This window comes from Pantoea sp. DY-15, from assembly GCF_019795935.1.
In the GTDB taxonomy this organism is placed as follows: Bacteria; Pseudomonadota; Gammaproteobacteria; order Enterobacterales; family Enterobacteriaceae; genus Pantoea; species Pantoea leporis.
The window spans coordinates 1-57,010 of record NZ_JAIMIF010000008.1 but is presented as its reverse complement, the minus strand read 5'-3'; the positions used below and the strand labels follow the sequence as shown (position 1 = coordinate 57,010).

At 56.9% G+C, this 57,010-nt stretch carries 51 protein-coding genes, 2 tRNA genes and 1 riboswitch; of the genes, 23 read left to right on the top strand and 30 right to left on the bottom strand.

What is annotated here, in order from left to right:
- Positions 1-201 precede the first annotated feature (201 nt).
- A complete protein-coding gene (locus K5Y32_RS23000) occupies positions 202-1,110 on the top strand; it encodes a sugar ABC transporter substrate-binding protein (protein WP_222185977.1) in 909 nt (302 codons plus the stop codon).
- A 99-nt stretch (positions 1,111-1,209) separates the two neighbouring features.
- Here the strand turns inward: K5Y32_RS23000 and K5Y32_RS22995 are convergent, their stop codons facing one another.
- The gene (locus tag K5Y32_RS22995; RefSeq protein ID WP_222185976.1) at positions 1,210-1,701 is read right to left on the bottom strand and encodes a GNAT family N-acetyltransferase; all 492 of its coding nucleotides are present in this window, start codon (positions 1,699-1,701) and stop codon (positions 1,210-1,212) included.
- Positions 1,702-1,765: 64 nt separating this feature from the next.
- Here K5Y32_RS22995 and K5Y32_RS22990 point away from each other — a divergent pair, with 64 nt between their 5' ends.
- On the top strand, positions 1,766-3,598 hold the full coding sequence (locus tag K5Y32_RS22990; RefSeq protein WP_222185975.1) for an ABC transporter ATP-binding protein: 1,833 nt from the start codon (positions 1,766-1,768) through the stop codon (positions 3,596-3,598).
- Here K5Y32_RS22990 and K5Y32_RS22985 read toward each other — a convergent pair.
- Positions 3,595-4,719 (bottom strand): GNAT family N-acetyltransferase, encoded by a 1,125-nt coding sequence (locus K5Y32_RS22985; protein WP_222185974.1) that lies wholly within the window; start codon positions 4,717-4,719, stop codon positions 3,595-3,597. The genes K5Y32_RS22990 and K5Y32_RS22985 overlap by 4 nt on opposite strands.
- A gap of 254 nt (positions 4,720-4,973) precedes the next feature.
- Between K5Y32_RS22985 and K5Y32_RS22980 the strand changes: the two genes are divergently transcribed.
- The 3 genes from K5Y32_RS22980 to K5Y32_RS22970 all read left to right on the top strand — a co-directional run bounded on the left by K5Y32_RS22980 (position 4,974) and on the right by K5Y32_RS22970 (position 7,531).
- Positions 4,974-5,873: a LysR family transcriptional regulator gene (locus K5Y32_RS22980; RefSeq protein ID WP_222185973.1), complete on the top strand. Its 900-nt coding sequence runs from the start codon at positions 4,974-4,976 to the stop codon at positions 5,871-5,873.
- A 99-nt stretch (positions 5,874-5,972) separates the two neighbouring features.
- Positions 5,973-6,914, top strand: coding sequence for a glutathione S-transferase family protein (locus K5Y32_RS22975; RefSeq protein WP_217549844.1), 942 nt, complete (start codon positions 5,973-5,975; stop codon positions 6,912-6,914).
- Between the two features lie 11 nt (positions 6,915-6,925).
- Entirely contained in the window at positions 6,926-7,531 is a 606-nt protein-coding gene (locus tag K5Y32_RS22970) for an alpha/beta hydrolase (protein WP_110867691.1), read from the top strand.
- Here the strand turns inward: K5Y32_RS22970 and K5Y32_RS22965 are convergent.
- From K5Y32_RS22965 to K5Y32_RS22955, 3 genes are all read right to left on the bottom strand, one after another.
- Positions 7,528-8,325, bottom strand: coding sequence for a sugar phosphate isomerase/epimerase (locus K5Y32_RS22965; protein WP_222185972.1), 798 nt, complete (start codon positions 8,323-8,325; stop codon positions 7,528-7,530). The genes K5Y32_RS22970 and K5Y32_RS22965 overlap by 4 nt on opposite strands.
- Before the next feature lie 106 nt (positions 8,326-8,431).
- Entirely contained in the window at positions 8,432-8,809 is a 378-nt protein-coding gene (gene crcB, locus K5Y32_RS22960; protein WP_101762757.1) for a fluoride efflux transporter CrcB, read from the bottom strand.
- 90 nt (positions 8,810-8,899) lie between these two features.
- A riboswitch (Fluoride riboswitch) is annotated at positions 8,900-8,975 on the bottom strand.
- A 145-nt stretch (positions 8,976-9,120) separates the two neighbouring features.
- Positions 9,121-10,149, bottom strand: a complete 1,029-nt coding sequence (locus K5Y32_RS22955) for a zinc-binding alcohol dehydrogenase family protein (RefSeq protein WP_222185971.1) — start codon at positions 10,147-10,149, stop codon at positions 9,121-9,123.
- 135 nt (positions 10,150-10,284) lie between these two features.
- On the opposite strand from K5Y32_RS22955, the gene K5Y32_RS22950 reads away from it, so the two are divergent.
- Together K5Y32_RS22950 and K5Y32_RS22945 are read left to right on the top strand one after the other, a co-directional pair.
- On the top strand, positions 10,285-11,187 hold the full coding sequence (locus K5Y32_RS22950; protein ID WP_101762759.1) for a GntR family transcriptional regulator: 903 nt from the start codon (positions 10,285-10,287) through the stop codon (positions 11,185-11,187).
- 174 nt (positions 11,188-11,361) lie between these two features.
- Positions 11,362-12,714 carry an MFS transporter gene (locus K5Y32_RS22945; protein ID WP_222185970.1) on the top strand — a complete coding sequence of 451 codons (1,353 nt, stop codon included), beginning with the start codon at positions 11,362-11,364 and terminating at the stop codon, positions 12,712-12,714.
- Positions 12,715-12,768: 54 nt separating this feature from the next.
- Here the strand turns inward: K5Y32_RS22945 and K5Y32_RS22940 are convergent, their stop codons facing one another.
- Together K5Y32_RS22940 and K5Y32_RS22935 are read right to left on the bottom strand one after the other, a co-directional pair.
- On the bottom strand, positions 12,769-13,683 hold the full coding sequence (locus K5Y32_RS22940; RefSeq protein ID WP_222185969.1) for a LysR family transcriptional regulator: 915 nt from the start codon (positions 13,681-13,683) through the stop codon (positions 12,769-12,771).
- A 2-nt stretch (positions 13,684-13,685) separates the two neighbouring features.
- Positions 13,686-14,741: a dipeptidase gene (locus tag K5Y32_RS22935; protein WP_222185968.1), complete on the bottom strand. Its 1,056-nt coding sequence runs from the start codon at positions 14,739-14,741 to the stop codon at positions 13,686-13,688.
- 198 nt (positions 14,742-14,939) lie between these two features.
- Here K5Y32_RS22935 and K5Y32_RS22930 point away from each other — a divergent pair, with 198 nt between their 5' ends.
- From K5Y32_RS22930 to K5Y32_RS22905, 6 genes are read left to right on the top strand one after another with little or no spacing between them, the layout of a single operon-like run.
- Positions 14,940-16,535, top strand: a complete 1,596-nt coding sequence (locus tag K5Y32_RS22930; protein WP_222185967.1) for an ABC transporter substrate-binding protein — start codon at positions 14,940-14,942, stop codon at positions 16,533-16,535.
- Positions 16,535-17,545 carry an ABC transporter permease gene (locus K5Y32_RS22925; protein ID WP_222185966.1) on the top strand — a complete coding sequence of 337 codons (1,011 nt, stop codon included), beginning with the start codon at positions 16,535-16,537 and terminating at the stop codon, positions 17,543-17,545. Before K5Y32_RS22930 ends, K5Y32_RS22925 begins: the two co-directional genes overlap by 1 nt.
- Positions 17,542-18,441 carry an ABC transporter permease gene (locus K5Y32_RS22920; RefSeq protein ID WP_110867698.1) on the top strand — a complete coding sequence of 300 codons (900 nt, stop codon included), beginning with the start codon at positions 17,542-17,544 and terminating at the stop codon, positions 18,439-18,441. Before K5Y32_RS22925 ends, K5Y32_RS22920 begins: the two co-directional genes overlap by 4 nt.
- Positions 18,442-19,269: an ABC transporter ATP-binding protein gene (locus tag K5Y32_RS22915; RefSeq protein ID WP_222185965.1), complete on the top strand. Its 828-nt coding sequence runs from the start codon at positions 18,442-18,444 to the stop codon at positions 19,267-19,269.
- Positions 19,270-19,272: 3 nt separating this feature from the next.
- Positions 19,273-20,013 (top strand): ABC transporter ATP-binding protein, encoded by a 741-nt coding sequence (locus tag K5Y32_RS22910; protein ID WP_222185964.1) that lies wholly within the window; start codon positions 19,273-19,275, stop codon positions 20,011-20,013.
- Entirely contained in the window at positions 20,010-21,536 is a 1,527-nt protein-coding gene (locus tag K5Y32_RS22905; RefSeq protein ID WP_222185963.1) for a serine hydrolase, read from the top strand. Before K5Y32_RS22910 ends, K5Y32_RS22905 begins: the two co-directional genes overlap by 4 nt.
- Positions 21,537-21,647: 111 nt before the next feature.
- On the opposite strand, the gene K5Y32_RS22900 is transcribed toward K5Y32_RS22905, so the two are convergent.
- The 10 genes from K5Y32_RS22900 to mntP form a co-directional block, all read right to left on the bottom strand.
- Positions 21,648-22,484, bottom strand: coding sequence for a fumarylacetoacetate hydrolase family protein (locus K5Y32_RS22900; RefSeq protein WP_222185962.1), 837 nt, complete (start codon positions 22,482-22,484; stop codon positions 21,648-21,650).
- A 170-nt stretch (positions 22,485-22,654) separates the two neighbouring features.
- Entirely contained in the window at positions 22,655-23,476 is an 822-nt protein-coding gene (locus tag K5Y32_RS22895; protein WP_222185961.1) for a M55 family metallopeptidase, read from the bottom strand.
- On the bottom strand, positions 23,476-24,516 hold the full coding sequence (locus tag K5Y32_RS22890) for a P1 family peptidase (protein ID WP_222185960.1): 1,041 nt from the start codon (positions 24,514-24,516) through the stop codon (positions 23,476-23,478). The genes K5Y32_RS22895 and K5Y32_RS22890 overlap by 1 nt, the downstream gene beginning before the upstream one ends.
- Before the next feature lie 2 nt (positions 24,517-24,518).
- A complete protein-coding gene (locus tag K5Y32_RS22885) occupies positions 24,519-25,403 on the bottom strand; it encodes an ABC transporter permease subunit (RefSeq protein ID WP_007891891.1) in 885 nt (294 codons plus the stop codon).
- Complete coding sequence (locus K5Y32_RS22880; protein ID WP_154193928.1) at positions 25,403-26,332, bottom strand: ABC transporter permease; 930 nt, start codon at positions 26,330-26,332, stop codon at positions 25,403-25,405. The genes K5Y32_RS22885 and K5Y32_RS22880 overlap by 1 nt, the downstream gene beginning before the upstream one ends.
- A 305-nt stretch (positions 26,333-26,637) precedes the next feature.
- The gene (locus K5Y32_RS22875) at positions 26,638-28,179 is read right to left on the bottom strand and encodes a glutathione ABC transporter substrate-binding protein (protein WP_110867705.1); all 1,542 of its coding nucleotides are present in this window, start codon (positions 28,177-28,179) and stop codon (positions 26,638-26,640) included.
- 21 nt (positions 28,180-28,200) lie between these two features.
- Positions 28,201-30,063 (bottom strand): ABC transporter ATP-binding protein, encoded by a 1,863-nt coding sequence (locus K5Y32_RS22870; RefSeq protein WP_222185959.1) that lies wholly within the window; start codon positions 30,061-30,063, stop codon positions 28,201-28,203.
- 18 nt (positions 30,064-30,081) lie between these two features.
- Positions 30,082-31,047: an N-acetyl-D-Glu racemase DgcA gene (gene dgcA, locus K5Y32_RS22865; protein WP_222185958.1), complete on the bottom strand. Its 966-nt coding sequence runs from the start codon at positions 31,045-31,047 to the stop codon at positions 30,082-30,084.
- Position 31,048: 1 nt separating this feature from the next.
- On the bottom strand, positions 31,049-32,056 hold the full coding sequence (gene dgcN, locus K5Y32_RS22860; RefSeq protein ID WP_222185957.1) for an N-acetyltransferase DgcN: 1,008 nt from the start codon (positions 32,054-32,056) through the stop codon (positions 31,049-31,051).
- 559 nt (positions 32,057-32,615) lie between these two features.
- Complete coding sequence (gene mntP, locus K5Y32_RS22855) at positions 32,616-33,188, bottom strand: manganese efflux pump MntP (RefSeq protein ID WP_101762773.1); 573 nt, start codon at positions 33,186-33,188, stop codon at positions 32,616-32,618.
- A 284-nt stretch (positions 33,189-33,472) separates the two neighbouring features.
- Between mntP and K5Y32_RS22850 the strand changes: the two genes are divergently transcribed.
- A complete protein-coding gene (locus tag K5Y32_RS22850) occupies positions 33,473-33,712 on the top strand; it encodes a DUF1158 domain-containing protein (RefSeq protein ID WP_222185956.1) in 240 nt (79 codons plus the stop codon).
- Between the two features lie 535 nt (positions 33,713-34,247).
- The gene (gene mqo / locus K5Y32_RS22845) at positions 34,248-35,858 is read left to right on the top strand and encodes a malate dehydrogenase (quinone) (protein WP_192236910.1); all 1,611 of its coding nucleotides are present in this window, start codon (positions 34,248-34,250) and stop codon (positions 35,856-35,858) included.
- 59 nt (positions 35,859-35,917) lie between these two features.
- On the opposite strand, the gene K5Y32_RS22840 is transcribed toward mqo, so the two are convergent.
- Complete coding sequence (locus K5Y32_RS22840; RefSeq protein ID WP_176972553.1) at positions 35,918-36,505, bottom strand: LysE family translocator; 588 nt, start codon at positions 36,503-36,505, stop codon at positions 35,918-35,920.
- Between the two features lie 136 nt (positions 36,506-36,641).
- On the opposite strand from K5Y32_RS22840, the gene K5Y32_RS22835 reads away from it, so the two are divergent.
- The gene (locus tag K5Y32_RS22835) at positions 36,642-38,132 is read left to right on the top strand and encodes a PLP-dependent aminotransferase family protein (RefSeq protein ID WP_137386740.1); all 1,491 of its coding nucleotides are present in this window, start codon (positions 36,642-36,644) and stop codon (positions 38,130-38,132) included.
- On the opposite strand, the gene K5Y32_RS22830 is transcribed toward K5Y32_RS22835, so the two are convergent.
- Positions 38,099-38,722 (bottom strand): glutathione S-transferase family protein, encoded by a 624-nt coding sequence (locus K5Y32_RS22830; protein ID WP_101762777.1) that lies wholly within the window; start codon positions 38,720-38,722, stop codon positions 38,099-38,101. The two genes, K5Y32_RS22835 and K5Y32_RS22830, sit on opposite strands and share 34 nt — an antisense overlap.
- 113 nt (positions 38,723-38,835) lie before the next feature.
- Here K5Y32_RS22830 and K5Y32_RS22825 point away from each other — a divergent pair, with 113 nt between their 5' ends.
- On the top strand, positions 38,836-39,684 hold the full coding sequence (locus tag K5Y32_RS22825; protein ID WP_222185955.1) for a PhzF family phenazine biosynthesis protein: 849 nt from the start codon (positions 38,836-38,838) through the stop codon (positions 39,682-39,684).
- A gap of 71 nt (positions 39,685-39,755) precedes the next feature.
- Here K5Y32_RS22825 and K5Y32_RS22820 read toward each other — a convergent pair whose 3' ends face one another.
- Entirely contained in the window at positions 39,756-40,514 is a 759-nt protein-coding gene (locus K5Y32_RS22820) for an SDR family NAD(P)-dependent oxidoreductase (RefSeq protein ID WP_222185954.1), read from the bottom strand.
- Between the two features lie 115 nt (positions 40,515-40,629).
- On the opposite strand from K5Y32_RS22820, the gene K5Y32_RS22815 reads away from it, so the two are divergent.
- The 3 genes from K5Y32_RS22815 to K5Y32_RS22805 all read left to right on the top strand — a co-directional run bounded on the left by K5Y32_RS22815 (position 40,630) and on the right by K5Y32_RS22805 (position 44,206).
- Positions 40,630-41,529, top strand: coding sequence for a LysR family transcriptional regulator (locus K5Y32_RS22815; protein WP_101762793.1), 900 nt, complete (start codon positions 40,630-40,632; stop codon positions 41,527-41,529).
- 45 nt (positions 41,530-41,574) lie between these two features.
- Positions 41,575-42,582 (top strand): inner membrane protein YhjD, encoded by a 1,008-nt coding sequence (yhjD, locus tag K5Y32_RS22810; protein WP_110867713.1) that lies wholly within the window; start codon positions 41,575-41,577, stop codon positions 42,580-42,582.
- A gap of 289 nt (positions 42,583-42,871) precedes the next feature.
- Positions 42,872-44,206: an MFS transporter gene (locus K5Y32_RS22805; protein ID WP_222185953.1), complete on the top strand. Its 1,335-nt coding sequence runs from the start codon at positions 42,872-42,874 to the stop codon at positions 44,204-44,206.
- 248 nt (positions 44,207-44,454) lie between these two features.
- Here the strand turns inward: K5Y32_RS22805 and ilvC are convergent, their stop codons facing one another.
- Positions 44,455-45,930 (bottom strand): ketol-acid reductoisomerase, encoded by a 1,476-nt coding sequence (gene ilvC / locus K5Y32_RS22800; protein WP_008106632.1) that lies wholly within the window; start codon positions 45,928-45,930, stop codon positions 44,455-44,457.
- Between the two features lie 161 nt (positions 45,931-46,091).
- Between ilvC and ilvY the strand changes: the two genes are divergently transcribed.
- Positions 46,092-46,973, top strand: a complete 882-nt coding sequence (gene ilvY / locus K5Y32_RS22795; protein ID WP_008106630.1) for an HTH-type transcriptional activator IlvY — start codon at positions 46,092-46,094, stop codon at positions 46,971-46,973.
- Here ilvY and ilvA read toward each other — a convergent pair whose 3' ends face one another.
- From ilvA to ilvL, 6 genes are all read right to left on the bottom strand, one after another.
- Positions 46,974-48,521 carry a threonine ammonia-lyase, biosynthetic gene (ilvA, locus tag K5Y32_RS22790; protein WP_222185952.1) on the bottom strand — a complete coding sequence of 516 codons (1,548 nt, stop codon included), beginning with the start codon at positions 48,519-48,521 and terminating at the stop codon, positions 46,974-46,976. It abuts the gene before it with no gap.
- A gap of 3 nt (positions 48,522-48,524) precedes the next feature.
- Positions 48,525-50,375, bottom strand: a complete 1,851-nt coding sequence (gene ilvD, locus K5Y32_RS22785; RefSeq protein ID WP_222185951.1) for a dihydroxy-acid dehydratase — start codon at positions 50,373-50,375, stop codon at positions 48,525-48,527.
- 62 nt (positions 50,376-50,437) lie between these two features.
- Entirely contained in the window at positions 50,438-51,367 is a 930-nt protein-coding gene (locus K5Y32_RS22780) for a branched-chain amino acid transaminase (protein WP_007888821.1), read from the bottom strand.
- An 18-nt stretch (positions 51,368-51,385) separates the two neighbouring features.
- Positions 51,386-51,643, bottom strand: a complete 258-nt coding sequence (gene ilvM, locus K5Y32_RS22775) for an acetolactate synthase 2 small subunit (RefSeq protein ID WP_101762784.1) — start codon at positions 51,641-51,643, stop codon at positions 51,386-51,388.
- Complete coding sequence (ilvG, locus tag K5Y32_RS22770) at positions 51,640-53,286, bottom strand: acetolactate synthase 2 catalytic subunit (RefSeq protein WP_222185950.1); 1,647 nt, start codon at positions 53,284-53,286, stop codon at positions 51,640-51,642. Before ilvG ends, ilvM begins: the two co-directional genes overlap by 4 nt.
- A 149-nt stretch (positions 53,287-53,435) precedes the next feature.
- Positions 53,436-53,534, bottom strand: a complete 99-nt coding sequence (gene ilvL, locus K5Y32_RS22765; protein ID WP_071531048.1) for an ilv operon leader peptide — start codon at positions 53,532-53,534, stop codon at positions 53,436-53,438.
- A gap of 328 nt (positions 53,535-53,862) precedes the next feature.
- Between ilvL and K5Y32_RS22760 the strand changes: the two genes are divergently transcribed.
- Positions 53,863-55,383 carry a YifB family Mg chelatase-like AAA ATPase gene (locus K5Y32_RS22760; protein ID WP_222185949.1) on the top strand — a complete coding sequence of 507 codons (1,521 nt, stop codon included), beginning with the start codon at positions 53,863-53,865 and terminating at the stop codon, positions 55,381-55,383.
- A gap of 30 nt (positions 55,384-55,413) precedes the next feature.
- Here K5Y32_RS22760 and K5Y32_RS22755 read toward each other — a convergent pair whose 3' ends face one another.
- A complete protein-coding gene (locus K5Y32_RS22755; protein ID WP_008106616.1) occupies positions 55,414-55,752 on the bottom strand; it encodes a DUF413 domain-containing protein in 339 nt (112 codons plus the stop codon).
- A 121-nt stretch (positions 55,753-55,873) separates the two neighbouring features.
- Between K5Y32_RS22755 and hdfR the strand changes: the two genes are divergently transcribed.
- Positions 55,874-56,695: an HTH-type transcriptional regulator HdfR gene (gene hdfR / locus K5Y32_RS22750; protein WP_222185948.1), complete on the top strand. Its 822-nt coding sequence runs from the start codon at positions 55,874-55,876 to the stop codon at positions 56,693-56,695.
- Positions 56,696-56,800: 105 nt separating this feature from the next.
- Here hdfR and K5Y32_RS22745 read toward each other — a convergent pair.
- Positions 56,801-56,876: transfer RNA gene (locus K5Y32_RS22745), tRNA-Trp, on the bottom strand.
- 8 nt (positions 56,877-56,884) lie between these two features.
- A tRNA-Asp gene (locus K5Y32_RS22740) sits at positions 56,885-56,961 on the bottom strand.
- Positions 56,962-57,010: the final 49 nt, after the last annotated feature.

Here is a 57,010-nt window from a genome sequence, read left to right as displayed (position 1 = left end):
CTAAGAAAATCCTTCGCAGTGCAACTATGAGCGCGCGAAGGAAAGACGCACCCGAGAGCAAAGTGTGCGCTTAGCTGCAAAATCCAACCTTGCTGATTGTCAGCCGGGTGGCGGGCTCGTAGGCTGAAAATGATTTCATTGAGCCATTTTTAAAATCGATGAAACATTCATTCTAATAACAAGCTTACTCTGGAGTCTGCGATGAAAATCCTCAAGGCGATGATGTTGCTCGGCCTGCTCTCAACGTCAGCCTCGGCGCTGGCGGAAAAAATTGGCGTGTCGATGGCCTACTTCGATCAAAACTTCCTCACCATTATTCGCCAGTCGATTGATAAAGAAGCCAAAGCGCGTGGGCTTGATATTCAGTTTGAAGATGCACGCGGCGATGTGGGACGTCAGACCGATCAGGTGCAGAGTTTTATCGGTGCGGGCGTGGATGCGATCATCGTCGATCCGGTCGATTCCGCCAGCACGCCGCAACTCACCAGGCTGGCGCAGCAGGCAAAAATTCCGCTGGTGTACGTCAACCGCACGCCGGGCGATAAATCGCTGCCGGCCGGCGTGGTGTTTGTCGGCTCCGACGAGCGTGAATCCGGCACCTTGCAGATGGAAGCGCTGGCGAAAATGGCTAACTACAAAGGCAATGTGGCGATCATGATCGGTAATCTGACCGACGCCGGTGCGCTGCAACGCACCAAAGACGTTGAGCAAGTGGTGGCGAAATATCCCGGCATGAAAGTGGTGCAGAAACAGCCCGCCAACTACGCGCGCAATGAAGGCATGGATTTGATGAATAGCTGGCTGGGCAACGATGAAGCGATTGATATCGTTGCGGCTAATAACGATGAGATGGCGATAGGCGCGGCCATGGCGCTGGCTAAAAGCAATAAAAAGGTGCTGATTGGCGGTATCGATGCTACGCCAGACGGCCTGAAAGCGCTGTCGCAGGACAAAATTCAGGTCACGGTTTTCCAGGATGCGGTCGGCCAGGGCAAAACGTCGGTGGATGTGGCGCAGAAGCTGATCAAAGGCGAGAAAGTGGATTCACACGTGTGGATCCCGTTTGAGCTGGTGACTAAAGAGAATATGCAGAAGTACGTTGATAAATAACGATAATTATCGCTAAATCTTAGGGTCGCCATTGATGGCGACCATAACGCATGTTTGGTGCAGTTATCAATAAGGTCGCCATGAATGGCGACCCTACGGTTAACGTAACTGTGCCATCTGCACGATATCGTGATACTCGCCGTCGCGCAGGCAGGCTTTGCGCTTCACGCCTTCGCGCTCGAAGCCCAGCTTCTGATACAGGCGCAGCGCGCGTTCGTTATCGTGGAACACTTCCAGCTCAATGCGCATGATGCCGAGCCAGTTGAAGGCGTAATCCATCGCGTTGCGGATCAGCTTTTCACCAATGCCGCGCCCGCCAAACGCCGGATCGACGCTGATACCAAAGCTGATGCTGTGACGCGTACGCGGACGCTGTTCGACAAACAGCGTGAGCTCACCGACCATCGCACCCTCAATCTCCGCAACAAAGCCGATGTATCCCAGCTCATCCATCTTTTCGAATTTTTTCTGCCAGGTCGCTATGCTCGGACACGGCAACTGCGTGGTCCAGCGATAAACGTCAGGATGGCTGTAAAGGCGTTGGTAGGCGGCGGCATCGCCCGGCTCACGACCGCGAATGTGTAAATCCATGTCGGTAATCCCTTTTCACATGCACTAAGCTGTTAACTCTCACCATTTCGGGAAGAGTGATTCTATGTTGTATCGCCGTTTTGAACGTTTTATCAATATTTTCCAGGATGCGCCAACCGATTCCCCACCCGCCAGCGTCTGGCCGTTCTACTTCTACTATCTGCGTCAGGTGTGGCCGAGCTTCGTCGCGCTGCTGATTGTCGGGCTGGTGCAAGCGCTGATCGAAGTGGCGCTGTTCAGCTATCTCAGCCGCATCATTGACCTGGTCAATCACTCGACGCCCGCCTCGCTGTTCAGCGATAACTGGCAAATATTGTTGTGGATGGGCTTTGTCGCGCTGATTTTGCGGCCGCTGGTGATTGCCGCGCACGATATGCTGGTGCATCAAAGCATTAACCCAAGCATGACCAGCATGATCCGCTGGCAGCATCACAACTACGTGCTGCGTCAAAGCCTGAATTTCTTCCAGAACGATTTTGCCGGGCGCATTGCCCAGCGCATCATGCAGACCGGTAACTCGCTGCGTGATTCGGCGGTACAGCTGGTGGACGCCATCTGGCACGTGGTGATTTACGCGGTGACTTCGCTGGTGCTGTTTGCCGAAGCGGACTGGCGCCTGATGATTCCGCTGGTGATCTGGATTGTGGCTTACAGCGTGTCGCTGAGCTTCTTTGTGCCGCGCGTTAAACAGCGTTCGGTGGTGTCATCGGAAGCACGCTCGAAACTGATGGGCACCATCGTCGACGGCTACACCAATATCGCCACCATCAAACTGTTTTCGCATAACGATCTGGAGAAGCGTTACGCACGCGAGGCAATTCAGGAGCAAACCGACAAAACCCAGCACGCCAGCCGCATGGTCACCACCATGGATATCACGCTCTCCACGCTGAATGGCTTGCTGATTGTCAGCACCTCCGGCCTGGCGCTGTGGTTGTGGAGTCAGTCGCTGATCAGCGTCGGCGCGATTGCGCTGGCGACCGGTTTGGTGATCCGTCTGGTGAACATGTCCGGCTGGATCATGTGGGTGGTGAACGGCATCTTCGAAAACATCGGCATGGTGCAGGATGGCCTGAATACCATTGCGCAGCCGCTGAGCGTGCAGGATGAGCCGAACGCGAAAAACATGCAGGTGACTAAAGGTCAGATTCGCTTTGAGGATGTGCGATTTGATTACGGCGGCAGTCGTCAGGTGATTAATCGCCTCAACCTCAACATCAAGCCGGGCGAGAAGATCGGTTTGATTGGCCCGTCCGGCGCCGGTAAATCCACCTTAGTGAATCTGCTGCTGCGGCTGTATGACATCAATAGCGGCCGCATTGTGATTGACGATCAGAACATCGCCGAAGTGACGCAAGAGAGTCTGCGCGGGCAAATCGGCATGATCACGCAGGACACGTCGCTGCTGCACCGCTCAATTCGCGAAAACCTGCTGTATGGTCGTCCGGACGCGACGGAAGAGGAGCTGCAGGCGGCGATTATCCGCGCGCGCGCCGACGAGTTCATTCCGCTGCTCTCCGATCCGCAAGGCCGCACCGGGCTGGATGCGCACGTGGGCGAGCGCGGCGTGAAGCTGTCGGGCGGTCAACGTCAGCGTATCGCCATCGCGCGCGTGCTGCTGAAGGACGCGCCGATTCTGATCATGGACGAAGCCACCTCGGCGCTGGATTCCGAGGTGGAAGCGGCGATTCAGGAGAGCCTGGAAACGCTGATGCAGGGTAAAACGGTGATTGCTATCGCCCACCGTCTTTCCACTATTGCCAAAATGGATCGTCTGGTGGTGCTGGAGCAGGGTGAGATTGTCGAGATGGGCAACCACCGCGAACTGCTGGCGCACGGCGGACTTTACGCGCGCCTGTGGCAGCATCAGACCGGCGGTTTTGTCGGCGCGGATTAATCTCCACGCCGATACGGTAAGGCGTCGCGCGCTTCAATCGCCCAGCCGCGCACGCCTTCCCGTTCCTGTAGCAGAAAATCCGCCACCGCATCGCGCAAGCCGGGATGACACAAATAGTGCCACGAATGGGTGATGTGCGGCTCAAAGCCGCGCACCAGCTTATGCTCGCCCTGCGCGCCCGCATCAAAACGCTGCACACCTTCCGCGATGGCGAAATCCATGCCCTGATAGAAGCAGGTTTCAAAATGCAGCCGATCAAACTCCGCCAGACAGCCCCAATAGCGGCCGTACAGCGTGTTGCCGTCCATTAAGCAGAATGCCATCGCTGCCGGTTGCCCTTGTAGCGAGGAAATCACCACGCGAATCGAATGCGGCATGCGCTCCGCCAGCAGGCTAAAGAAGTGGCGGGTCAGATAGGGCCGCTGGCCGCGCACCGCGTAAGTGTTGGCATAACAGGTGTAAACAAAATCCCACTGATCCTCGCGCAGCTCATCGCCGCGATACCAGCTGAATTCAAAGCCGCTGCTCATCACCTGCTCACGCTCTTTACGCAGCTGTTTGCGCTTGCGCGACATCAGCGTGTCGAGGAAATCCTGAAAATCGCGGTAGCCTTTGTTATGCCAGTGATACTGCAAGCCGAGGCGCTCCAGCCAGTCTGGCTGCTGCTGCATAATGTGGTTGGCGAACGGCGTGGTGAAGTTGATGTGCGCGCCGCTCAGACCGTGTTGATAGAGGTTATCCGGCAGCGCGCTGAGCAGTTTCAGCACCGCTTCTTCATCGCCCAGCAGGCGTGCGCCAGTCACCGGACTGAACGGAATCGCGCCCAGCCATTTCGGATAGTAAGGAATACCGGCGCGCTGACAGGCATCCGCCCACGCATGGTCGAACACATATTCACCGCGCGAATGGCGTTTGCGATAGCCCGGCAGCGCCGCACGCAGCGTGCCGTTTTCGCGCCACAGCAGGTGATCCGTCTGCCAGCCGTTTTCGGGCCGCACGCTGCCGCTCTCTTCAAGTGACAAGAGAAATGCGTGGCGTAAAAACGGTTGATCGTCAGGTAACAGCGCATCCCATTCGACGGCGGCAATCTCCGCCAGCGATGACAGATGTAGCAAAGACATTCACGGCTCCCGGCCTGATGAAAGCAGGCGCCTAGTTCAACAGGTTTTCCCGCGTGGGAAAAGGTGCAGCGCACTGAATGTGTATTCAGGAGATTTGACCAGACGGTCGCCATGAATGGCGACCCTACGACGGATCGGCGCGGTTTTGTAGGGTCGCCATTCATGGCGACCTTGTCCATTAATGCACAGTGCAGAATTTGACACGGGCGGCCCGCAGGCCGCACCCTACGATTTTCTCGTCAGCTGGAATGTTCATGGATCGCCTCGATTGTGACCGCATGTTTGTCGCCGTGCTGGAAGTGGGCAGCTTCGCCGGTGCTGCCGAACGCCTCGGTACCAGCAGCGGCCAGGCGTCGAAGCTGGTCTCCCGGCTGGAGCAGGAACTTGGTGTGCAGCTGTTTAAACGCAGCACGCGCGCGCTCTCGCCCACCGAAGTCGGCCGCGCCTATTACGAGCGGGTAAAAACGCTACTCGAAGCCTTTGATACGCTGGATGCCACAGTGCGCGACAGCGCCACCACGCCGACCGGCCGCCTGAAGATTAGCGCGCCCGGCACGTTCGGTACGGCGGTGCTGGCCAGCGTGCTGGTGGAGTTCGCGCGTCATTATCCGCAGATCGAACTCGACGTGAACTTCTCCGATCGTGCAGTTAACATCGTCGATGAAGGCTTTGATATGGCGATTCGCATCGGCAAACTCGACGACAGCAGCCTGATTGCGCGCCGCCTTGGCGATGTGCCGATTCGCGTGGCGGCGTCTTCCGGTTATCTGCTGCAACACGGCACGCCGCAGCACTGGCGCGATTTGGCGGCTCATCAGTGCATCAGCGATACCAACTTCCGCGATCCCTGGCACTGGCCGTTTGTCACGCCGTGCGGCGACAGCGTCAGCATGCCGATTCGCGGTCGTCTCTGTTTCTCCAATACCGAAGCCTGTTTGCAGGCGGCCATCGCCGGATTGGGCATTGCGCGGCTACCAGGTTTTATTGCCGCACCCGCCCTGCAGCGCGGTGAAATCGTCTCGCTATTAGAGGAATTCGCCACGCCGCCCATGGGCCTGTTCGCGCTCTATCCGCCGGCGCGTCATCTGGCGCAGAAAACCCGGCTGCTGATCGATTTCCTCGCCGCCCATTTCCAGCACCATCCGCCCGGCTGATTCCTTCCAATTTGGAAGCAATGAAAGCCATTTTGCCCGGATTATCACCCAACCAGCAGCGCTGTATGCTCACTTCATCAACACTGAGGAGAGAAGACGATGCTGGTTAACGGTAAGTGGAGTGCAGAGTGGCATCCGGTGCAAGCCACCGATCAACAAGGCGGATTTGTGCGCCAGACATCCCGTTTTCGTCACTGGATTAGCGCAGATGGTTCCAGCGCATTCGCTGCCGAGCCGGATCGGTATCACCTCTATGTGGCGCTAATTTGTCCGTGGGCCTCGCGCACGCTGCTGGCGCGCAGTCTGAAAGGGCTGGATAAGGTCATCAGCGTGTCGGTGGTTGAGCCGCAGCTCGGCGCGCAAGGCTGGCGCTTCGGTGATTATCCTGGCGCGGATCGCGACTGGCTGAATAAAGCCGAATACCTTCACGAACTCTACACCCGTGCCGATGCCGATTTCACCGGCCGCGCCACCGTGCCGGTGCTGTGGGATAAAAAGACGCAAACCATCGTCAATAATGAGTCAGCCGATATCCTGCGCATGCTGAACAGCGGCTTTGGCGCGCTGGCGGACGATCGCATCGATCTTTATCCCGAAGATCTGCGCGCAGAGATCGACGCGCTGAACGAATCGATCTATCCACGCCTGAATAACGGCGTCTATCGCGCCGGTTTTGCTACCACACAGGTGAGTTATCAGCAGGCGTTCAACGATGTGTTCAGCCAGTTAGATGAGCTGGAGCTGCGCTTGCAGGATGGCCGTACTTTCCTGCTCGGCGAGCGCTTAACCGAAGCGGATATCCGCCTGTTCGTCACGCTGGTGCGCTTTGACGCCGCCTATCACGGCCTGTTTAAATGCAACCTGCGCCGCCTGCGCGACTATCCGCTGCTCGATCGTTATCTAAAGAGTATGCTTTCGGTCTCTGGCGTGCGTCAGACGGTGAATATCGATCACATCAAGCAGGGCTATTATTCAATTAAAGCGCTGAATCCCAACGGCATTGTGCCGGTTGGCCCGGATATGGCGGCCTACGATTTATAAGGAACAGGGCGATGGCAAAAGCGTTAGTGATTTTTTTACATGGCGTCGGCAGCAACGGCGATGATCTCGCGGTGCTCGGCGAACATTGGGCGCGCCTGCTGCCGGATGTGGCGTTTGCCTCGCCGAATGCGCCCTATCCTTTTGAACACGCGATGGGATATCAGTGGTTTAGCCTGACCGGCATCACGCCCGAAAACCGCCCGGCGCGCGTGCGTGAAGCGCGCGCGGCCTTTGATAACACGCTGCAGCAGCTGATGGCGCAGCACGGCATGGCGGATGCGTGGGACAAAGTGATTCTGGTGGGCTTTTCGCAGGGTTCGATCATGGCGTTAGATGCGCTGGCGTCGGGCCGTTATCCGCTAGCCGGCGTGGTGGCCTTTTCCGGCCGTCTGGCATTTGATGGCGCATTAACGCCGCAGCCGTATACGCCTGCGCTGCTGATTCACGGCAAAGCCGATGAGGTGATTCCGTTTAGCGAAAGCGTATCGGCGGAGCAACGTTTACAGCAGGCTGGCGTGACGGTGGAAGCGCGTTATGAAGCGGCAACCGGCCACACCATTTCATCGCAGGGTGCGATGGATGCCGCCGGTTTTATTGCGCAATGTTTGCAGGATTAAGGCCAGTAACGATTTAACGCCTGCCACGCTTTTTGCGCAGCCACGTCTGCTGGCTGCGCCTTCAACTTATCGTTGAACACTTCAATGCCGACCGGCCCGCTGTAACCGGCACTTTTCAGCTTATCGACAAAGCGTTCCACTTCGATGATGCCATCGCCCGGCAACAGGCGCTGGTGCCGCGCGTACTCGCTGAGCGGCTGCTTATCCTGCGGTGGCATGTCGGCCATATCGCACAGCTGCACTTCGTAGATACGGTCAGCGGGAATGCCATCCAGCTGCGACGCATCGCCGCCTAACGCGCAGATGTGGAACAGATCGACCACCAAACCGATATTCGGCTGGTCCAGCCGTTGCAAGCGTTCCCACGCCAGCGGCAGCGTGTTATCTACGCTGCACCACGCCATCGGCTCATACATGATGCGCATGTTGTAGCGCGCGGCTTCCGATGCCATCCAACGTAAATCTTCATCAATACGCGCCGCCACACAATCTTCACGCGTGCTGGCCGGTGCCTGAATGGTGTCGCAGCCGATGGTTTGGGCAATCTGAATAAACTGACGCAGCTCTTCGCGTTTTTGCTGGCGGTCGCGATCCGGCGCACCGGTGAAATCGCGTAGCACCTGCACATTGGTGAAGCCAAGCTGCAACTGCTTCGCTAACTGTGGCGTACTGGCTTGCACATCGGCGCGCCAGATCTCAACCTGTTCGAAACCGGCGGCGCGTGCGGCACGCAGCTTCTCCTCAGGTTCACCGTTTAACAACACCAGGTTAAGGAATTTAGGGTTACAACGCATGACACAGCTCCTTAATCGTCCGGATAATCGGTGACAAATTCTGTGCGTCACGCGCACAGAATGGCGATCAGTATCTACCTCTGAGGAGTTATTTCAAGCGCGATGGTTATCCGAGCAGATTGACCGCGGCAAAACCGGCGAAGGTCATCAGCAGCGAACCAATAACATGCACCATCACGCTCGACATCGCCCAAAGGTATTTACCTGATTGTAGCAACCCAACAATTTCTGCAGAAAAAGTGGAAAAGGTGGTTAAGCCGCCACACAAGCCAGTGACAATTAACAGTTTCCAAAAGGGATCGATATGCGGGTTACGCACAAAAAAGGCCAGCGCCGCGCCGATGATAAAACCGCCTACCAGATTCACCATCAAGGTGCCGGGCGGCAAATTGGGAAACAGCGCGTTAAAACGTAATGAGATCAACCAACGCAGCGTACAGCCCACCGCACCGCCCAGCACCACCGCCAGTAACGACTTCAACATAGTTTGGAGCTCCTGATATGAATGACGCGCAGGGCCGCGGCAGGACAGAATAACACCTGACACACCGCCGTCTCCCGCGCAGGGATACGAGTGTTGTCAGGCGTCATCAGCCGTCTGTGACCAGAACGGCGGTTGGGGAAGGTGGCACGCCATCACCTTAGGCGGGAGATAATACGCTGGCTTGGCAATGCAGACAATATGGTGAAGGAGGCACAATGGTGTCGCGGCGCGATCTATCGCGCGCATCAGTGAAGGCACCGTGCCAACCCCTCTTTGCGTAATAAATTGCGCCGCTACGGTTGGTGCCAATATCAACGTTCGAAGTGAATCACGCCCTTAATCAGTTCCCGGTTGTTAATCACATCCGCTTCAAAGCGCTCTGCCAGGGTAGAAAAATCATAATGGCGATTGAGCATCATGTCGGCACGAAGCTGCCCGTTCGCCATCAGTTCGCCTACTTTCGCGAAATCTTCCAGCGTGGCGTTGCGGCTGCCCAGCAGCGTGGTTTCCTTTTTGTGGAACTCGATATCCGGGATCACCAGATCGCCTTTGTGCAGGCCGACAAACACGATGGTGCCGCCGTGACGAATCAGTTTCACCGCGCCGTTCATCGCCGCTGGGCTGCCGGTGGCATCGATCACTTTGGCCGGCAAACGCCCACCAAACTCCGCCCGCAACTGCGTTTCAAAATCGGCGTTTAATGGATTTACCGTCGCCAAACCCAGCTTCTGCGCTACGTGTGCACGGCGTTGCTCGCTGGTGTCGGCCACCACCACATTCGCCCCCGCCGCCGCCGCAATCGCGGCCACGCCAAGACCAATTGGACCTGCGCCCACCACCAAAACCTGCTCATCCGCCGTAACGGCCGCACGGCGCACCGCATGCGCGCTGATGGCGAAGGGTTCAATCAGCGCGGCGGCTTCGGGATCAACCTCATCCACCGCCAGCAAATTGCTGGTCGGCACGCTAAGGTATTCGCAGAAACCGCCATCCTGATGCACCCCAATCACCGAGATTTTTTCGCAGCAGTTGGTTTTGCCACTCAAACAGGCATCGCACTGCTGGCAGGCAACGTAGGGAATCAGCGCCACGCGCTGGCCCAGCCTGAAGCCGCTGGCCTGGCTGCCGAGTTCCACCACTTCACCACACAGCTCATGCCCCAACACGCGTGGATAGCTGAAAAACGGCTGATTTCCGGCCCAGGCGTGGATATCGGTGCCACAAATGCCGGCGGCGATCGGTTTGATCAGAACTTCATGGGCGGCGGGCGTCGGCTTCGCGCGCTGCTGCCATACCATCTGGCGCGGCTCGGCGACCACCAGCGTTTTCATCGTTGTCATTGGCTTCTCCTGTGCTGTTGTCGCAGTTATGGCGAAAATCGCCGATGGCAGCGTTTTGCGTTGGGGGAAGTGTGAAGCCAACCGCTTTTTTTGGGCTTTGTATGGTTTTTAATAGATAAAAAACCGGAGACGCGTATGAGCCGCAGCCAGAATCTACGTCAGAACGTGATTAATCAGATGCTGGAAGGCATTGCCAAACGGCATATCCGTTCGCCGTTACCCCCGCAGGCGGCGCTGGCCGAGATGTTCAACATCAGCCGCACTACGGTGCGCCACACTTTGCAGCATCTGCATGAGCGCGGCGTGCTGGAAAAGGTGGATGAAACCTACGTTATCGTGCGCGATCCCAGCGAAGAAGATGGTTTTAACGCCCTGACGCCGCCGATCGATCAGCAGGCGCTGCAGTTTGAGCAGACCTTTTTCAACCTGATTAATCAGCGTCAGCTGATGCCGGGCGATACCTTTAGCGAGCTGCAGTTAGCCCAGCAGGTGAAGGTCAGTCCGGTTGTGGTACGTGAATTCCTGCTGCGCTTTATGCGTTATGACCTGCTGGAACCGGTGAAGCGCGGACAATGGCGCATGAAGAAGTTCGATCAGAAGTATGCCGAGAACCTGTTTGAGCTGCGTGAAATGCTGGAAACCCACGCGCTGACCCGTTTTCTCAACCTGCCCTCGCAGGATGAGCGCTGGATGCAGGCGCGCGACCTGCTGGATCGCCATCGTTCGATGCGTGACACCATTGCCAGCAATTACCGCCACTTCGCCGCGCTGGATAAAGAGATGCACACGCTGATTCTCTCCGCCGCCAACAATCCGTTTTTTAATCAGTCGCTGGAGATTATTTCCGTGATTTTTCACTCGCATTATCAATGGGATGAAACCGATCTCAAACAGCGCAATATCGTGGCGCTGGAGGAGCATATGGCGATTCTGACAGCGCTGATTAGCCGTCAGGATGTCGAAGCCTTGTGCGCCCTGCACAATCATCTCGGCACCGCCAAGACATCGATGATCCGTTCGATCCGCCAGTACAATTAAAAACCGATTAAAAACCGCAAAGCATTAGCTCCCGCACGAATCTGAAACATCTCCGCAACATCCCGATCTGATTGCTTCTAGTCTCGAAGTCAATCCGTTGGGGCAGCACCGTTTTGCTGCCGCAGGATCCCACACAAACGCATAACGATAAGTACCCAGATCCGGGAGGTCGCAATGGAAAATACTTCGGCTCGTGGCCGCGAAAACGCGCCACAACCGGCTGCAGACGGGCAAGATTTTATCCCGGCACGCAGTGACGTGGTGCGCTCACCGCGCATCAGAAAGATCCAGATTACCGCCATGCTGCTGCTGCTGTTCGCCGCCATGATCAACTATCTCGACCGCAGTTCGCTGTCGGTGGCCAATATGACCATCCGGGGAGAACTGGGTTTATCCGCGACTGAAATTGGCGTGCTGCTGTCGGCCTTCTCGCTGGCGTACGGCTTAGCGCAGCTGCCGTGCGGTGCGCTGCTCGATCGCAAAGGGCCGCGCATCATGCTGGCGATTGGCATGTTCTTCTGGTCGCTGTTCCAGGCGGCCGCCGGTTTGGTGCATAACTTCACCCAATTTATTTTGGTGCGTATCGGGTTAGGTATTGGCGAAGCGCCGATGAACCCCTGCGGCGTGAAGGTGATCAACGACTGGTTCAACATCAAAGATCGCGGTATGCCGATGGGCATGTTTAACGCCGCCTCGATGATTGGTTTGTCGATTGCGCCGCCGATTCTGGCCGCGATGATGATGGTGATGGGCTGGCGCGGTATGTTTGTCACCATCGGCGTGCTTGGCATGTTCCTCGCCATCGGCTGGTATCTGATGTACCGCGATCGCGATAACAACACGCTGAGCGGCGAAGAGATTCACTATCTGCAGGCGGGCAGCGTGGCATCGCGCAAAGAGCCGCTGAGTTTTGCCGAGTGGCGCGGCCTGTTCAAGCAGCGCACCATGTGGGGCATGATGATTGGCTTCAGCGGCATCAACTACACCGCGTGGCTGTACATCGCGTGGCTGCCGGGCTATCTGCAATCCACTTATAACCTCGACCTGAAAAGCACAGGTTTACTGGCAGCGATTCCGTTCCTGTTCGGCGCGGCGGGCATGCTGCTGAACGGTTATGTGGTCGATGCGCTGGTGCGTCGTGGTCATGATGCGGTGAAGGTGCGTAAGGTCTCTATCGTCAGCGGCATGCTGCTGTCCGCTGCGTTTACCGCTTTTGTCACACGTGCCACCGACACCACCAGCGCGGTGACCATGATCGGTATGGCGCTGTTTTGCATCCACTTTGCCGGTACATCGTGCTGGGGTTTGATTCACGCCAACGTCACGGCGCGCATGACGGCTTCGGTCGGCAGCATCCAGAACTTCGCCAGCTTTGTGTTCGCCTCGTTCGCCCCGGTGATCACCGGTTGGGTGCTGGATACCACCAAGTCGTTTAGCCTGGCGTTGATGATTTGCGCCGGTGTAACGGTGGTGGGTGCGCTGGCGTATTTGCTGCTGGTGCGTAAACCGATTACCGATGGGGTTTGATTGAGTGTCGGATGTGGGACGGTCGCCATAAATGGCGACCCTACGAAATCGGCATTACGACGGACGGGTGAAAAACTGCGATTCACACTGGCGCGCGATTTCCCACAGCTTGTTGCGAATCACCTGTTTCAGCCGCAGCGTCGATTGCGACTGTGGCTGATCGCGGCGGCTGATCAACATCACTTCAAAGGGTAGCGGCTGCGCGACTGGCAACAGCTTGAGCTGGTCGGCATAACGGCACGCGGTAAACAGATCGACAATCCCGACGCCGCCGCCCGCCAGCACCATATCGGCAATCACCGAATAGGTTTTGATCGACAGCGATACCGCCGGATTGAGCCCTTTATCGCGCAGCGCGCGGTGCAGCACCCGACCGAGCGGATCCTGATTCTGCATCATCAGCAAATTGTTGGCGCACAGCCACTCCAGCGTCACCGGCTCATGGTGGGTGTGATCGCGCGGCAGCAACGCCACCATCGACGACTGAAACAGCGGTTCCGCCAGTAAATCGGCATCCACCTGCTGACCAAACACCAGCGCGAAATCGAGCTGATTATCCATCAGCATGCGGCACAAGGTGCTGAAGTGCTCGGTGACCAGTTCCACGCTGACCGACGCCGCCTGTTGCCGCCAGTTCACCAGCGCGGGTGCTAATACCATCTGACCAAACGCATGCGCAGCACCCACGCGCACCGTTTGCCCTTCGCCGCGCCGTAGCTGCTCGGTCAGCTGGGTAATCGCCTGTAAACGCTGATAGATATCTTCCACTTCCGGCAGCAAGCGCCGCCCTTCTGCCGTCACCACCATGCCCTGCGCGCGCCGCTCAAACAGCGCAAAACCGAGCTGCTGCTCGGCGTGATTAAGCACGCGGCTGACATTCGGCTGCGACACATTCAGCAAACGCGCCGCCGCACTGATGCTGCCGGTCTGCACAATCGCCTGAAAGACTTCAATATGCCGCAGCCGCATGATTATTCGCCCCAGGTGGCTTCAAGCACGCGCAGCCAGTTGCCGTGGCAAATCTTCTCCAGCAGCTCGCGTGAATAGCCGCGCTGCGCCAGCGCCTGCACCAGTAGCGGGAATCCGGCCACGTCCTTCAGATCGCCTGGCATGGTGGCGCCATCGAGATCCGAACCAAAACCGACGCCCTCTTCCCCCACTTTTTCCAGCAGATACTCAACGTGGCGCACGATGGCATCGACGCCGGTCGGCGCATGACGATCGCCATCTTCACGCAGGAATGGCACGGCAAAATTGACGCCGACAAAGCCGTTGGTTTCGGCAATCGCCGCCAGCTGGCGATCGGTGAGATTACGTGACTGCGCGCTGAGCACATGCGCGTTGGAGTGGCTCGCCACCAGCGGCGCATCGCTGATTTCCGCGGTGTGCCAGAAGCCTTTCTCATCCATGTGCGACAAGTCGACCATGATGCGGCGGCGATTACAGTCGCGCACCAGCTGCTTGCCCGCTGCCGTCAGGCCGTTGCCGATATCCGGCGACGAGGGATAGAGGAACGGCACGCCGTCGCCGAACTGATTCGGGCGGCTCCACAGCGGTCCCAGCGTGCGCAAGCCGCTGGCGTAGAGCATGTCGAGCAGCTCGCCGTGAGTATCCAGCGCTTCCGCACCTTCGACGTGCATCACCACCGCTAACACCTTGTTTGCCATGCAGTGGCGAATATCACGCACGCTGCGGCAAATCTTCACCTGGCCATTCGAGGCCTGCTCAATGCGCAGCAGCAGCGCCAGCATGGAAAACGTCGCGTCGCGCGCTGAGTTGATAATTTCCTGAGGAAAATCGGCGAGGTCTGGCGCACTTCTTGCAATTAGAGGGTGGGACGGCACCCAGGTGGCGAAAATGCCACCTGCCATATTTCCCTGACGGATACGCGGCAAGTCCATTTGGCCCGTTTTGGTGCCAGTGAAAAAGGCATTAACCGCGTCCGGCTGATGGTGCTGCCACAGCTTATTCAGCACATCGTTGTGGCCGTCAAAGACCGGAATATCGAGGGTAATCGAGTCAGACATGTTGTTCAGTTCCATGTTCGGGGGAAAGCGCAGCACTGCCAGCTGGCGGAGCAAATTGCACCATAAAAGGGCAAAACCACACGCGTGAAACAAAGGACGTAGAACCGGTATTAATCCTCCGGCAGGTGCGTAAAGTCAAGACAAAAAACAATCAAATAGTGATTTTTTATTTTAATTATCAATCAGTTGGGAGTTTACATGGTTACCAGAAGACGTTTTCTTGCAGGATGCACTGCTGTACCTGTTGTTTCCTACCTCAGCCTGAATTCTTCCTTTGCCGCGACGCCGCCGACCATGCTGGTGATCGCGATGCAGCTCGATAACATCACCAGCCTCGATCCACACGAAAGCTTCGAAGCCACCGGCGGCCAGATCTGCGGCAACCTCTATCAACGTCTAGTCACGCCCGATCCCAAGCAAGCCGATAAAGTGATTGGTCAACTGGCGCAAAGCTGGGACGTCAGCAGCGATAACGGCACTTACACGTTCCATCTCGATCCGGCGGCCAAATTCGCCGATGGTTCGCCGCTTACCGCAGAAGACGTGGCGTTCTCGATTGAGCGTATCGTCAAGCTGGATAAGAGCCCGGCCTTTATTATCAACCAGTTCGGCTTTACCAAAGACAATGTGACGCAGCGGGTCACCGCGAAAGATGCGCACACCGTGGAGATGAAACTCGGCGCGCCGGCGGCCGAAACCTTCCTGCTCTACTGCTTGTCCGCCACCGTCGGCAGCATCGTGTCGAAGAAAGCCTGTCTGGCGAACCAGCAGAACAATGACTTCGGTAACGGCTGGCTGAAACAGCACAGCGCCGGTTCCGGTGCCTTTACCCTGCGCACCTGGAATGCCAGCGAAACGGTGATTCTGGAGATTAGCCCGCAATATAAAGGCGCCAGCAAAACCAAACGCGTGATCCTCAAACACATCGCCGACCCAGCCGCGCAGGCGCTGATGCTGAAAAAAGGCGATGTTGATGCCGCGTATGACCTCACCACCGAACAGCTGCTGCAGGTGAAAAACGACAGCAGCGTGTCGCTGGTGAATCAGTCGCTGTCGGCCATCATGCTGATGTCGTGCAACACCAATAATCCGTATCTGAAAAAACCGCAGGTGTGGCAGGCGCTGAAGTGGGCGCTGGATTACGACAGCATTCAGAAAAACATTCTGTCGATGAGTTTTGTTACCCATCAAAGCTTCCTGCCGAGCGGCTTCCCGGCGGCGCTGGACGATACGCCATTCCACAAAGATCTGGCGAAAGCCAAAGCGCTGCTGGCCGAAGCGGGATATCCGGACGGTTTCGAAATCACCCTCGATCACTACTCCATGCAACCCTATCCGGACATCGCGCAGGCAATTCAGACGCAATTGGGCGCGATTGGCATCAAAGTGTCACTGATCGCCGCCGAAAACCGCCAGGTTCTGACCAAGATGCGTGCGCGTCAGCATCAGCTGGCATTGACGGTTTGGGGCGCCGATTACTTTGATCCCAACTCCAACACCGAAGCCTTCTGCGTTAACACTGACAACAGCGATAACGCGCGTGCGCGAACGCTGGCGTGGCGCTGCAGCTGGTCAGACGATGAATTTAACAAACTCACCGAGCAGGCGCTGCATGAGCCGGATCCGACGAAGCGCATCGCGCTCTATCAGCAGATTCAGCAGCTAGGCCGCGAGAAGAGCCCGTTTATTTTCATGATGCAGAAGACCAAAAACGTGGCCACCAGCAAAGCGCTGAGTGATGTCCACATGACCGTACTGGAGCAGTGGCCGTATGCGCAGGTGAAAAAAGCCTGATGCCGTTACTGAAGAGAATCGTCAGCACCCTGGGAAGCCTGGTGCTGACGCTGTTTGGTCTGTCGGTGTTGACCTTTTTCATTGGCCGCGTCATGCCCACCGATCCGGTGCTGGCGGCGGTCGGTGATAACGCACCGCAATCGGTGGTTGAGCGCGTACGTGTGGAAATGGGGCTGGATCAACCCCTCTACGTGCAGTTTGGTCACTACCTCAATCAACTGCTGCATGGCGATCTCGGTAAATCAATTCTCACCTCGAATCCGGTGATTACCGATATCGCCCGCTTCTTCCCCGCCACCATGGAGCTGGCAACGGCGGCCATCATCATCGCGGCGCTGGTTGGCATTCCGCTTGGCGTGTGGGCGGCGGTGCGTCAACGTTCGTGGGTCGATCAAACCATTCGCGTGATCTGTCTCGCCGGCCATTCGCTGCCGGTATTTGTGCTGGCGCTGCTGAGCCTGCTGATATTCTACGCGGTGCTCGGCATTGCGCCCGGCCCCGGACGGCAGGACATCATCTGGCAGGATATGGTGCCGCAGGTCACAGGCTTCCTCACCATTGATTCGCTGCTGGCCGGGGAAATGGACGCCTTCTGGGATGCGCTGGCCCACATGGCGCAGCCGGTGCTGATTCTGGCCTACTTCAGCATGGCCTACATCACGCGTATGACGCGCACCTTTATGCTCAACGCGCTGAGCGGCGAGTTCGTGATCACCGCGCGCGCCAAAGGCTTGTCGTCACGGCGGGTGATTTGGCGGCATGCGTTTCCCACCGTGGCGGTTCAGCTGGTCACGGTGCTGGCGCTGACCTACGCCGGATTGCTGGAGGGCGCGGTGGTGACGGAAAATGTCTTCGCCTGGCCCGGCATCGGCCAATATCTCACCACATCGCTGATGAACGCCGACATGAACCCGGTGATCGGCGCCACCTTGCTGGTCGGCACCGTGTATGTGCTGCTCAATCAGCTGGCTGACCTTCTCTATCGACTTTGGGACCCGCGCGTAAAATGATCTTCTTCTCACGAGAATGGCTGCTCAACGACACGCCAGCCAATCGCCGCCAGGCGGTGTGGGGCCGGCGTTATCGCCTGTGGCTCAGCCTGCGCAGTAATCCGCTGGCGATGGCCGGATTGCTGGTGGTGGCGGTGATGCTGCTGCTGGCGCTGTTTGCGCCCTGGCTGACGCCGTTCGAACCCGGTATGCAGCATCTGGAAAACCGTCTGGCGGCCCCTTCCGCCGCGCACTGGCTGGGCACCGATGAGCTGGGGCGCGATGTCTGGACGCGCATTATCTACGGCGGCCGCACCACGCTCGGCATGGTGATCGCCGTGGTGCTGCTCACCGCGCCGCTCGGTCTGCTGATTGGCTGCATCGCCGGCTATGCCGGCGGTTTCATCGATAAAGCGCTGATGCGTTTGACCGACATCTTCCTCGCCTTTCCGCGTCTGATTCTGGCGCTGGCGTTTGTCGCCGCGCTGAAACCCGGCGTGGAGAGCGCGATTCTGGCGATTGCCCTGACGTCGTGGCCGCCGTATGCGCGTCTGGCGCGGGCCGAGACCCTGCAGTTCCGCCACAGCGACTTTATCGCCGCCAGCCGTCTGACCGGCGCTTCGCCGCTGCGCATTATCCTGCGCCACATCATGCCGCTGTGCGTGCCGAGCCTGATTGTGCGCGTCACGCTGGACATGAGCTCCATCATCATCACCGCTGCCAGCCTCGGTTTTCTCGGCATGGGCGCGCAGCCGCCGTCACCGGAATGGGGCACGATGATCGCCACCGCGCGTCGTTTCCTGTTCAGCGAATGGTGGGTGCCATTGATGCCATGTATCGCGATTTTCCTGACGTCACTGGCGTTCAATTTTCTCGGCGACGGTCTGCGTGACGTGCTGGATCCTAAGGAGCGCTAAATGTTGGTGGAAATTGAGAACCTGCGCGTTGCCTTCCGCTCGCGCAGCGAAACCTTTGAAGCCGTGCGCGGCGTCAGTTTTAGCGTTGGCCACGAGAAGTTCGCCATTGTCGGCGAAAGTGGCTCCGGCAAATCATTGACCGCGCGCAGCCTGATGCAGCTACTGCCGGGCAATGCGGAAGTCAGCGCCGACGTGCTGCGCTTTGACGGCATCGATCTGCGCGGAGCCAGCGAGAAAGTGCTGCGCAAAATTCGCGGCAAGCGCGTCGGGTTTATCCTGCAGGACCCGAAATATTCGCTTAATCCGGTGATGACCATCGGCCAGCAGATTGCCGAAGCCTGGCGCGAGCACAAAGGCGGCAGCCGCAAAGCGGCGATGCAGGCGGCGATTGAGCTGCTGGAGCAGGTGAAGATTCGCGACCCTGAAGCCGTGGCGCAACGCTATCCGCATGAAGTCTCGGGCGGCATGGGCCAGCGCGTGATGATTGCCATGATGCTGGCGCCCGATCCGGAACTGTTGATCGCCGATGAACCCACCAGCGCGCTGGATGCCACGGTGCAGGCGGAGATTCTCAAGCTGATTGACGAGCTGGTATCGGCGCGCGGCATGGGGCTGATTCTGATTAGCCACGATTTGCCGCTGGTGTCGCACTTCTGCGATCGCGTGGCGGTGATGTACGCCGGCCGCATCGTTGAGCTGCTCGATGCCGGGCAGTTGCAGCAGGCGCAGCATCCCTATACGCGTGGTTTGCTGGCGTGTTTGCCGTCGTTGCGCCATCCGCGCGAACGTTTACCCGTATTGCAGCGCGATGCCGCGTGGCGAGAATAATTTATGATTCAAATCGATAACCTGCGCATCAATTTCGGTGCGCACACGGCGGTAAAAGACGTCAGTTTCTCGGTCGGTAACGGCGAAAGTTTTGGCCTGGTCGGTGAAAGCGGCTCGGGCAAATCCACCATCCTGCGCGCGCTCGCCGGACTGAATGCCGACTGGCAAGGCAGCATGCTGTTTGGTGGCATGCAGCTCAGCGCCAAACGCAGCCGCGCCTTCTATCGTCAGGTGCAGATGGTATTTCAGGACCCGTTTGGTTCGCTGCATCCGCGCCAGACCATCGATCGCATCCTGCACGAACCGCTGCTGGTGCATCAGCTCGATCGCGCCGAACAGCGCATCAGCCAGGCGTTAAGCGAAGTGGGGTTGCCCGCGTCGGTGCGTTTCCGCTATCCGCATCAGCTGTCGGGCGGCCAGCGTCAGCGCGTGGCGATTGCGCGCGCGCTGATCGCCGAACCGGAAGTGCTGCTGCTGGATGAGCCGACCTCGGCGCTGGATGTGTCGGTGCAGGCCGAAATCCTCAATTTACTCAGCGATTTCCGCAGCGAGCGCAAACTCACCTACATTATGGTGACGCATAACCTCGCGGTGGTATCGCACCTGTGTCAGCGCATTGGCGTGATGCAGAATGGCGAGATGGTGGAGCAGCTGAGCGCCGACGATCTGCGCGCGCGGCGCATCCAGCATCCGCATACCGCCCAACTTTTCGATCTCAGCATGACGCTGGAGGAACCGGCATGACCGCTCACTGGCAACACGCCGCGGATGTCGCACAACAGATCACCGAAAGCTGGCAACAGCCAGGCGCGCCGGGCGGTGCGATGATCCTGTTTGATGCGCACCAGATTCACTCAACGCACTGCGCCGGATTGGCCGATTTGGCGCAGCAAACGCCGTTCAGCGCCGACAGCGTGGTGCGTTTCGCCTCGATCACCAAACATCTGTTTGCCGCGCTGGTGACCGGGCCGGGCCGCCGCTATCTCAAGCTCGACGATCCGCTGGTGCAGCATCTGCCGCAGCTGCGCGGCGCCAACGGCCAGATCACCGTCGGCCAGGCGCTGGATATGAGCAGCGGTTTGCCGGACGTGCGCGAAACCTTATCGCTGCTGGGATTATCGGTATACAACGCCACCCGCGCCGACGACCTGCTGGATTTTGTCGCGCGCGAAGGCGATCTCAACTACGCGCCCGGCAGCGAAATCTCCTACACCAACACCGGTTATCGGCTGGTTGAAGAGGCGCTGAAAGCCAAAGGCGTGTTATTCAATGACCTGCTGCAGCAGTACATCTGCGATCCGCTGGATATCAACCTGATTGCGCCGGAAAGCTGGTTCGATATTGTGCCCGGTTTAGTGCCCGGCTACTGGCAAAACGGCGCGCAGTGGCAGCTCTCCAGCGCCGGTTTGCATCTCTCGGCATCGGGCAGCGTCACCGGCAGCCTGAATCATCTGACGCGCTGGCTGCAAAGCCTGCTGGCCGATAGCGGGCCGGGCGCGGGCGTGCTGCAGCGCCTGAGCGCGCCGCGTCATCTCAACGATGGTCGCACCAGCGGATACGGTTTGGGCATCACCAGCTCGACGCTTGGCAGCCAGACGCTGTTCGGTCACGGCGGTTCGCATGCCGGTTATAAGAGCTATTTCCTGCTGCATCCGGAGCTGAAAATCGGCGTGGCGCTGGTCGCCAACCGCGAAGATGTCACCACGTCGGAAAGCGTGCTGCGCGTGATGGCGGCGCTGCTCAATCGCGCGTTACCGGAGAAAGGACACGATTTAACGCCCGGACTTTACGTGGCGGAAAACGCCGCCGACTGGCTGGAAATCAAAGGCGCGACCGCCACCTGGCTCGGCGCAGGCGAAACCTTGTGGCGTGACGATGTGCACGGCACGGCGGTGTCGCTCTCCAGCACTTTCCCGATGCAACTACGCCATGCTGGCGCGGCGATTATGGGAGAGATTGGTCATGCCGCACGACGTTTTGTGCCGGTGCAGGCCGATCAGGACAGCCTCGCTCATCTGCAGGGCCGCTGGTTCGCGCCGCAGTGGCGCAGCGAGTTGGTGATTGAGGGCGACAGCTTAATCATGGGCATCGGCCCGGCGGCGATTCGTGCGCGTTTGCAGTCCCTGGGCAACGATCGCCTATTAGCCATCGCGCAGGATGGACCGTGGGAGAAGCGCTTCGCGATTGCGCGCGAAGGTGACACGCTGCGGCTGCTGTTGAACCGCAGCCGCGTGGTGCGCTTTTTACAAACAGCATGCCCTAAATAATTCGAGTTGCAGCAAGGCGGCAAGTGGGTGAATCCCCAGGAGCTTACATCAGTAAGTGACTGGGGTGAGCACACGTAGCCAACGCAGCGGCGGCTCGAAGTATGACGGGCGCTAAGCCACGTAATGATGTAAACGACCGATTTTCTCGATTTCCACTTCAATCTCATCGCCGGGGAACATAAACAGCGGTGGCGTGCGTTTTTTACCGACGCCGCCTGGTGAACCGGTGATGATCACATCGCCTGGCGACAGCGGGCTGAACGCGGAGATGTACTCAATGATCTTCGCCACCGGATGCACCATGCTGGCGGTGGTGTCGTTCTGCACTTCGCGCTGATTGAGCCAGGTTTTGATCGCCAGCTGCTGCGGATCGGGGATCTCGTCAGCGGTGGTCATCCACGGTCCGAAACCGCCGGTCTGCTGCCAGTTTTTCCCGGCGGTGAACCAGGTAAACTGCATGTCGCGCACCGTGGCATCCATAAAGCAGCTGTAGCCCGCAACGTGCTGCAACGCATTGGCGGCTTTCACCTGATAGGCCGCTTGGCCGATGATCACCGCCAGTTCACCTTCGTAATCAAATTCCTGCGTGGTAGCGGGTTTCAGCAGCGGCTGCTGGTGCGCCGCCAGCGAATCCGCGAAACGCACAAACAGCGTCGGCGCTTCAAGGGTCTCGGCAAACTCTTTGCGTTTGTCAGCGTAGTTCATGCCAACGCAGAACACTTTGCCAGGATTTTCCACCACCGGCAGGAAGCGAATGGCGCTAAACGGGTGATCAATCGGCTGGGACACATAGGCGTCGAGATCGCTTAACGCGCCGCGTTGCAGCAAGGTTTTCAGGTCCGGGCAGTCAGCGCCGAGACGCAAGCCGATATCAATCACGCCCTCTTGCTGCACAATACCGTAACTTTTTCTTTGCTGGTCAATAAGATAAAAACTGCAGAGCTGCATGACTGCCTCGTTGTTATATATAAATTGCGCGCAGGTTAGCAAAATTCAGCAGGAAATGCGGACCGACCTGATGATTTAACGCGGTCGCCATTAATGGCGCCCCTACGAGTTGCATGCGGCAATGTCGTAGGGTGCGCATTAATGCGCACCGTATACATGGCCGCACCGGATTACGACTGCGTGCTCGCCAGATAGGAGAAGGCGCTCAGCAGGCTGATTAACGTGTTCATGTCATCGGCACGATAGCCAACGGTGACCGCATCAATGCGCATCACGCCGGGAATCAGGCTGAACAGATCCGCCAGCACCGGTTTGCTGGCTTGCAGCTGCATCTCATAGGGCGCGCTCAGGCGCGTGGTGCTGACCTGGCGTTTGCGTTGCACGGCGGCCGTCGCTGCAGCGCGAATGGCATTTTGCGCTGCCTGCGGGCTAATGGATTCGGCGCAGGTGTGCGAGATGGCGCGTTTCACGCAGACGTAATCCACCGAGGGATAATGCTCGGCAATCCAGCCTTTAAGCTGATCGTCACCGCTCACCAACCACAGCGGCGTGCCCTGTTCAGCAGCGGCTGCGGCGTAGATGTCGCTTTCGCCCATCACCTTGCCGTTGATGTGAATGCGCCAGAACGCACGGCCGTTAATGGTGTGCGCCAGCACACCCGGTTCACCCGCCGCGCTGTGATAGCCGATAAAGAACAGGCCATCAAACGGCTGCTGCTCAATGCCTTCTACCATCGATAAGCCGCGCGGTTTGCCCTGCACCATGCGCGCGCGGGGATCGATATTTTCCGCACGCAGGTTGGTCATCTGCGCGTGGCTGTCGGCCACCACCACTTCCGTTGCGCCGCCAGCAAAGGCGCCATCGATCGCGGCGTTAACTTCCTGTTCCATCAGTCCGCGTGCCAGTTGGTATTCGGCGTGGCCGGGTGAACACTGTTCTGGTCGCATCACGCCGGCGATGCCTTCGATATCGGCTGAGATAAAGATTTTCATCAACTTAATTTATCCAATACTTCCGTTAACGACGGCCGATGATGGCCACGAAAACCGGTGACAGATTCGGCGCTGAGTAAGGCATCCAGCACCGCGTGTTCGGTGGCATCGGCGGCGGCGGCGAGCAGCGGTTCCAGCGTGGACTCTTCTGGCGGTTGCGGCTGCGGCTGGGTGGAAAACGCTAGCGCGATATCGCCCGAACCGTGGCCCCAATAACTGCCTAGTCGTCCCAAACCGGCACCGGCGCGTTTGGCGACGCGCTTCAGCTGACGTGCATCGAGCGGCGCATCGGTCGCCATAATAATGATGATGGAACCGGCATCGCGCTGCGGCGTCAGTTCCGGCAGCAGCGGCGCGATCATTTCACCCAGGCGTACGCCATCCAGCGTCAGGGCGGTTAACGCGCCAAAGTTCGCCAGCACCAGCACGCCCAGCGTGGCGTTGAGCGACGGAATACTGCGCGATGCCGTGCCAATGCCGCCTTTCAAACTGAAACAGCTCATGCCGCGCCCGGCACCGACGCTGCCGCGCTCGAAATCTGCCGTGGCGTCATAGAGTGCTTGCTGCGCCATCGCTTCGGTGATCGCCAGCGCCTGAATATCGTTAAGCCAGCCGTCATTGCACTCCAGCGCCAGCGGATTGACCGTGGGCAAGTTGCGGCCCAACTCGCGGTTGCGGCTGATGGCATCGCGCACCAGCGTGGTAAACAGCGTGCCAACCGCCAGCGTGTTACTCAGTAGAATCGGCGTTTGCAGCACGCCTAACTCTTCAACCTGCACCAGGCCAACCGGCTTGGCGAAACCGTTAAACACCGCCGCCGCACAAGGCAGCGGCTGGATAAACAGATTGTCGCCCGGCGGCACAATCGCGGTAACGCCGGTTTGTCGCTCGCCGTCGGCTAGCGTGTAGTGACCGACGCGCACGCCCGGCACATCGCTGATGCGATTGGTTGGCCCGCTGGCGCTGCGCAGTTGTCCCAGCTGGCGCTCGTTGCGCCAGCGTTGCAGCAGCAGGTCGCGCTGCAGTTGTTGAAAGTCCATGCTTAGCTCTTCAGTTTGGGATCGAGCGTGTCGCGCAGCGCATCACCCAGCAGGTTAAACGCCAGCACGGTAATAAATATCGCCAGACCCGGAAACACGCTGACGTGCCACAAACCCGCCATCATCATGCTGCGGCTCATCGCCAGAATATTGCCCCACTCCGGCACATCGGGTTCCGGGCCGAGGCCGATAAAACTCAGCCCGGCGGCGGTCAGAATACTGGTGCCGATACGCATCGTGAAATAGACAATCACGTTTGACAGCGTGCCCGGCAGAATATGGCGCAGCAGAATCACGCGATCCGGCGCACCGGCGCAGCGCACCGCTTCAACATAAGCTGCCTGTTTCAGCGACAGCGTAGAAGCACGCACGATACGGGCAAATACCGGCACGCTGAAGATGGCGACCGCAATGATGACGTTGTTCAGTCCCGGACCGAGAATCGCTACCACCGCAATCGCCAGCAGCATGCCGGGAAAGGCGAACAGCACGTCGGAGCCACGCATTATCAGCATATCGATCCAGCGTCCGTAATAGCCCGCCAGCAGGCCCAGCAGCACGCCGACCACCATGCCGAGCGTCACCGACAGCACGCCAACGTACAGTGAGATACGCGCGCCAAAGATGATGCGGCTGAACAGATCGCGGCCGAGTTCGTCGGTGCCCATCCAGTGTGTACTGGACGGCGGCGATGACAGCGCCATCCAGTCCGGTGCCATCGGATCCCACGGCGCCAGCCAGGGTGCGAAAATAGCCACCAGCACCAGCAGTAGCACAAAGCCACCGGAGACCAGCGCCAGCGGATTACGCACCAGCGCGTGCAGGAAATCGCGCCACGGCGAACGGATCGCCTCCTGCGCGTGGGCAGGCAGAGATTGCAGACTCATCAGGGCTCCTGTCGCAGGCGAATTGCTGGGTTGACCACGGCATACAGCAGATCGACCAGCAGGTTAATGACAATAAATTCAAACACGAACAGCATGACTAACGCCTGGATCACCGGCTGATCCTGCGCCTTGATCGACTCGATCAACAGCCAGCCCAGTCCCGGCCAGTTGAACACGCTTTCGACCACGATCGATCCGCCGAGTAAGAAACCGAACTGCAAACCGAGCATGGTGATCACCGGGATCAACGCATTGCGCATCACGTGTTTCCACGTCACCAGCCGATTGCGCAGCCCTTTGGCTTTGGCGGTGCGCACGTAATCTTCCTGCGCCACTTCGAGAAACGCCGAGCGGGTGAAGCGCGCCATCACCGCCGCCACCGAGGAACCGAGCGTGATCGCCGGTAATACGATGTCGCTGGGCTGGTTGAAGCCGCTGACGGAGAACAGGCCAAACGGCATGGCGACGAACTGGATCAGCAGCAGACCGAGCCAGAAAGTGGGCATCGAGATGCCGCCGACGGCGACGCTCATTAAGGTCCAGTCCTGCCATTTACCGCGTTTCAGGGCGGCAAACACGCCGAGGAAAAGGCCCAGAATCACCGACCAGGCAAAGCCGGCCAGCGCTAGCCACAGCGTAGGCATAAAGCCCTGTTTGATCACTTCCAGCACCGGCTGTTGGGTGCGATAAGTGACGCCCAGATCGCCGCGCAGCAGGCCGCCGATCCAGTTGATATATTGCTGCGGCAGCGGATCGTTAAGTCCGAGATGCTGACGCGCTGCTTCCACCGCGGCCAAAGGCGCATCCGGCCCGGCGTAGATACGCGCCGGATCGCCAGGCAGCAGTTTGATGAAGCCGAAGACCAGCAGCGAGACCACCAGCAATACGGGGATCATCTCCAGCAGTCGGCGAATGATGTATGCGAACATGCGGTTCCTTTATTTTTTGGGATGGTGCTGGCTGCTCCCGGATGGTGCTGGCTGGCCCCAGATCGTGCTGGCTGTCCCCAGACCGTGCTGGCTGTCCCCAGACCGTGCTGGCTGTCCCCCATCCCGGCCTTCCCCCGCAAGCGGGGGAAGGAGACGCTGCCACATGCCAGTGATGAAGCTGCATGTGGCAGCATCTTCCTCCCCCATTTATGGGGGAGGACCGAGGAGGGGGACAGCGAGCACATTCGTGGGGGACAGCAAGCACATTCGTAGGGGGACAGCGAGCACCCAACCCCACCCAACCTTTACTTAAACGTCGCCTGATTAAACAGGAAGTTACCATCCGGCAGCATCGACACACCGCTCAGCGTGCTGCGTTTGCCGACCAGGTTGTCTGGCGTGCCGAGGAACGCTACCGGTGCCTCTTTCCACAACACTTTCTGCGCTTCGGCGTAGGCTTCACCACGCTTGGCCGGATCGGCAGTGGCTAAGCCACCGGCAATCGCTTTGTCGGCTTCGGCGTTGCTGAAGTACGAAACGTTATACGAGGTCGGCACCCAGGATTCAGTGGCGTAGAGTGGACGCAAGGCCCAATCGGCATCACCGGTTGAGGTCGACCAGCCGCCGTAGTAGAGATCAAATTCCGCCTGTTTCGGGTCCTTCACGCCCCATAGTTTGGCGTTGCGCGTGCCGGAATCCATCGGCGTGACCGTGGCGCGAATGCCCACCGTTGCCAGCTGCGCTTTCAATACCTGTGCGGCACGCACGCTGGCGGTGGCGTTGGTGACCCACAGTTTGAGATCGAGGCCATTCGGATAACCGGCGGCCTTCAGCAGCGCTTTGGCTTCATCTGGCGCATAGCGGTAGTTCGGCGTAGCTTGTTTCTGGTAGAACTGCACGCCTTCCGGAATCGCCGAGCTGGCTGGTTTGCCCATGCCGGCAAACGCCACTTTCAGCCACAGATCGCGGTCGATGGCGTAGTTGATCGCCTGCCGCACGCGCACATCATTCAGCGGTTTGTGCTGGGTGTTGATCGCCATGTAATAGAGATAAATGCTCGGATCGCGCTGTACCGCCAGTTTGCTGTCGCTCTGCACGGTGGCGATCAGATCGGATGGCAGCGGCCAGATCGCATCCACCTGGCCCGACTTCAGCGCCGCAACGCGCGTGGCATCTTCCGGGCTGGGCGAGAAGATCACGTTATCCACTTTCGGCCAGCCTTTTTGCCAGTAGCCGTCGTACTTCGCCAGCGTCACCGCTTTGCCCGGCTGCCACGTTACAAACTTGAACGGGCCGGTGCCGACCGGATGCAGACGCAGCTGCGCTTCTTCCGGATACTGCTTGAGAATCGCCGGGCTCCACATCACCGCCGACGGATGCGCCAGCGTGTTAATGAAGGCACCAAACGATTGGTTCAGATCGATTTTCACCTGATCCGGCGCCAGTACCGTTACCTTGGCAATCATCTTGTAAAGGCTGTTGCGCTTGAGGCCTTTGCTCTGGTCGGCAAGGCGATCAAGGTTGGCTTTCACCGCTTCAGCATCGAACGGCGTGCCGTCCTGGAAGGTCACGTCTTTACGCAGCGTCAGGGTAAATTCGGTGGCGCTGTCGTTGCTGGTGTAGCTGGTGGCGAGCCACGGCTGCAGCTTCATCTTTGCATCGAACTGGAACAGACGCTCGAAGATGCCGCTCTGCACCGAGTAGCTGACGTTATCGGAGGTATCGTGCGGATCGAGGCCGGTGATGTCGGCATACATCGAAATGCGCAGATCCTGCGCCTGAGCGGCGGCGGCCAGCGAGAGGGTCAATCCCAGCGCAAGCGCAGTACGGCGAAAAATCGGGTTCATGAAATCTCCTGGTATTGAGGGTTAGCGCGAAACAAAGTCAGCGACCCAGTGTTGCGGAGCAACCTGGCGATAACGCGGTTTAATGACCGTTTCTCCCACCTTGCGCAGCGGCGAAGGAATTTCGCCCTCTTCGAAAGTGCGGGGTTGACGGTTCTGGGGATCGGCCACCGGCACCGAGGCCAGCAGACGTTGGGTATAAGGATGTTGCGGCTGGTTGAACACCGATTGGCGCGGCCCCAGCTCCACAATCTGGCCGAGATACATCACTGCCACGCGGTTAGCGATACGTTCCACCACCGCCATGTCGTGCGAGATAAAAATCCACGCCACGCCGGTTTGCTGTTGCAGATCCATCATCAGGTTCACCACCTGCGCCTGAATCGACACGTCCAGTGCCGAGACGGCTTCATCGGCGATGATCACTTTGGGTTTCAACGCCATGGCACGCGCAATGGCAATGCGCTGGCGCTGGCCGCCGGAAAATTCGTGCGGATAGCGCCGCGCATGTTCCGGCAATAAGCCCACGCTTTTCAGCAACGCATCAACCTGCGGCGACGCTTCTTCCAGCGATTTCACCCTGCCGTGCAGCAGCAGCGGTTCGGCAATGGTGAAACCGACGGTGAGACGCGGATTGAGCGAGGCGTAAGGATCCTGAAACACCATCTGGATTTCACGGCGCAGCGGCTGGAACTGCGCCTCTTTCAGGTTGGCGATTTCATTGCCCTGGAAATGGATGCTGTCGGCGTCGCTGTTAATCAGCCGCATCAGCGCCCGGCCGGTGGTGGATTTGCCGCAGCCGCTTTCGCCGACAATCGCCAGGGTTTCGCCTGGCCACAGGCTGAAGTCGATCTGCTCCACCGCGTGCACCTGATGGGTAAGCGCCGAGAAAATCCCGCTGCGAATCGGGTAGTACACTTTCAGGCCACGCACATCCAGCAGCGGCGTTTCGTCATAGCGCGCGGTGCGCTGCTCGCTGTTATCACTGGCATTGCTGCCCAACAGCGGAAAACGCTGCGGCCATGCGTGTTCGCGCATATCGCCGAGCTTCGGCACCGCCGCCAGTAACGCTTTGGTGTAAGGATGCTGCGGCGCGTTAAAGATGTCGCTGACCGTGCCCTGCTCAACCACTTCGCCGCGCAGCATCACCACCACGCGATCGGCGATTTCTGCCACCACGCCCATGTCGTGGGTGATGAACAGCACCGCCATCTGCTTCTCACGTTGCAGGTCGCGCAGGATATGCAGAATGCGCGCCTGCACCGTGACATCCAGCGCGGTGGTCGGCTCATCGGCGATCAGCAGTTGCGGATCGCAGGCCAGCGCCTGCGCAATCATCACGCGCTGGCGCATGCCGCCCGACAGCGAATGCGGATAGCTTTTCATTACGCGGTCCACATCGGCGATGCGCACCTGGCGCAGTAATTCACGTGCGCGCGCGTCGGCCTGACTTTTGTCGCAAATCTGATGGTCACGCAGCGCTTCAGTCAGCTGATCGCCGACGCGCAGCACCGGATTGAGCGAGGTCATCGGCTCCTGAAATATCATCGCCATTTCGCGGCCACGCAAAGCACGGCGCTGGGTTTCATTCAGCGTGACAAGCTGATGCGCGTGGCCCTGACGATCGCGGAACTGCATGCTGCCGCGATCGATACGCCCGGATGCGGCCAGCAAGCCCATCACCGCCAGCGAGGTGACCGATTTACCCGAGCCACTTTCGCCCACCACGGCAACAATTTCGCCCTGATGAATGTTAAAACTGATGCCCTTCAGCGCCTGATTTTCGCCGCTGCGGCCGCGAAAACTGACGCTGAGATCCTGAATCGCGAGCACCGGTTCTGAACCGGCAACGCTGGCGGCGTTGGGTGTAAGTAAAGTGTCCGTCATCGTTGCTCCGCATGCGGGTTACAGCCAGATTTGGCCTTGAGCGTAAGAAAGGAAGGGCGAGCTATCGGCGGCCAGCCAAATGGGGCCATCGAGGTCGACATGTTCAGCGGCAATCGCCACCGGCAGCGCCGCTTCCATCGCCAGTGAAGAACCGAGCATGCAGCCGACCATCAACCGCATATCGTGCTTCTGCGCCTCCTCCACCATCGCCAGCGCTTCGGTTAAACCGCCGCACTTATCCAGCTTGATGTTGATCATCTCGTAGCGATTGCGCAGCGGCGCGATGTCCTCGCGGGTGTGGCAGCTCTCATCGGCACACACCGGAATCGGGTGCGTGAAGCGCTGCAACGCCTGATCCTGACCCGCCGGCAGCGGCTGCTCGACCATCGCGATGTTAAAACTCGCCAGCGCGTTGAACAGGCTGGGCAAATCCACGCCCGACCAGGCTTCATTGGCATCAATGATTAAGATGGCGCGCGGCGCGGCCTGACGAATCGCGGCGACTTTCTCCAGAATGTCGTCGCGATTAAGTTTGATTTTCAGCAGGATGGCGCCGCGTGATACCGCATCGGCAGCGCCGGCGGCCATGTTTTCGATGGAGTCGAGGCTGAGGGTTTCGGCGGTGATCACCGATGGCGGCTGACGACGCTCGCACTGTTGCCACAGCGTGTGCTTCGCCAGCGCGGCATCGAGACGCCACAGTGCGCAGTCCAGCGCATTACGCGCTGAACCCGCTGATAAACGGCTTTGCAGATCGAGGCGGCTCAGGCCCGCTTCCATGTCGGCGCGCAGCGCTTCCAGTTCGGCGTTGACACTTTCTGGCGTTTCATCGTAGCGCGGCGTTGGCGTACATTCGCCGCGGCCAATAAAACCGTTCTGCTCCAGCGTCACGCGAATCACCGTGACTGCGGTGCGCGTACCGCGTGAGATGGCGAACGGACGCGCCAGCGGCAATTCCAGCACTTCAATCTGCATGCGCCGCATGTTAGCCACGCTCCTGCAGCAGCGCGGCGATATCCGCAATGCCGAAACGCACCGGATCGGTGGCAGGCACGCCGAATTCGGCGCTGATCTCTGCACAATAGGCGCGCGCTTCGTCTTCGCTGTAGTTCGAGGTGTTAATGGCGAAACCGGCCAGCTGAACCGCGTCGCTGGTAACGTGCGCTGCGCGCAGGTTGGCTTCAACGCAATCTTTCAGGCTGACCATTGGCTGATGCGGCAGATGACGCATATGCGGACGCCCCATTTCATGGCACATCACCAGCCAGTGCGGCTGCGCACCGTGGATCAGGCCCATGCTGACGCCAGCGTAGGAAGGATGGAACAGCGAACCCTGACCTTCAACGATATCCCAGTGATCGGCGTCATTGGCTGGCGACAGCGCTTCGACCGCGCCGGCGATGAAGTCGGCAATCACCGCATCAATCGCGATACCTTCACCTGCTACCAAAATACCGGTCTGGCCGGTGGCGCGGAAATCGGCTTTCATGCCGCGTTCGCGCATCGCGGCTTCCAGCGCCAGCGAAGTGTACATCTTGCCTACCGAGCAATCGGTGCCGACAGTAAGTACACGCTTACCTGTACGCTTTTTACCGCTGCCTACGTCCAGTTTTGGACGCATGTGGCGCAGGTCGAACAGCTCAACGCCGAACTCTTTAGCCAACGCCACCAGCTCCGGCTCATCCACCAGACGATGGTGCAAACCGCTGGCAACGTTCATCCCGGCTGAGATGGCGCTTTTGACCGTGTCGAGCCAATGCGTGGGCAAGTAACCACCGGCATTGGCGGTGCCGAGGACCAGCGTTTTGGCACCGCGCGCTTTGGCAGCGGCGATGTCGAGGACGTCGAGGCCAAGCGTGACGGTGCAGCCCGGCAGCTTGATTTCGCCAACGCACTGCTCTGGACGCCAGACGTGAATGCCGCGTGCGGTTTTAGCGGCCAGTGGATCGGTTACGTCGCCGAGGAAGAGTAAATAAGGTTGTGGGATCAGCATGATGTTTCTCGTTTCAGACGGTTTATAGGGCCTGAATTGACTATTTCACGCAGAAGATGGGGTGACGAATGCTTGTTTAGTGGCGGGGTATAACGTGCGGCTATAGCCAGATCGAAATCTAATGGCTGAGAAGTTTTATCAGCGAGTTAGGGGAAAAATGGGGAGATTAGCGGCTGGATAGATAAGAAAATCGTTGATAACCACAGGTCGATCCCTGACCGCGATTATCGAGGGTATTTGACGGAATGCTTAGTTTAAAGCACCCGGCGGTACGTGTTTGAAAGTCTCGACATAAGAACGGAACACGTAGCGGAAAAAGCGTTTCATAAAGCACCTGGTTCAAAAATTGTTGAAGAAATACGCAAAAAGTATAGCCGCTGAGCGTTTTTACCGCAATTATTTTTGAAGTAGATCACAGAATTGGGGGTTGGTGCGGGTGTGAAGAAAAGGTCGCCATAAATGGCGACCCTACATTGGCGCAGTTTAATTTGTAGGATACGCATTTATGCGCAGTTGAATTCGTAGGGTGCGCATTTATGCGCACCAGGCAGCAGCATGGTTAATTAAACCAGCCTAAATGCTCGCTTAAAATGGTGCAGCCAATGCTGATCAGCACTACTCCGCCCAACACTTCCGCCCATTTGCCCATCACCGGGCCGATAAAGCGTCCAACCAATACGCCGGTGGTTGCCATGATAGTGGTCGCCGCGCCGATGGTGACGGCGGTCATGATGATATTCACCTGCAGGAACGCCAGGCCAACACCGACGGCCAGCGCATCAAGACTGGTTGCGACGGCGGTTAACGCCAGCACCATAAAACCATGACGCTGCGGCGCTTCGCACGGCTCGTCAGCGGTTTGACGAAAACCTTCCATCATCATACGGCCGCCCAGCACGGTTAACAGCACGAATGCCACCCAATGATCCCACGCCATGATGTAGCGGCTGGCCGCGAGGCCAATTGCCCAGCCAATCAGCGGCGTCAACATTTCGATAACGCCGAAAATCAGGCCGGTTCGCAGTGCCTCTTTGAAACCTGGGCGATGCAGCGACGCGCCTTTGCCCAGTGCTGCGGCGAAAGCGTCCATCGACATGCCAAAGGCCAAAATCAGGGTAGCGATAAATGTCATGGGTTTTAAATCAATGCCGCGGAACCGGCGCTAAAGCCGCTACTTGTCCGCATTTATTGTTCAGTAATGAAAAAGTGCGCGCAGTCTAACACGCAAAAACGTCAAAAAAAAGACAGTAAAATCAGGGATTTAAGTATAGCAAAGGCTATAACTCTTAACTTCCGCTATTTTTGACGCTAAGTGAATGGAATAGAAGAAATTTCTGAGCGCGAGCCGGCGCGGGGATTGCACCGTAGCGCGGTTTTATGCGCTAATGCCCGCGCTAACTGATTTGGACAATGACCATGAATAACCCATTCGAAACGCTGATCATCCCAGGCGGCATTCTGCTGCTAGGCTTTCTTTCCGCCCTGCTGCTGCCCGCGCCTTCATTTGGTATTGAGCTGGCAAAACAATTGCAGGAAACCCTGCATCTGATGGATGTTAATCAGTTGTATACCATCGTCTTTAGTTTGTGGTTTTTGCTGCTGGGCGCGATCGAGTTTTTCGTCATTCGCTTCCTGTGGCGCCGCCGATCGCGCTGATCATTTTTCCGGCAAGGTGATGCATTTTTCTTCTGGCAGCTTTACGCGGCCATACCTCAATTCATCACCACAAAAATGTAACATTACTTTTACACGACATGGCGAAATATCGCGCAACATAAAATCCGCATAAATAATCAATTTAGTTAAAACATATATTTTTCAACACATTAAAATGTGATGCATATCACCCGCCGTTTTCACCCCCGTCAAAACCCATCACAATAGCGTAACAACTGCATTACTCTAACCTTCTGATTAAGAGATAAAAATCCCTTATGACCGCGAGGTTGAGCTGATTAATTCTTATGCTGAATCATTTCCGCCTTTAAAAAATAAACAAACGTTTAATTCCGATACGAGAATGTTATATTCGGATGCATATGCATAACGTGCAGTTAACCGTTATCGTCCCCGTGACTTATACCTGAGTCTTAACCTTTGAGAGATAGCGCCACGCGCTCGAAAGAAGCGCGGCTATTTCGCCTGCGAACCTGTTGAGCTTCAGGTCAACAGAGAGAGGAGATGTCGCCTCATGAGTACTACTGCGGTAAATCTGGCGCTCGCCGCCGCTTCAATGGAAAGTGCAAACCTTCAGGAACGAAAAGACGTCGACGTACTGCTGATTGGCGCAGGCGTGATGAGTGCGACTTTGGGCGCATGGCTGCAAGATCTCGAGCCTGACTGGTCGATTGAGATGGTTGAACGTCTTGATGATGTGGCCGTTGAATCCTCTAATGGCTGGAACAACGCCGGAACCGGTCACGCCGCGCTGGCGGAGCTCAACTATACGCCGCAGAAGGCGGATGGCAGCATCGACATCGCCAAAGCGGTGGCGATTAACGAATCGTTCCAGATTTCGCGTCAGTTCTGGGCGTATCACGTGCAGAAAGGCAACCTGCGCAATCCCAAAAGCTTTATCCACAGTACGCCGCACATGAGTTTCGTCTGGGGCGACGATAACGTTGAATTCCTGCGTAAACGTTTCAATGCGCTGCAGAAAAGCACGCTGTTCCGCGGCATGAATTACTCTGAAGATCGCGATCAAATCACGGAGTGGATTCCGCTGGTGATGAACGGCCGCGACAGCAAACAGAAAGTGGCGGCGACCTGGACCGAAATGGGTACCGACGTGAACTTCGGTGAAGTAACGCGCCAGCTGATTGCCTCTTTAGAGAAGAAAGCCAATTTCCGCCTGCGTCTGCGCCAGGAAGTGCGTGATATCAAACGCCTGAGCGACGGTCGCTGGCAGGTCACGCTGCATAATCTGGCCAGCGGTGAAAATCGTGTGCTGACCACGCGCCAGCTGTTTATCGGTGCCGGCGGTGCGGCGTTGCCGCTGCTGCAGAAATCCGGCATTCCGGAAGTGAAAGGCTACGCCGGTTTCCCGGTGGGCGGTTCATTCCTGGTGACGGAAAATCCTGACGTGGTGAAACAGCATATGGCGAAGGTGTATGGCAAAGCCAGCGTCGGCGCACCGCCGATGTCGGTGCCGCACGTCGATACCCGCGTGCTGGATGGCAAACAGGTGCTGCTTTTTGGGCCGTTTGCTACCTTCTCAACCAAATTCCTCAAAGAGGGTTCGCTGCTGGATATGTTCGGCGCGATGAACACCAGCAACCTCAAGCCGATGGTGCAGGTTGGCCTGAAAAGTTTCGACCTGGTGAAATATCTGGTTGATCAGGTGCTGCAAAGCGACAGCGATCGTATGGAAGCGTTGCGCGCTTACGTGCCGCAGGCGAAGCAGGAAGATTGGCGTTTAGTCACTGCTGGCCAGCGCGTGCAAATCATCAAGAACGATGCCGTTGAAGGTGGCGTGCTGCGTCTTGGTACTGAAGTGGTGACTTCGGAAGATGGCACCATTTCCGCCTTGCTGGGTGCCTCACCGGGCGCCTCCACCGCCGCACCGATTATGCTCGAGCTGATGGCGAAAGCCTTCCCGGAACAGATGCGTTCACCGGAGTGGCAGACCAAAATCCGCATGGTGATCCCATCGTGGGGCCGCAAGCTGAACGGCGACGTCGCACTGACCGAGAAAGTGCTGGCCGATACCAGTCGCGTGCTGCAACTCGACTACGAGCCGGTGATTACACCCGATGCCGCCAACGATGAAGCGCGCGAAACCGCGCACGTGGTGGGTAAGTAACAAGGTAGTATCAGATGTTGGCAAGATGAGAGGCCGCGAAAGCGGCCTCTTTTTTATGGCTAGCTCAGCAGCACCGCGTCGTACAACATCCACACTGTTGTCGCCACCAGCGACAGCGCCATCAAACTGTTAAACGCCTGACGTTTCCACGCGACCTGCAGATGGCTGCGAAGGCGATCGCCCAGCGCTGCCCAAATCAAAATGCACGGCAGATTCAGTGCGGCGAATCCCAGTAGCACCGTCAGCACGCCGTTACTGTTGGCGTACATCAGCGCCACGTTGGTGACCATCAACCAGGCCTTGGGATTCACCGCCTGGAAACAGATGCCGCCAATTAGCGTCATGGGACGCGGGCGTTCACGCAGTTGCGGCGCGCCAGCGCGGAAAATCTTCCACGAAAGCCACAGCAGATAGCTACAGCCGACTACCGTCAGCGGCAGGCGAATCGCGCCCATCCAGTGCAGCAGCGCATCCAGCGCCACGCTCGCCAGTAGCATCTGTATTGCGCAGCCTAGCAGGATGCCAAACAGCATCGGCAGCGTGCGTTTAAAGCCAAAGTTAACACCCGACGTTGCCAGCAGCAGGTTATTTGGACCCGGCGTGATCGACATCACGGTGACGTAGCTGAAGAATGAGGGATCGAGCATGATGCGCTTCCTGAAGAATCAATGATGCCTTCATGCTAATGCGTATGTTGCAATGGAAACAGAGACACAAAACCACTATTGTAATGGGTACAGTTGTTTCAAAAATGAATTGTACCCATCGCGCGCGGAGGCTTTTGTGTCCCTTCCACTCTCATCCGGTCAAACGCTGTATCAGCAGTTGGTCGATAGCTTTGCCGAGTCGATACATCAGGGCACGCTGAAGCCGGGTAAACGGCTGCCGGCGATACGCCGCGTGGCACAATCACATCAGGTGAGTATCAATACCGTGCTCAATGCATGGCAAATCCTCGAAGATCGCGGCCTGATTGAATCGCGGCCGCAGTCGGGTTATTACGTGCGTGGCGTGCTGCCCGCCGTGACGCGTTCAGTAAAACCGCTACCGGCAAAAATCAACGATCCCAGCGCGCAGAAGCTGGAGCTGATTGAGCAAGTGTTCGCGGCGCAAAATAATCCCGATTACACCAATATCTCATTAGCCTGTCCGCAGGATGGCACCTTCTATCCGGCGGCGCGGATCGGGCGAATTACTGCGTCGATTTTGCGCCAGAATCCCGACATTATCGGACGCTATGCGCTTCCACCCGGTAGTGAGCGCTTACGGGAGGAGATTGCGCGTCGTGCCCTGCACAACGGCATCAACTTGCCGCCGCAGGCGATCACACTGACGCACGGCTGCATGGAAGCACTCCAGCTGGCGCTGCGCGCGGTGACTAAACCCGGCGATTGCATTGGTTTGGAGTCGCCGACCTATTTCTTCCTGTTCCCGCTGCTGGCGTCGCTGGGGCTGAAAGCGCTGGAAATTCCTACCGATCCGCAGCAGGGATTGTCGCTGGATGCGCTGGAGATGCTGCTGCAGGAGAAGCGGGTTCAGGCGGTGATCGCCATGCCCGGCGCGCAGAACCCGCTGGGATATGTGATGCCGCTGGAGAATAAAAAGCGGCTGGCGAAGTTAGTGAACACTTACCACGTTCCGCTGCTGGAAGATGGTTTGTACGACGAATTGCAGTTTGAGTGGCCGCTGTCGCCGCCGGTAAAGGCGTTTGATAGCGAGGGTTGGGTGATTTACTGCACCAGCTTTACCAAAACCGTGGCGCCTGATTTCCGCGTCGGCTGGACTGCTGCCGGGCGTTTTCATGACGCTATCGCTCACCTCAAAGCGGTGTCGTCGATGGCGGAATCACGCTTGTTAAGTGAAACCCTGGCCGAATTTCTTGCCAGCGGCGGCTACGATCATCATCTGCGCACGCTGCGTCGGCGCTATGCCGCCAATCTGGATGCGGCGCGCGGGATTCTGGCACGCCACTTTCCGCAGGGCACGCGCGCGACCCTGCCGCGCGGCGGGTTTGTTTTTTGGGTCGAACTGCCGGGGAACATTGATACCGTAGAGATGTTTCATCGTCTGCTGCAGGAGCAAATCTGTGTGACGCCGGGCGCGCTCTACTCCCTGAGCGATCGTTACAAACATGCGTTGCGCCTCTCCTGCTGCTACCCGTTTGATGAACGTTATACGTGGGCGCTGCAGCGCACCGGCGCGCTGGCCTGTGAAATGACAGGCCTCGCGCCGGGACAGGATCAGGGTTTGCCGTTGCGGCCCCAGGTGGTGTAAGGCTCGCGTTCGGTCAGGCGTTCGTAATAAGTCTGCACCGCCGGGAAGTCAGGGTGTTCCAGCGGGGTTTCAAACCAGCGGTTCACCGCCAGCCCAACCGGAATATCGGCCAGCGAGAAATTGCGGCCTGCGACATAGCGCCCAGTTTTCTCCAGATGCTGGTTGAGTATGTTCATGGTGTGCGTCCAGCCTTTCACGGCCGCCGCCAGCAAGCGGGGATCCTGATGCGCCGGCGAGTTGCGCACCAGCGACATAAATGCGTAACGCCAGGACGTGTTAAGTTCGGTGGCTTGCCAATCCATCCACTGATCAACTGGCGCGCGCGCGCGGGGATTGTCGGGATAGAGCCATTCGCCGCCATTGCTGTTGGCGAGATAGCGCAGAATAGCGTTGGATTCCCACAGCACGAAGTCGTCCTCGATTATTACCGGGACCATGGCGTTGGGATTGAGTGCCATAAACTCTTTCGAGTGCAGCGATTGTGGATCATCGCCCCAGGGTTCTAATTCGTACGCAATATCGAGTTCTGCGCACAGCCACAGAACTTTTCGCACGTTTATTGATGAAGTACGGCCAAGAACTTTTAACATTGCGGACTCCGATTCCAGAATTCTTAATCTATTCATAGCCCTGTTGCTGGCCTTTCGCAATCAGCAGGATGTAAATCCCGATTTCAGACAACCTCAACGAGGAAGGAGTGACAATGAAGGTCGCATTTAAACAGGTGGACGTGTTTACCTCATCGGCGTTTAAAGGTAATCCGCTGGCGGTGATCATGGATGCACAGGGATTGAGTGACGCGCAGCTGACGGCGATTGCGCGCTGGACCAATCTGTCGGAAACCACCTTTGTGCTGCCGCCACAGGATGCGGCGGCCGATTACCGCGTGCGCATTTTTACCGTCGAAGGTGAACTGCCTTTTGCCGGGCATCCGACGTTAGGCACCGCGCATGCGCTGCTGGAAGCCGGTTGGCCGCTGAAAACGCCGGGCAAAATCGTGCAGGAGTGCGGCGTTGGTCTGGTTGAGGTGAAAATCAGCGATGACGGTGCGCTGGCGTTTGCCGCGCCTGCCGCCACATTAACGCCGTTCAGTGATGCGCTGATGAGCAGCGCGCTGAACAGTGAATGCTTCGATCTCAGCCAAATGCCGACCATCGTTGATATGGGTATTCGCTGGTTGCTGATTCCGATGAGTAGCGCGCAAGCGGTGCTGGATGTGGTGCCGTCAGCAGCCGATTTACACCGTTTACATCAGCATGCTGAGGTTAACGGTACGGCGATTTTTGGTGCGTTACCGTCGGGCGAAAACGAGCAGTATGAAGTGCGCGCATTGCTGGTTGAGAACGGCAGCTTGACTGAGGATCCGGTGACCGGCAGCGCCAACGCCTGTCTGGCGCGCTATTTCGAGGCTAACAAGCAAACGCGCGATTATCGGGCACGTCAGGGCAGCGTGATTCAGCGTGAAGGTCGCATTCAGGTGAGTTTTAGCGATGAAGCGATCTGGATTGGTGGCCAAACGGTGACGGTGATTGATGGGACAATCGATCTGTAGGGTTGCCATTTATGGCAACCTTGGTGGGTGACAATATTTAATAAGGTCGCCATGAATGGCGACCTTACAGATTACAAGCCTTGCCCGCCTGAGGCTTCAATGCGCTGTGCGGTGATCCAGCCGGTTTCATCGCTGAGAATCGCGCTGATGGCATCGCCAATATCATCCGGCAAACCAACGCGGCCCAGCGCGGTGACTGAGGCGATATGGTCGTTGAGATCTTTGGTATCACGCACGCGACCACCACCGAAGTCAGTTTCAATCGCGCCTGGCGCCAGAATGTTGACGCGAATATGGCGCTCGCCTAACTCTTTGGCCTGATAGCGCGTTAGCACTTCCATCGCGCCTTTAATTGAGGCGTACGTGCCTGAACCCGGCAGCGTTAAACGGGTTAAACCGCTGGAGATATTCAGGATGCGTCCACCATCAACGATCAGCGGCAGCAGTTTTTGCGTCAGGAAGAACGGCCCTTTGAAGTGCACATTCACTAGCGCATCAAACTCATCTTCAGTGGTCTCTGCAAACAGCTTGTAGTGACCGTGACCGGCGTTGTTCACTAAATAATCAAAGCTGTCACGCTGCCAGGTTTTCTGCAGCGCTTCTCTCACCTGCGCCACGAAGCCGTCAAACGTGCCTGTGTCGCCTACATCCAGCTGCAACGCCACCGCACGCGCGCCCAGCGCTTCAATCTCCTGCACAACCGCCTGCGCTTCTTCCGCGTGACCGCGATAGGTAAACAGGATATCAGTGCCTTTGGCAGCCAGTTTCAGCGCCCCATTCTTGCCTAAACCGCGATTTCCGCCGGTAATCAATGCAATTTTATGACTCATGTTTCGCTCCAGTTGGAAAATTGAACACGTGTTAAGGATATTCGTGAATAATTGATCTATAAACGCAGAGGAATACGCAGCACTGTTTCACTAACAACAACAATCGGTGAACAACATGGATAAAATTCACGCTATGCAGGTTTTTGTGCGGGTGGCAGAAATGGGCAGTTTTACCCGTGCGGCAGAAAGCTTAGGTTTACCGAAAGGCAGCGTATCCCGCCAGCTACAGGCGCTGGAGAATCAAATGGGGACGCGCCTGCTGCATCGCACCACGCGACGTGTGCATCTGACGCAGGACGGCCTGGTTTATTACGATCGCTGCCTCGATTTACTATCGATGCTCGACGACATGGACAGCCTGTTCCAGCACGATCCCGGCACCTTAAGCGGCAAATTGCGCGTGGACATGTCGGTGGCGATGGCGACCGGCTTTGTGCTGCCACGATTGCCGGAGTTTTTGCAGCACTATCCCGGTCTGGAAATTGAGTTGAGCAGTAGCGATCGTCAGGTTGATGTGATTCGCGAAGGATTTGACTGCGTGGTGCGCGTCGGCGAGCTGAAAGATTCCGGGCTGATTGCGCGGAAAATCGGCTCGCACGCCTTGATCAACTGCGCCAGCCCCGGCTACCTTTCCCGCTTCGGCATGCCGGTGCGGCTGGAAGATCTGTCGCAACACGCGATGGTGCATTACACCCAGCAACTGGGACAACCTTCATTGGGCTTTGAATATTTTGATGGCAAACAGTGTCATTACGTTCAAACCGGCGGCGTAGTGACGGTAAACAGCACCGAAACCTATCGCGCCGCCTGTATGGCAGGGCTCGGCATTATTCAGGTGCCGGCGATTGGCGTACAGCCGCTACTGGAGTCGGGGCAACTGGTGGAAGTGCTGCATCATTTCCCGGCGAAACCGATGCCCATCTCGCTGCTTTACCCACATCGCCGCAACGTGGCGCGCCGCGTGCGAGTGTTTATGGAATGGCTCAGCCAAGTCCTGCAGGAATATGTAACTTAGCAGACTATAATTGTATTTTCGCAGTGAACAGGATGACTATCGTCTATGACGGACAAAACCCCTAAACAGACCGCGGCCGAGGCAGAAGCCAAGCCGCTGATTGACATTAAAACCGGCAATAAAACCGTGGATGGCTCGATTCAAAATGTGTCGCGCTTCGCTGCCTGGTTCCAGGCGATTCCGGCGGTGGCGCACTTTATGCGCGCGCTGGAACGCTTCAACGATCGTCTCGGTAGCCAGTTTGGCGCGGCGATCACTTACTTTTCCTTTCTCTCTCTGATACCGATTTTGATGGTCTCCTTTGCGGCGGTCGGTTTTGTGCTGGCGTCGAATCAGGATTTGCTCACCGAGTTGATCAACAAAATCGTTAACAGCATCAGCGACCCGACGTTGGCCACCACGCTGAAAAATACGGTGAATACCGCGATTCAGCAGCGTGCCACAGTAGGATTAACCGGTTTGCTGCTGGCGCTCTACTCCGGCATTAACTGGATGGGCAACCTGCGTGAAGCGGTGCGCGCGCAGTCACGCGACGTGTGGGAACGCACGCCGGACGATCAGGAGAAATTCTGGAAGAAGTACGCGCGCGATCTGATTTCGCTGTTGGGTTTGATGTTTGCGCTGGTGATTACGCTGTCGCTGACCTCGATTGCGGGCGCGGCGCAGGCAGCGATCGTTAACGCGCTGGGGCTGGAAGACATTGAGTGGCTGCGTCCAGCGATGACGGTGATTGCGTTATCCATCTCTATCCTGGCTAACTATCTGCTGTTCCTGTGGATCTTCTGGATTTTACCGCGCCACAAGCCGCGTAAAAAAGCGCTGTTCCGCGGCACGCTGCTGGCGGCGATTGGCTTTGAGGTGATTAAGTTTGTAATGACGCTGACGCTGCCGAAGCTGGCAAGCTCGCCGTCGGGCGCGGCCTTTGGTTCAGTACTCGGCTTAATGGCGTTCTTCTACTTCTTTGCGCGTTTGACGCTGTTCTGCGCCGCGTGGATCGCCACCGCCAAATACAAAGATGATAAAGAGATGCCGCAGCCGCATCAGGCTAAATAAGCCAACGAGGTTGTTACAATTGCCGTACTAGCTAAAAATGTCTCCTGCTGGCTGCTTTTTCAGCAAAAACCAGCAGGAAACGCTAAAGGGTCACTTTAATTTGGCCCTTTTGCAGAGATTCCCGCCAAAAAAGTGACACTTCCCGTTCCCATCCGCCACTGATCGCAGCAACTCAGAAATTATCCACTTATTCGCCGAAAAAGCCCGGTCTGACGCGGTTTTTCGCCATTGAATGCCGCAAACCAGGTGCGTAAGATTCTCTGTCTACATTTACAATTAAGAAACACTTATGCAAGCCTCCATCACAGAAACACTCGACAAAAAACACGACGACACGCCGGTCAATTCACGTGGCAAAGTGGTTGTGGCATCGCTTGTCGGCACCGCCATTGAGTTCTTCGATTTCTATATCTATGCCACCGCTGCGGTGATTATTTTCCCGCACATCTTCTTCCCGCAGGGCGATCCGACCGTGGCCACGTTGCAGTCGCTGGCGACCTTCGCGATCGCCTTCGTGGCGCGTCCTATCGGTTCTGCCGTGTTTGGACACTTTGGCGACCGAGTTGGCCGTAAAGCCACCTTGGTGGCATCGCTGCTGACCATGGGCGTCTCGACGGTGCTGATTGGTTTACTGCCAGGTTATGAAACCATTGGCGTGGCAGCGCCGCTGCTGCTGGCGCTGGCGCGTTTTGGTCAGGGTCTTGGCCTTGGTGGCGAATGGGGCGGCGCGGCGCTGCTGGCGACCGAAAATGCCCCGGCGAAGAAACGTGCGCTTTATGGTTCGTTCCCACAGCTCGGCGCGCCGATTGGCTTCTTCTTCGCTAACGGCACGTTCCTGCTGCTTTCTTGGTTGCTGACCGACGAGCAGTTCATGAACTGGGGCTGGCGCGTGCCGTTTATTCTCTCTGCGGTGCTGGTGTTAATTGGCCTGTATGTGCGCGTTTCGCTGCATGAAAGCCCGGTATTCGCCAAAGTGCAGAAAGAGAACAAACAGGTGAAAATGCCGATCGGCACGCTGCTGAGCAAGCATCTGACCGCCACCATTCTCGGCACCTTCATCATGCTCGCCACTTACACGCTGTTCTACATCATGACCGTGTATTCGATGAGTTACGGCACCGCACCCGCACCGGCTGGCCTCGGCTATTCACGTAACAGCTTCCTGTGGATGCTGATGGTGGCGGTGATTGGTTTTGGTGTGATGGTGCCGATTGCCGGTCTGCTGGCCGATCGCTTTGGTCGTCGTAAAACCATGATCACCATTACGTTGATGATTATCGCCTTTGCATTGATGTTCCCAATGCTGCTGGGTTCCGGTTCTCAGGTGCTGGTAATGGGCTTCCTGATCCTCGGTCTGAGCATTATGGGCCTGACGTTCGGTCCGATGGGCGCGCTGCTGCCAGAACTGTTCCCAACGGAAGTGCGTTATACCGGCGCATCATTCTCCTACAACCTGTCGTCGATTCTTGGGGCTTCTGTAGCGCCTTATATCGCCACCTGGCTGAACGCCAATTACGGTTTACAGGCGGTGGGCTTCTATTTGGCTTCGATGGCGGTGCTGACGTTGATCGCGCTGATTGCCTGTAAAGAGACGCGTAATCAGACGCTGTATGAAGCGGTGTGATTGATTGAACTGACTGTACTTTGTACGTGCTTGCTGTCCCCCATCCCGGCCTTCCCCCGCAAGCGGGGGAAGGAGACGCTGCCACATGTAGCTTCAGAACTAACATATGGGCGCATCTTCCTCCCCCATTTATGGGGGAGGACCGAGGAGGGGGACAGCGAATACATACAAAGAGCAACAGCGAGCACAATAAAAAACCCCGGCAAGCCGGGGTTTTTTATTGTGCTGAAAACTGTGTCGCGCGTGGCTTAGCCAGCGACAGCGATACGTTTCATATCGGTCATGTAGCCTCGCAGTTTGCGGCCTACAGATTCGATTGGATGCTGACGAACGGCTTCGTTGACGTCACGCAGCTGCGCGTTATCCACCTGCGTACCTTCAACTGCTTTGCCCAGATCGCCCGGCTGCAGAGTGGTCATGAACTCTTTCAGCAGTGGAACCGCCGCGAAGGAGAACAGGTAGTTACCGTATTCTGCGGTATCCGAGATAACCACGTTCATTTCATACAGACGCTTACGTGCGATGGTGTTGGCAATCAGTGGCAGCTCGTGCAGTGATTCGTAGTAAGCCGACTCTTCGATGATGCCCGCGTCAACCATGGTTTCGAATGCCAGCTCAACGCCGGCTTTGACCATCGCTACCATCACGACGCCTTTGTCGTAATATTCCTGCTCTTCGATTTTGCCATCAAACTGCGGTGCGTTTTCGAACGCCGTTGCGCCGGTCTCTTCACGCCAGGTCAGCAGGTTTTTGTCGTCGTTAGCCCAGTCAGCCATCATGCCTGAAGAGAATTCGCCAGAGATGATGTCATCCATGTGCTTCTGGAACAGCGGTGCCATGATGGTTTTCAGCTGCTCAGACAGCGCATAAGCACGGATTTTCGCCGGGTTAGACAGGCGATCCATCATCAGCGTGATGCCGCCGAATTTCAGTGATTCGGTGATGGTTTCCCAGCCGAATTGAATCAGTTTTTCGGTATAAGCCGCGTCGTGACCTTCAGCCACCAGCTTGTCGAAGCACAGCAGAGAACCGGCCTGCAGCATACCGCACAGAATGGTCTGCTCGCCCATCAGGTCAGATTTCACTTCCGCAACGAAGGAAGATTCCAGCACGCCCGCACGGTCGCCGCCGGTGGCTGCTGCCCAGGCTTTAGCAATCGCCATGCCTTCGCCTTTCGGATCGTTTTCCGGGTGAACGGCGATCAGCGTAGGTACACCGAAACCACGCTTATACTCTTCACGTACTTCAGTACCCGGGCACTTCGGCGCGACCATCACTACGGTGATGTCTTTACGGATGGTTTCGCCCACTTCAACAATGTTGAAACCGTGTGAGTAACCCAGCGCAGCGCCATCTTTCATCAGCGGCTGAACAGCCTGAACGACCGCAGAGTGCTGCTTGTCTGGCGTCAGGTTAACCACCAGATCGGCCTGTGGGATCAGCTCTTCGTAAGTGCCCACTTTGAAGCCGTTATCGGTCGCTTTGCGGAAAGAGGCACGCTTCTCAGCAATCGCTTCAGCACGCAGGGCATACGCCACGTCCAGACCAGAATCACGCATGTTCAGACCCTGGTTCAGACCCTGAGCACCACAGCCAACGATGACCACTTTCTTGCCTTTCAGGAAGCTAGCACCATCAGCGAATTCGTCGCGTGACATGAAACGACATTTGCCCAGCTGCGCTAACTGGTTGCGCAGATTCAATGTGTTGAAGTAATTAGCCATGGGTACTCCGGTTAGATGTTGTGTTTGTTTTTGTTCAGTAACGACGTTGTCTCTTACGCCGCGAATGACCCCATCATATGACAGGAATTCCGTTGCTTAAATTGATATATTAGCAAGGTCACATTGCATAATTTGCAATATAACCTTGAGGCGATACGCGCATGGATTTACGAGACCTGAAACTCTTCCTTCATCTGGCTGAAAGCTGCCACTTTGGCCGCACCGCGCGTGCCATGCACGTCAGCCCTTCAACTCTTTCGCGCCAGATTCAGCGCCTGGAAGAGGATGTCGGTCACGCGTTGTTCCTGCGTGATAACCGCACCGTCACGCTCACCGAAGCCGGTGAGCGCCTGCGCCAGTTTGCGCAGCAGACGTTGCTGCAGTATCAGCAGTTACGCCATGTGATGGATCTTAACGGCCCGTCGCTGAGCGGCGAACTGCGCCTGTTCTGCTCGGTGACCGCCGCTTACAGCCATCTGCCGCCGATTCTTGATCGCTTTCGCGCTGAACATCCGCAGGTAGAGATCAAACTCACCACCGGTGATGCCGCCGATGCGATTGAGATGGTGCAGTCCGGCGACGCCGATCTCGCCATTGCCGGTCGCCCAGAATCGCTGCCGGCCAGCATAGATTTTACGCCACTGGGCCTGATTCCGCTGGTGCTGATCGCCCCGGCGCTGCCTTGCCCGGTGCGCAATCAGGCGACGCAGGAGCAACCCGATTGGGCGCAGATTCCGTTTATCCTGCCGGAACAAGGACCTGCACGCCGCGGCATCGATTTATGGTTCCGCCGCCAGCGCATTCCCAATCCGCAGATTTATGCCACGGTTTCCGGTCATGAAGCGATTGTGTCAATGGTGGCGCTGGGATGCGGTATTGCGCTGTTGCCGGATGTGGTGCTGGAGAACAGCCCGGAACCGGTGCGCAATCGCGTGTTAACGCTGGAGAATGTGGAGTCCGTCGCACCGCTGGAACTCGGCGTTTGCGTACAAAAAAAGCGGCTCGGAGAGCCGCTTATCAATGCGTTCTGGCACCAGCTATAGTTACTGCCCGGCGAGGAAGAAACGGAACGCCGGGTTACTCGCTTCGTCATGCCATTCGTAACCCAACGCGGTGAGATGCGTTTCGAAATCCGGTTCCTGATCGTTGGCTTCAAACGCCGCCAGCACGCGGCCATAATCGGTGCCGTGACTGCGATAATGGAAAAGCGAGATATTCCAGTGTGCACCCAGCGTCTGCAGGAATTTCAGCAGCGCGCCCGGTGCTTCCGGGAATTCAAAGCTAAACAGGCGTTCGCGCAGCGGCTTGGATGGACGTCCGCCCACCATGTAACGCACGTGCAGCTTGGCCATTTCATCATCCGACAGATCCACCACGTGATAACCGGCTTCGCTCAGTTGGCTGATGATCTCACTGCGCTCCTCCAGCCCGCGCGTTAAACGCACGCCGACGAAAATGCAGGCATTATCCGCATCCGCGTAACGATAGTTGAACTCGGTGATGGAGCGCCCGCCGATGGTCTGACAGAACTTGAGGAAACTGCCCTGCTGTTCTGGAATGGTGACCGCCAGCAGCGCTTCACGCTGTTCGCCCAGTTCACAACGCTCGGAGACATAACGCAAGCCGTGGAAGTTGACGTTAGCGCCCGACAACACGTGCGCCAGGCGCTCGCCTTTGATGTCGTGCAGCTGGATATACTTCTTCATACCCGCCAGTGCCAGCGCGCCGGAAGGTTCCGCCACGGCGCGCACATCTTCGAACAGATCTTTCACCGCTGCGCAAATTGCATCGCTATCCACCGTGATGATGTCATCGAGATACTCCTGACACAGACGGAAAGTTTCGCTGCCGATGCGTTTGACCGCCACGCCTTCAGCAAACAAGCCCACGCGCGCCAAATCTACCGGCTCACCTGCTTCCAGCGCGGCCTTCAGACAGGCTGAATCTTCCGACTCTACGGCGATCACTTTGATCTGCGGCATCAGCTGTTTGATCAGCACCGCCACGCCCGCCGCCAGACCACCGCCGCCGACCGGCACGAAGACGCGATCGAGATGCGCATCCTGCTGCAGCAACTCCATCCCCAGCGTGCCCTGCCCGGCGATCACTGCCGGATGGTCAAACGGAGGAACGAAGGTGTAACCCTGCTGCTCTGCCAGCTCAATCGCTTTGGCTTTCGCCTCGTCGAAGTTGGCACCAAACAGATAAGCCTCACCGCCAAATGCGCGTACTGCATCAACCTTGATGTCTGCCGTGGCCAGCGGCATCACAATCAGTGATTTGATGCCCAACGTGCTGGCCGAAAGCGCCACGCCCTGCGCATGGTTACCGGCCGAAGCCGTGACCACGCCGCGCGCTTTTTGCTCTTCGTTCAGCCCGGCAATCATCGCGTAAGCCCCGCGCAGCTTGAAGCTATGCACCGGCTGACGATCTTCACGCTTCACCAGAATGGTGTTGCCAAGACGCGATGAAATTTTTTCCATTTTTTGCAGCGGCGTCACCTGGGCAATTTCATACACCGGTGAACGCAGCACTGCGCGCAAATACTCCGCGCCGTTTGGCGTCGCGGAGAACGGTTGAGACTCAGCCATCGGTTAGCCTCCCAGCTTGGACTTATCGCGTACCGCGCCTTTGTCTGCGCTGGTCGCCAGTGATGCATAGGCCCGCAGGGCAAAGGAGACTTCACGTACGCGGCCGTGCGGGGTATAAGCCGCATCGCCGCGCGCTTGCTCTTCTTCACGACGGGCGTGTAGTTCGTTATCCGGTACCGCCAGCTTGATGCCACGGTTCGGAATATCGATCTCAATCATGTCGCCATCTTTCACCAACGCGATGGTGCCGCCGCTCGCCGCTTCTGGAGAGGCGTGACCAATCGATAAGCCTGACGTGCCGCCAGAGAAGCGACCATCGGTGATCAGTGCGCAGCTTTTGCCGAGGCCCATGGATTTCAGATAAGTGGTCGGATAGAGCATTTCCTGCATGCCCGGTCCGCCTTTCGGTCCTTCGTAGCGGATCACCACGACGTCGCCGGCTACCACTTTGCCGCCAAGGATCGCTTCAACTGCATCATCCTGGCTTTCGTACACTTTCGCCGGGCCTTTGAAGGTGAGGATCTCTTTGTCTACGCCCGCGGTTTTAACGATGCAGCCATCTTCGGCAATGTTGCCGTAAAGCACAGCTAAGCCGCCATCCTGCGAGTACGCGTGTTCGCGCGTACGAATACAACCCTCGGTACGGTCATCATCCAGCGTGTCCCAACGGCAGTTCTGCGAGAACGCCTTGGTGGTACGAATACCAGCAGGACCGGCGCGGAACATATCCTTCACCGCCTGATCTTTGGTCAGCATGATGTCGTACTGATCCAGGGTTTCACGCATGCTCTGCTGCAGGATGTTGCGTGCGCTGGTGTCGATTAAACCGGCGCGATCTAACTCACCGAGAATGGCGATAACGCCACCTGCACGGTGCACATCTTCCATGTGATATTTCGGCGTACTTGGCGCCACTTTACACAGCTGCGGCACTTTGCGAGATAAGCGATCGATATCGGAGATGTTGAAGTCGATTTCGCCTTCCAGCGCCGCTGCCAGCAGGTGAAGAACGGTGTTGGTGGAACCGCCCATGGCGATATCCAGCGTCATCGCATTCTCGAACGCCGCTTTGGTGGCGATGTTACGCGGCAGCATGTTGACGTCATCCTGCTCGTAGTAGCGTTTGGTCAGGCTAACGATGCGCTTACCAGCATTGATGAACAGCTCTTTACGATCGGCGTGTGTGGCCAGCAGTGAACCGTTACCCGGCTGCGACAAGCCCAGCGCTTCGGTCAGACAGTTCATTGAGTTGGCAGTGAACATACCGGAACAGGAACCGCAGGTTGGACAAGCAGAACGTTCGATCTGATCGCTGTCGGCATCGCTGACATTCGGGTTGGCGCCCTGAATCATTGCATCAACCAGATCCAGCTTGATGATTTGATCAGACAGTTTGGTTTTACCGGCTTCCATCGGGCCGCCAGACACAAAGATCACCGGAATGTTGAGGCGCAGTGACGCCATCAGCATGCCAGGAGTGATTTTGTCACAGTTGGAGATACATACCATGGCATCGGCGCAGTGCGCGTTGACCATGTACTCCACTGAATCGGCAATCAGCTCACGTGAAGGCAGTGAATACAGCATGCCGCCATGACCCATGGCGATACCGTCATCCACCGCAATGGTGTTGAACTCTTTGGCCACGCCGCCAGCTGCTTCGATTTCCTCAGCAACCAGTTTGCCAAGATCGCGCAGGTGCACGTGGCCCGGTACGAATTGGGTGAATGAGTTGACCACGGCGATAATCGGCTTACCGAAATCGTCGTCGGTCATTCCTGTCGCGCGCCACAAGGCACGGGCACCGGCCATGTTACGTCCATGGGTGGTGGTGGCGGAACGGTACTTAGGCATGCTCTATTTACTCCAGTAATAATCAGGTTGCGGGCGCCATCTGACGCCCGCAAAAAATCTCGTTATGCGTTAACCGGATCCAACCAGCCCCACTTGTCTTCCGTCTCGCCAGTGAACAGGCCAAAGAATGCCTTCTGGATACGACCGGTGACCGGACCACGTTTACCTTCGCCGACCTGAATACCGTCGACGCTGCGCACCGGGGTGATCTCCGCTGCAGTACCTGACATGAAGACTTCGTCGGCCAGATACAGGGATTCGCGCGACAGAACCTGCTCACGCACTTCAATACCCATGTCTTGCGCCAGCTTGATGATGGCGTCACGGGTGATGCCCGGCAGCGCTGAAGAAGTGAACGGCGGCGTGAACAGAATGCCATCTTTCACTTCGAACAAGTTTTCGCCAGCACCTTCTGAAATATAGCCGTTGGTGTCGAGCGCGATACCTTCCTGATAGCCGTGGCGGCGCGCTTCGCTGCCTACCAGCAGAGAGGAGAGATAGTTACCACCCGCTTTCGCGGCGGTTGGCAAGGTGTTTGGTGCAACGCGGTTCCACGAAGAAACCATGGCATCGATACCGTTTTCCAGCGCTTCAGCGCCCAGGTAAGCACCCCAAGGGAAGGCAGCGATGATTACATCGGTGGTGTATCCATCTGGCGGGTTCACACCCAGACCCACGTCACCCACGAAGGCCAGCGGACGGATATAAGCGCTTTTCAGTTTGTTCACGCGGATCACTTCGCGGCACGCTTCCATCAACTCATCAACGCTGGCTTTAATCGGGAAACGGTAAATTTTGGCGGATTCATGCAGACGCTTCATATGCTCACGGTGGCGGAACACCACTGGACCTTTGTGTGAGTCGTAGCAACGCACGCCTTCAAACACAGAAGTACCGTAGTGCAGGGCGTGAGACATGACGCTGACCTTGGCGTCTTCCCACTTAACCATCTCACCATTGAACCAAATAAAGTCTGCTTTCTTCGTACTCATTGCTTTTTCCTTTGGCGACTATGCGCGGATTTGTTGTGTTGTCTGTTGTTGGATCTCGACGCAAGCGACATCCATAAGTTTGCTTAACTGCGAAGACAGTAAATCGACTGAGCGTTGGCTGGCAACGGTCATTTCGATATTAATGTTCTCCGCATTGACCGCGGTGGCCATATTCATCGCACACACCTGGAAACCACGGTGACGCACGACACGCAAAATGCGCTCCAATATTTCAGGACGAAAGCGGGCTTCGATAGACAATTGATGCTGATTCATGCGGTTTTCTCCATCATGTTTGCGTTGCTGGCACCCGGCGGTACCAATGGCCAGACGTTTTCATGCTCATCTATCGAAACATGCAGGAAGTAAGGACCTTCACTGTTCAGCAGAGCATCGAGGGCGGCGTCGACCTGATCTTTACGGCTAATGCGCTGGCCTGGGATATCAAACGCGCTGGCCAGCGTGAGGAAATCGGGGTTGTCGGTCAGAATGGTTTCGCTGTAGCGACCATCAAAGAACAGTTGCTGCCACTGGCGCACCATGCCGAGGCGCTGGTTATCCAGCAGCAGGATCTTCACCGGCAGTTTGCCGCGCTTGATAGTGCCCAGCTCCTGAATGTTCATCATGATAGAACCATCGCCAGACACGCAGATCACTGTGTCCTCTGGACGTGCCACCTGCGCCCCAATCGCCGCCGGCAGGCCAAAGCCCATAGTGCCGAGACCGCTCGAGGTGATGAAGTTTTCTGGCGCGGTGAAACTCATGTGCTGAGCGGCCCACATCTGGTGTTGACCTACATCGGTAGTGACTACGGCGCTGTCCGCTTTGCGGTCAGACAACTGCTTCAGCAACAACGGCGCATAAATCGCTTCGCCGGGATGATCGTAGCGCCAGTCGAACTCGCTTTTCATCGCGCTGACTTCTTTGCGCCAGCCATCAATGTGCATTGGCATGCTCAGTGCCGGCAGCACCTGATTCATATCGCCCTGCAGTGAAACGTGAGCACGGCGCAGTTTGTTCAGCTCGGCAGGATCGATATCGATATGGATGACGCTGGCGTGCGGCGCGAAGGTGTCCAGCTTGCCAGTAACGCGGTCGTCAAAACGCGCGCCAACCGCAATCAGCAAATCACAGGATTGTACCGCGAGGTTAGCCGCTTTGGTGCCGTGCATGCCCAGCATCCCGAGATAGAGATCGCTGCTGGCATCCGCGCTACCGAGGCCTTTCAGCGTAGAAACCATCGGGATACCGGTTTCCTGCGCCATGGCACGTAAGGCTGGAACCGCCTGCGCCATACCCACGCCGCCACCGATATACAGCATCGGCTTATGCGATTGCGCCATCAATGCGCGCGCCTCTGCGATGTGCTGCGCAGAATGGCTGACTTCTTCCTCAACCGGCAGCAGATGCGGCGTCAGTTCGCCATTGGCGAGCTGAATGTCTTTCGGGATATCGACCAGTACCGGGCCGGGACGACCCGATTGCGCAATGGCAAAAGCTTCTGCCATCACCGAGGGTAAATCATCAAGCGATTCAACGAGGAAACTGTGTTTGGTGCAGGCTAATGATAAACCGAGAACGTCAATTTCCTGGAAGGCGTCGGTGCCGATGAAGGCCGATGATACCTGGCCAGTGATCGCCACAACCGGGATCGAATCCATCATCGCATCCGCCAAACCGGTGATCAGGTTGGTGGCGCCGGGGCCCGAAGTGGCGATACATACGCCAGTCTTGCCAGTTGCGCGGGCATAACCGATGGCTGCCATCACCGCACCTTGCTCATGACGGCACAGTAGGTGTTCCACGCCGCCATCGTAGAGCGCATCGTACACTGGCATGATTGCGCCGCCAGGATAGCCAAACACTGTATCGACACCCTGCGCGCGTAAAGCCTGAACTACCCACTGTGCACCTGTCATGGTTATTCTCCTGTATTCCTAGGGGAACAACAGAATTTTATGCTACTGCTCATAATCTGTTCCTCGCTAATTTGCTGATATTTAGCCTGGTCAAAAAAAAACCCCCGGACCTTTCGGTGCGGGGGTTTTTGGAATTCCAGACTTGATTTTTAAGCCTTTCTTTCTCCAAGCGATGCCCCGCACGGTGGGATAATAATCACCACCACGCTAATCACGACTAGGCTAATCACTTGTAGAAGGGCTTTCATGTGTTGTTTGTTTTTTCGATTGTTCGAAGTAATACCTACAGAGTTACCATAGTTAGCGTGTCGTTGACAATAATTTTCATTGGAAAATTTTATGATGCCGCTGGCGGCCCGCCGTTATCACATTGTAAATAAAAGGTTATTTACATTTGTGATAAAAATTCATAACGCCCGCGTCGTAATCTTCATTTGGAGTTTACGATCAAGCTCTGATTTTCAGTGAAAGAGCGGCAATTATCAGTGAATGTAAGGAATCTGGCTCTGAAGTTGAGCAGTAAGCCATTGTTCATCTGTCTGGCTGCTTTGATGATAAGGACAACAAGGAGCGGTTATGTCTTTATCGAAGGTATTAACACGAGCTGCGCTGGGTGTTCAGGCTCCGCTGGTGACGGTGGAAGTGCACATCAGCAACGGCCTGCCGGCCCTGACGCTGGTTGGACTGCCTGAAACCACGGTAAAAGAAGCGCGGGAACGGGTGCGAAGCGCGATTATCAATAGCGGGTTCACCTTCCCGGCGAAACGCGTCACCATCAATCTGGCGCCTGCCGATCTGCCAAAAGAGGGCGGACGCTATGACCTCCCCATCGCTATCGCCATTCTGGCGGCCTCTGAGCAGCTGCCAGACGCAAAACTGGGGCAATTTGAATTCCTGGGGGAGTTAGCACTTAACGGCGCGCTCTGTGGCGTTCAGGCCGCTATTCCAGCTGCGATGGCGGCACTGCAAGCAGGCAGACAAATGGTGTTAGCTGAACAGAATCAACAGGATGTAGGGTTGATTCAACAAGGCGAGACGCTGGTTGGCAAACATCTGGTAGAAATCTGTGCGTTTCTCCATAACAAAACCACTCTCACTGTCGCGCATTATCAGCCCGAAACGCTTGAACAGGAAAAGCAGGACCTCAGCGATATCATTGGCCAGGATCAGGGCCGACGTGCACTTGAGATCACCGCAGCTGGCGGGCATAACCTGTTGCTGATTGGGCCGCCTGGTACCGGCAAGACTATGTTGGCGACGCGTCTGCCCGGTATCATGCCACCGTTAGACGACCAGGAAGCGCTGGAGTGCGCCGCTATCGCCAGTCTGGTAAGCAGTGGCAATCTCCATTATCAGTGGCGCAAACGGCCGTTCAGAGCGCCTCATCACAGTTCCTCACTCTATGCGCTGGTTGGGGGCGGCTCCTTGCCGCGGCCGGGAGAAATCTCCTTGGCACACAATGGCGTGTTATTCCTCGATGAGCTGCCAGAGTTCGAGCGCAGAACGCTTGATGCGTTGCGCGAACCGATCGAATCCGGGGAAATCGCCATTTCACGCACGCGCGCTAAAGTGACGTATCCCGCGCGCTTTCAATTGATCGGCGCGATGAATCCCAGCCCGACCGGGCACTATCAGGGCAACCATAATCGCTCATCACCTCAGCAGGTGTTGCGCTATCTCAATCGCCTATCAGGACCTTTTCTCGATCGCTTTGATTTATCGCTAGAGGTCCCACTTCTTCCCAGTGGATCGCTGAGTAAGAAACAACAAGTTAGCGAAAGCAGCGCTGAAGTTTTAACTCGCGTCCTCGCCGCGCGAAAGATTCAAACAGTGCGCAGCGGAAAAGTGAATGCTCATCTCTCTAACCCAGAGATTTTACGTTGGTGTCCATTGCAGCAGCAGGATGCTGAATGGCTGGAAGAGGTGTTGAATTCGCTGGGGCTTTCGGTACGCGCCTGGCAACGGATTTTAAAAGTGGCGAGGACAATCGCTGATTTAGCAGGTGAAGAGCAGATTACGCGGAGTCATTTGCAGGAAGCGGTGGGATATCGCAGCATCGACCGCTTGTTGATCTATCTACACAAAACTCTGGAATAAAAAACGGGGCTTATATAAGCCCCGCTATTCTTAATCATCGCTATCGCTAAAATCTTCCACCGTATCCATCTGCGGCTTGCCGCCAGATAGCGTGTGGAAACGCTTAGGTCGCTTGATACGTGCGGTATATTTCGACCATACACGTTCAGCTTCCGTTTGTGGCTCACGAAGACCACGACATACTTCTAAAAATGAACGCTCTTCTTCTGTAATGGGTTCACGCTTAGCGAGATCCAGTTCATTAAAGGCGTAACCGTGGCGCTCCAGAAGCTGAGCTTCTTTAATGGTGAAATCACCATGACGCGAAAAACCACGTGGGTAATGTTTGTTATCAAAGAAACGATTCGTTGTTGCGAAGCTATCCGCCATTTTACACGCTCCTGACTCTCATATGGCCGTGCTATTTATGGCGCGGAGTATTAGATAGGCTTGACAGAGTGTAAAACAAAACATTTAAATCAGTACGACAAACAATTTTTGGGAGAATGCAGTGGATACGGAATTACTGAAAACTTTCCTCGAAGTGAGCAGAACACGCCATTTCGGGCGTGCTGCTGAAGCGCTTTACCTCACGCAATCTGCCGTTAGTTTTCGCATTCGTCAGCTGGAAAATCAGCTGGGCGTAAACCTTTTTACTCGTCACCGTAATAACATCCGGCTGACTTCAGCAGGCGAGCGTTTATTACCCTATGCCGAAAGCTTGATGAGCACCTGGCTGATGGCCAAAAAGGAAGTTTCGCATACACAACAGCATCATGAGCTTTCAATAGGAGGTAGCGCATCCCTTTGGGAAGCGTACTTAACACCTTGGTTGCAAACACTATATGAGAATCGCGAAAGCCTTCATCTTGAGGCACGTATCGCCCAGCGACATTTGCTGGTTAAGCAGTTGCATGAACGTCAGTTGGACCTGTTGATCACGACTGAAGCACCAAAAATGGATGAGTTAACCAGCCAGCAAATAGGCCATATCTCCCTCGCATTATTCCGGGCACGCAAAACTGAGAAGCGTGAAAAATATGATTATGTCAAGCTGGAATGGGGTGCAGATTTTCATCAGCATGAAAGTTATCTTTCCAGTGACGATGTCCCCGTATTAACCACCACATCGGCACATTTAACGCGGGAATTACTGCATACCACCGGCGCTTGTGCATTTTTACCTGACTTTTGGCACGGCATTTATAGTGATTTGATGGTTATTCCAGATACACCCGTCGCCGTGCGACCGTTATATGCGGTGTGGCTGCAGAATAGCGATCAGCAAAGTCACATTCGTCAGCTGCTTAAATATCCGGTTTTGACACAATAAGATAATAAATGAGGGGGTTTGAGTGGATCACAGTGAAACTCAAACTCATTTCACTGCTGAATTTTGGACAAAAAAAATCCTTTGCCGAAGCAAAGGATTATTTTCTGGCAGGGGCGGAGGGACTCGAACCCCCAACACCCGGTTTTGGAGACCGGTGCTCTACCAATTGAACTACGCCCCTAATTAGGGTGGCGGAACGGACGGGGCTCGAACCCGCGACCCCCTGCGTGACAGGCAGGTATTCTAACCAACTGAACTACCGCTCCACCGATTCTGTACTGATATCAGACAATCGTTCTGATTTCAGGTGTTTCG

Excerpts from the sequence above, each read along its gene's own strand:
- ilvL (WP_071531048.1), bottom strand. The coding sequence starts at position 53,534 with ATGAAAGCCCTTCTACAAGTGATTAGCCTAGTCGTGATTAGCGTGGTG.
- mntP (WP_101762773.1), bottom strand. The coding sequence starts at position 33,188 with ATGACATTTATCGCTACCCTGATTTTGGCCTTTGGCATGTCGATGGAC.
- K5Y32_RS22825 (WP_222185955.1), top strand. The coding sequence starts at position 38,836 with ATGAAGGTCGCATTTAAACAGGTGGACGTGTTTACCTCATCGGCGTTT.
- K5Y32_RS22820 (WP_222185954.1), bottom strand. The coding sequence starts at position 40,514 with ATGAGTCATAAAATTGCATTGATTACCGGCGGAAATCGCGGTTTAGGC.
- K5Y32_RS22880 (WP_154193928.1), bottom strand. The coding sequence starts at position 26,332 with ATGTTCGCATACATCATTCGCCGACTGCTGGAGATGATCCCCGTATTG.
- K5Y32_RS22965 (WP_222185972.1), bottom strand. The coding sequence starts at position 8,325 with ATGCGTTGTAACCCTAAATTCCTTAACCTGGTGTTGTTAAACGGTGAA.
- K5Y32_RS22780 (WP_007888821.1), bottom strand. The coding sequence starts at position 51,367 with ATGAGTACGAAGAAAGCAGACTTTATTTGGTTCAATGGTGAGATGGTT.
- ilvD (WP_222185951.1), bottom strand. The coding sequence starts at position 50,375 with ATGCCTAAGTACCGTTCCGCCACCACCACCCATGGACGTAACATGGCC.
- K5Y32_RS22945 (WP_222185970.1), top strand. The coding sequence starts at position 11,362 with ATGGAAAATACTTCGGCTCGTGGCCGCGAAAACGCGCCACAACCGGCT.
- K5Y32_RS22985 (WP_222185974.1), bottom strand. The coding sequence starts at position 4,719 with ATGTCTTTGCTACATCTGTCATCGCTGGCGGAGATTGCCGCCGTCGAA.
- K5Y32_RS22955 (WP_222185971.1), bottom strand. The coding sequence starts at position 10,149 with ATGACAACGATGAAAACGCTGGTGGTCGCCGAGCCGCGCCAGATGGTA.
- ilvC (WP_008106632.1), bottom strand. The coding sequence starts at position 45,930 with ATGGCTAATTACTTCAACACATTGAATCTGCGCAACCAGTTAGCGCAG.
- K5Y32_RS22905 (WP_222185963.1), top strand. The coding sequence starts at position 20,010 with ATGACCGCTCACTGGCAACACGCCGCGGATGTCGCACAACAGATCACC.
- K5Y32_RS22890 (WP_222185960.1), bottom strand. The coding sequence starts at position 24,516 with ATGGACTTTCAACAACTGCAGCGCGACCTGCTGCTGCAACGCTGGCGC.
- K5Y32_RS22805 (WP_222185953.1), top strand. The coding sequence starts at position 42,872 with ATGCAAGCCTCCATCACAGAAACACTCGACAAAAAACACGACGACACG.
- K5Y32_RS22975 (WP_217549844.1), top strand. The coding sequence starts at position 5,973 with ATGCTGGTTAACGGTAAGTGGAGTGCAGAGTGGCATCCGGTGCAAGCC.
- K5Y32_RS22925 (WP_222185966.1), top strand. The coding sequence starts at position 16,535 with ATGCCGTTACTGAAGAGAATCGTCAGCACCCTGGGAAGCCTGGTGCTG.
- crcB (WP_101762757.1), bottom strand. The coding sequence starts at position 8,809 with ATGTTGAAGTCGTTACTGGCGGTGGTGCTGGGCGGTGCGGTGGGCTGT.
- K5Y32_RS22935 (WP_222185968.1), bottom strand. The coding sequence starts at position 14,741 with ATGTCTGACTCGATTACCCTCGATATTCCGGTCTTTGACGGCCACAAC.
- K5Y32_RS22815 (WP_101762793.1), top strand. The coding sequence starts at position 40,630 with ATGGATAAAATTCACGCTATGCAGGTTTTTGTGCGGGTGGCAGAAATG.
- K5Y32_RS22920 (WP_110867698.1), top strand. The coding sequence starts at position 17,542 with ATGATCTTCTTCTCACGAGAATGGCTGCTCAACGACACGCCAGCCAAT.
- K5Y32_RS22840 (WP_176972553.1), bottom strand. The coding sequence starts at position 36,505 with ATGCTCGATCCCTCATTCTTCAGCTACGTCACCGTGATGTCGATCACG.
- K5Y32_RS22850 (WP_222185956.1), top strand. The coding sequence starts at position 33,473 with ATGAATAACCCATTCGAAACGCTGATCATCCCAGGCGGCATTCTGCTG.
- K5Y32_RS22970 (WP_110867691.1), top strand. The coding sequence starts at position 6,926 with ATGGCAAAAGCGTTAGTGATTTTTTTACATGGCGTCGGCAGCAACGGC.
- K5Y32_RS22990 (WP_222185975.1), top strand. The coding sequence starts at position 1,766 with ATGTTGTATCGCCGTTTTGAACGTTTTATCAATATTTTCCAGGATGCG.
- dgcN (WP_222185957.1), bottom strand. The coding sequence starts at position 32,056 with ATGCTGATCCCACAACCTTATTTACTCTTCCTCGGCGACGTAACCGAT.
- K5Y32_RS22755 (WP_008106616.1), bottom strand. The coding sequence starts at position 55,752 with ATGGCGGATAGCTTCGCAACAACGAATCGTTTCTTTGATAACAAACAT.
- K5Y32_RS22910 (WP_222185964.1), top strand. The coding sequence starts at position 19,273 with ATGATTCAAATCGATAACCTGCGCATCAATTTCGGTGCGCACACGGCG.
- K5Y32_RS23000 (WP_222185977.1), top strand. The coding sequence starts at position 202 with ATGAAAATCCTCAAGGCGATGATGTTGCTCGGCCTGCTCTCAACGTCA.
- ilvM (WP_101762784.1), bottom strand. The coding sequence starts at position 51,643 with ATGAATCAGCATCAATTGTCTATCGAAGCCCGCTTTCGTCCTGAAATA.
- K5Y32_RS22995 (WP_222185976.1), bottom strand. The coding sequence starts at position 1,701 with ATGGATTTACACATTCGCGGTCGTGAGCCGGGCGATGCCGCCGCCTAC.
- K5Y32_RS22885 (WP_007891891.1), bottom strand. The coding sequence starts at position 25,403 with ATGAGTCTGCAATCTCTGCCTGCCCACGCGCAGGAGGCGATCCGTTCG.
- K5Y32_RS22760 (WP_222185949.1), top strand. The coding sequence starts at position 53,863 with ATGTCTTTATCGAAGGTATTAACACGAGCTGCGCTGGGTGTTCAGGCT.
- mqo (WP_192236910.1), top strand. The coding sequence starts at position 34,248 with ATGAGTACTACTGCGGTAAATCTGGCGCTCGCCGCCGCTTCAATGGAA.
- K5Y32_RS22875 (WP_110867705.1), bottom strand. The coding sequence starts at position 28,179 with ATGAACCCGATTTTTCGCCGTACTGCGCTTGCGCTGGGATTGACCCTC.
- ilvA (WP_222185952.1), bottom strand. The coding sequence starts at position 48,521 with ATGGCTGAGTCTCAACCGTTCTCCGCGACGCCAAACGGCGCGGAGTAT.
- K5Y32_RS22830 (WP_101762777.1), bottom strand. The coding sequence starts at position 38,722 with ATGTTAAAAGTTCTTGGCCGTACTTCATCAATAAACGTGCGAAAAGTT.
- K5Y32_RS22930 (WP_222185967.1), top strand. The coding sequence starts at position 14,940 with ATGGTTACCAGAAGACGTTTTCTTGCAGGATGCACTGCTGTACCTGTT.
- yhjD (WP_110867713.1), top strand. The coding sequence starts at position 41,575 with ATGACGGACAAAACCCCTAAACAGACCGCGGCCGAGGCAGAAGCCAAG.
- K5Y32_RS22900 (WP_222185962.1), bottom strand. The coding sequence starts at position 22,484 with ATGCAGCTCTGCAGTTTTTATCTTATTGACCAGCAAAGAAAAAGTTAC.
- K5Y32_RS22980 (WP_222185973.1), top strand. The coding sequence starts at position 4,974 with ATGGATCGCCTCGATTGTGACCGCATGTTTGTCGCCGTGCTGGAAGTG.
- ilvG (WP_222185950.1), bottom strand. The coding sequence starts at position 53,286 with ATGACAGGTGCACAGTGGGTAGTTCAGGCTTTACGCGCGCAGGGTGTC.
- K5Y32_RS22940 (WP_222185969.1), bottom strand. The coding sequence starts at position 13,683 with ATGCGGCTGCGGCATATTGAAGTCTTTCAGGCGATTGTGCAGACCGGC.
- K5Y32_RS22915 (WP_222185965.1), top strand. The coding sequence starts at position 18,442 with ATGTTGGTGGAAATTGAGAACCTGCGCGTTGCCTTCCGCTCGCGCAGC.
- K5Y32_RS22950 (WP_101762759.1), top strand. The coding sequence starts at position 10,285 with ATGAGCCGCAGCCAGAATCTACGTCAGAACGTGATTAATCAGATGCTG.
- ilvY (WP_008106630.1), top strand. The coding sequence starts at position 46,092 with ATGGATTTACGAGACCTGAAACTCTTCCTTCATCTGGCTGAAAGCTGC.
- dgcA (WP_222185958.1), bottom strand. The coding sequence starts at position 31,047 with ATGCGGCGCATGCAGATTGAAGTGCTGGAATTGCCGCTGGCGCGTCCG.
- K5Y32_RS22870 (WP_222185959.1), bottom strand. The coding sequence starts at position 30,063 with ATGACGGACACTTTACTTACACCCAACGCCGCCAGCGTTGCCGGTTCA.
- K5Y32_RS22895 (WP_222185961.1), bottom strand. The coding sequence starts at position 23,476 with ATGAAAATCTTTATCTCAGCCGATATCGAAGGCATCGCCGGCGTGATG.